Origin of the sequence: Psychrosphaera sp. F3M07 (assembly GCF_018860345.1) — a bacterium.
Taxonomy (GTDB): domain Bacteria; phylum Pseudomonadota; class Gammaproteobacteria; order Enterobacterales; family Alteromonadaceae; genus Psychrosphaera; species Psychrosphaera aquimarina.
Window position 1 is genome coordinate 287,859 of sequence record NZ_JAHKPJ010000021.1, and the last position, 57,671, is coordinate 345,529.

Annotated in this window: 40 protein-coding genes and 1 tRNA gene (2 of these 41 cut by a window edge); 32 read left to right on the top strand and 9 right to left on the bottom strand. The window is 36.6% G+C overall.

Annotated elements, in window-relative coordinates; translation table 11 throughout:
* The 17 genes in view from KO505_RS12025 to KO505_RS12105 are tightly spaced (at most 57 nt apart) and all read left to right on the top strand, a layout consistent with a single transcriptional unit that may run on beyond the window.
* Positions 1 to 374, top strand: partial view of a DotU family type IV/VI secretion system protein gene (locus KO505_RS12025; RefSeq protein ID WP_216055691.1) — the 3' portion only. 289 nt of this gene lie to the left of the window's left edge; only the last 374 of its 663 coding nucleotides appear in the window; the start codon falls outside the window, past its left edge; its stop codon occupies positions 372 to 374.
* A gap of 38 nt (positions 375 to 412) precedes the next feature.
* On the top strand, positions 413 to 3,904 hold the full coding sequence (locus KO505_RS12030; RefSeq protein ID WP_216055692.1) for a type VI secretion protein IcmF/TssM N-terminal domain-containing protein: 3,492 nt from the start codon (positions 413 to 415) through the stop codon (positions 3,902 to 3,904).
* Positions 3,904 to 5,637 carry a type VI secretion system contractile sheath large subunit gene (tssC, locus tag KO505_RS12035; RefSeq protein WP_216055693.1) on the top strand — a complete coding sequence of 578 codons (1,734 nt, stop codon included), beginning with the start codon at positions 3,904 to 3,906 and terminating at the stop codon, positions 5,635 to 5,637. Before KO505_RS12030 ends, tssC begins: the two co-directional genes overlap by 1 nt.
* 18 nt (positions 5,638 to 5,655) lie before the next feature.
* The gene (gene tssD, locus KO505_RS12040) at positions 5,656 to 6,144 is read left to right on the top strand and encodes a type VI secretion system tube protein TssD (RefSeq protein WP_216055694.1); all 489 of its coding nucleotides are present in this window, start codon (positions 5,656 to 5,658) and stop codon (positions 6,142 to 6,144) included.
* Positions 6,145 to 6,149: 5 nt separating this feature from the next.
* Positions 6,150 to 6,572, top strand: coding sequence for a type VI secretion system baseplate subunit TssE (gene tssE, locus KO505_RS12045; protein WP_216055695.1), 423 nt, complete (start codon positions 6,150 to 6,152; stop codon positions 6,570 to 6,572).
* An 8-nt stretch (positions 6,573 to 6,580) separates the two neighbouring features.
* Entirely contained in the window at positions 6,581 to 8,308 is a 1,728-nt protein-coding gene (tssF, locus tag KO505_RS12050; protein ID WP_216055696.1) for a type VI secretion system baseplate subunit TssF, read from the top strand.
* The gene (gene tssG / locus KO505_RS12055) at positions 8,272 to 9,279 is read left to right on the top strand and encodes a type VI secretion system baseplate subunit TssG (RefSeq protein ID WP_216055697.1); all 1,008 of its coding nucleotides are present in this window, start codon (positions 8,272 to 8,274) and stop codon (positions 9,277 to 9,279) included. Before tssF ends, tssG begins: the two co-directional genes overlap by 37 nt.
* Before the next feature lie 7 nt (positions 9,280 to 9,286).
* Entirely contained in the window at positions 9,287 to 12,139 is a 2,853-nt protein-coding gene (locus tag KO505_RS12060) for a type VI secretion system Vgr family protein (RefSeq protein ID WP_216055698.1), read from the top strand.
* Between the two features lie 4 nt (positions 12,140 to 12,143).
* Positions 12,144 to 14,978 carry a DUF2169 domain-containing protein gene (locus KO505_RS12065; RefSeq protein WP_216055699.1) on the top strand — a complete coding sequence of 945 codons (2,835 nt, stop codon included), beginning with the start codon at positions 12,144 to 12,146 and terminating at the stop codon, positions 14,976 to 14,978.
* Entirely contained in the window at positions 14,979 to 16,040 is a 1,062-nt protein-coding gene (locus KO505_RS12070) for a pentapeptide repeat-containing protein (protein WP_216055700.1), read from the top strand.
* Between the two features lie 27 nt (positions 16,041 to 16,067).
* The gene (locus KO505_RS12075; RefSeq protein WP_216055701.1) at positions 16,068 to 16,712 is read left to right on the top strand and encodes a DUF3540 domain-containing protein; all 645 of its coding nucleotides are present in this window, start codon (positions 16,068 to 16,070) and stop codon (positions 16,710 to 16,712) included.
* A gap of 8 nt (positions 16,713 to 16,720) precedes the next feature.
* Complete coding sequence (locus KO505_RS12080) at positions 16,721 to 17,134, top strand: DUF4150 domain-containing protein (RefSeq protein WP_216055702.1); 414 nt, start codon at positions 16,721 to 16,723, stop codon at positions 17,132 to 17,134.
* Positions 17,135 to 17,189: 55 nt separating this feature from the next.
* Positions 17,190 to 18,512, top strand: coding sequence for a TAXI family TRAP transporter solute-binding subunit (locus KO505_RS12085; RefSeq protein ID WP_216055703.1), 1,323 nt, complete (start codon positions 17,190 to 17,192; stop codon positions 18,510 to 18,512).
* A gap of 20 nt (positions 18,513 to 18,532) precedes the next feature.
* Positions 18,533 to 19,954 carry a tetratricopeptide repeat protein gene (locus KO505_RS12090; protein WP_216055704.1) on the top strand — a complete coding sequence of 474 codons (1,422 nt, stop codon included), beginning with the start codon at positions 18,533 to 18,535 and terminating at the stop codon, positions 19,952 to 19,954.
* A 57-nt stretch (positions 19,955 to 20,011) separates the two neighbouring features.
* Positions 20,012 to 29,818 (top strand): Ig-like domain-containing protein, encoded by a 9,807-nt coding sequence (locus KO505_RS12095; RefSeq protein ID WP_216055705.1) that lies wholly within the window; start codon positions 20,012 to 20,014, stop codon positions 29,816 to 29,818.
* Positions 29,818 to 31,329 carry a transferrin-binding protein-like solute binding protein gene (locus tag KO505_RS12100; protein WP_216055706.1) on the top strand — a complete coding sequence of 504 codons (1,512 nt, stop codon included), beginning with the start codon at positions 29,818 to 29,820 and terminating at the stop codon, positions 31,327 to 31,329. Before KO505_RS12095 ends, KO505_RS12100 begins: the two co-directional genes overlap by 1 nt.
* 48 nt (positions 31,330 to 31,377) lie before the next feature.
* Positions 31,378 to 32,748: a DUF2860 family protein gene (locus KO505_RS12105; protein WP_216055707.1), complete on the top strand. Its 1,371-nt coding sequence runs from the start codon at positions 31,378 to 31,380 to the stop codon at positions 32,746 to 32,748.
* A 79-nt stretch (positions 32,749 to 32,827) separates the two neighbouring features.
* On the opposite strand, the gene fghA is transcribed toward KO505_RS12105, so the two are convergent.
* Positions 32,828 to 33,667: an S-formylglutathione hydrolase gene (fghA, locus tag KO505_RS12110; RefSeq protein ID WP_216055708.1), complete on the bottom strand. Its 840-nt coding sequence runs from the start codon at positions 33,665 to 33,667 to the stop codon at positions 32,828 to 32,830.
* A gap of 64 nt (positions 33,668 to 33,731) precedes the next feature.
* Entirely contained in the window at positions 33,732 to 34,862 is a 1,131-nt protein-coding gene (locus tag KO505_RS12115) for an S-(hydroxymethyl)glutathione dehydrogenase/class III alcohol dehydrogenase (RefSeq protein ID WP_252731778.1), read from the bottom strand.
* 146 nt (positions 34,863 to 35,008) lie between these two features.
* On the opposite strand from KO505_RS12115, the gene KO505_RS12120 reads away from it, so the two are divergent.
* Positions 35,009 to 35,881: a LysR substrate-binding domain-containing protein gene (locus KO505_RS12120; protein ID WP_216055709.1), complete on the top strand. Its 873-nt coding sequence runs from the start codon at positions 35,009 to 35,011 to the stop codon at positions 35,879 to 35,881.
* 60 nt (positions 35,882 to 35,941) lie between these two features.
* On the opposite strand, the gene KO505_RS12125 is transcribed toward KO505_RS12120, so the two are convergent.
* A complete protein-coding gene (locus KO505_RS12125; protein ID WP_216055710.1) occupies positions 35,942 to 37,552 on the bottom strand; it encodes an RNA polymerase sigma factor in 1,611 nt (536 codons plus the stop codon).
* A gap of 443 nt (positions 37,553 to 37,995) precedes the next feature.
* Between KO505_RS12125 and KO505_RS12130 the strand changes: the two genes are divergently transcribed.
* From KO505_RS12130 to KO505_RS12155, 6 genes are all read left to right on the top strand, one after another.
* Complete coding sequence (locus KO505_RS12130; RefSeq protein ID WP_216055711.1) at positions 37,996 to 38,586, top strand: CIA30 family protein; 591 nt, start codon at positions 37,996 to 37,998, stop codon at positions 38,584 to 38,586.
* A gap of 74 nt (positions 38,587 to 38,660) precedes the next feature.
* On the top strand, positions 38,661 to 39,878 hold the full coding sequence (locus KO505_RS12135; RefSeq protein ID WP_216055712.1) for an acyltransferase family protein: 1,218 nt from the start codon (positions 38,661 to 38,663) through the stop codon (positions 39,876 to 39,878).
* 194 nt (positions 39,879 to 40,072) lie between these two features.
* A complete protein-coding gene (locus KO505_RS12140) occupies positions 40,073 to 40,936 on the top strand; it encodes a MipA/OmpV family protein (RefSeq protein ID WP_216055713.1) in 864 nt (287 codons plus the stop codon).
* 1 nt (position 40,937) lies between these two features.
* Entirely contained in the window at positions 40,938 to 41,357 is a 420-nt protein-coding gene (locus KO505_RS12145) for a DUF3019 domain-containing protein (protein WP_216055714.1), read from the top strand.
* Complete coding sequence (locus KO505_RS12150; protein ID WP_216055715.1) at positions 41,358 to 42,074, top strand: response regulator transcription factor; 717 nt, start codon at positions 41,358 to 41,360, stop codon at positions 42,072 to 42,074.
* Positions 42,064 to 43,356, top strand: coding sequence for a HAMP domain-containing sensor histidine kinase (locus KO505_RS12155; protein ID WP_252731800.1), 1,293 nt, complete (start codon positions 42,064 to 42,066; stop codon positions 43,354 to 43,356). The genes KO505_RS12150 and KO505_RS12155 overlap by 11 nt, the downstream gene beginning before the upstream one ends.
* 540 nt (positions 43,357 to 43,896) lie before the next feature.
* Here KO505_RS12155 and KO505_RS12160 read toward each other — a convergent pair.
* Positions 43,897 to 45,972: a TonB-dependent siderophore receptor gene (locus KO505_RS12160; protein WP_216055717.1), complete on the bottom strand. Its 2,076-nt coding sequence runs from the start codon at positions 45,970 to 45,972 to the stop codon at positions 43,897 to 43,899.
* A gap of 643 nt (positions 45,973 to 46,615) precedes the next feature.
* On the opposite strand from KO505_RS12160, the gene KO505_RS12165 reads away from it, so the two are divergent.
* Positions 46,616 to 47,179, top strand: coding sequence for a hypothetical protein (locus KO505_RS12165; protein ID WP_216055718.1), 564 nt, complete (start codon positions 46,616 to 46,618; stop codon positions 47,177 to 47,179).
* Positions 47,180 to 47,622: 443 nt separating this feature from the next.
* On the opposite strand, the gene KO505_RS12170 is transcribed toward KO505_RS12165, so the two are convergent.
* Positions 47,623 to 47,699, bottom strand: a tRNA-Val gene (locus tag KO505_RS12170).
* Between the two features lie 189 nt (positions 47,700 to 47,888).
* Here KO505_RS12170 and KO505_RS12175 point away from each other — a divergent pair.
* From KO505_RS12175 to KO505_RS12190, 4 genes are all read left to right on the top strand, one after another.
* Positions 47,889 to 48,515, top strand: a complete 627-nt coding sequence (locus KO505_RS12175) for a TetR/AcrR family transcriptional regulator (RefSeq protein ID WP_216055719.1) — start codon at positions 47,889 to 47,891, stop codon at positions 48,513 to 48,515.
* Positions 48,515 to 49,555, top strand: coding sequence for a beta-N-acetylhexosaminidase (nagZ, locus tag KO505_RS12180; protein WP_216055720.1), 1,041 nt, complete (start codon positions 48,515 to 48,517; stop codon positions 49,553 to 49,555). Before KO505_RS12175 ends, nagZ begins: the two co-directional genes overlap by 1 nt.
* Before the next feature lie 2 nt (positions 49,556 to 49,557).
* Positions 49,558 to 50,937 (top strand): SLC13 family permease, encoded by a 1,380-nt coding sequence (locus KO505_RS12185; protein ID WP_252731779.1) that lies wholly within the window; start codon positions 49,558 to 49,560, stop codon positions 50,935 to 50,937.
* A gap of 95 nt (positions 50,938 to 51,032) precedes the next feature.
* Positions 51,033 to 52,910, top strand: coding sequence for a propionyl-CoA synthetase (locus KO505_RS12190; RefSeq protein WP_216055721.1), 1,878 nt, complete (start codon positions 51,033 to 51,035; stop codon positions 52,908 to 52,910).
* Between the two features lie 59 nt (positions 52,911 to 52,969).
* Here KO505_RS12190 and fldA read toward each other — a convergent pair whose 3' ends face one another.
* The 4 genes from fldA to KO505_RS12210 all read right to left on the bottom strand — a co-directional run bounded on the left by fldA (position 52,970) and on the right by KO505_RS12210 (position 54,900).
* Positions 52,970 to 53,494: a flavodoxin FldA gene (gene fldA / locus KO505_RS12195; protein WP_216055722.1), complete on the bottom strand. Its 525-nt coding sequence runs from the start codon at positions 53,492 to 53,494 to the stop codon at positions 52,970 to 52,972.
* A 13-nt stretch (positions 53,495 to 53,507) separates the two neighbouring features.
* Positions 53,508 to 53,783 carry a LexA regulated protein gene (ybfE, locus tag KO505_RS12200; protein ID WP_216055723.1) on the bottom strand — a complete coding sequence of 92 codons (276 nt, stop codon included), beginning with the start codon at positions 53,781 to 53,783 and terminating at the stop codon, positions 53,508 to 53,510.
* The gene (locus KO505_RS12205; RefSeq protein WP_216055724.1) at positions 53,783 to 54,004 is read right to left on the bottom strand and encodes a DUF2788 domain-containing protein; all 222 of its coding nucleotides are present in this window, start codon (positions 54,002 to 54,004) and stop codon (positions 53,783 to 53,785) included. Before KO505_RS12205 ends, ybfE begins: the two co-directional genes overlap by 1 nt.
* A 131-nt stretch (positions 54,005 to 54,135) precedes the next feature.
* The gene (locus KO505_RS12210; protein WP_216055725.1) at positions 54,136 to 54,900 is read right to left on the bottom strand and encodes an alpha/beta fold hydrolase; all 765 of its coding nucleotides are present in this window, start codon (positions 54,898 to 54,900) and stop codon (positions 54,136 to 54,138) included.
* Positions 54,901 to 55,090: 190 nt separating this feature from the next.
* Here KO505_RS12210 and KO505_RS12215 point away from each other — a divergent pair, with 190 nt between their 5' ends.
* The 3 genes from KO505_RS12215 to KO505_RS12225 form a co-directional block, all read left to right on the top strand.
* Positions 55,091 to 55,615, top strand: a complete 525-nt coding sequence (locus KO505_RS12215; RefSeq protein WP_216055726.1) for a replication initiation regulator SeqA — start codon at positions 55,091 to 55,093, stop codon at positions 55,613 to 55,615.
* Positions 55,616 to 55,638: 23 nt separating this feature from the next.
* Positions 55,639 to 57,294, top strand: coding sequence for a phosphoglucomutase (alpha-D-glucose-1,6-bisphosphate-dependent) (gene pgm / locus KO505_RS12220; protein ID WP_216055727.1), 1,656 nt, complete (start codon positions 55,639 to 55,641; stop codon positions 57,292 to 57,294).
* 234 nt (positions 57,295 to 57,528) lie between these two features.
* Positions 57,529 to 57,671: the 5' end (the start) of a glycogen/starch/alpha-glucan phosphorylase gene (locus tag KO505_RS12225; RefSeq protein WP_216055728.1), read on the top strand. It continues 2,335 nt past the right edge of the window; the window shows 143 of its 2,478 coding nt (coding positions 1-143); its start codon is at positions 57,529 to 57,531; its stop codon lies off the right edge, out of view.

The following is a 57,671-nucleotide window of genomic DNA, read 5'->3' on the forward strand; positions in this document are numbered from 1 at the left end:
ATGCGGGGATTGAATTTTTTAATAAGTTAGATCAATTAAATCCATTTAACCCAGCCGAAAGGGATATAAGAGAAGTATATTTTTATTGTATGTCTATCGGTTTCTCAGGCAAGTTTTACGGTGAAGGCGCTCAATCCGCTTTGGATATTATAAAACATGATAATTATCAGTTACTAAATGACGACGAAGCGATATCCAGTGAATCATTATTTCCGAGTGCTTTTGCCCGTAAAACCGTAGCTGGGAAGGTTAAGGTAGCAAAGAATTTTTCTAGCCTTTTATATGGCGGTCCTATTTTAGTTTTAGTCATTTGTTTTTTTATGTTCAAGAAGCAAATACTTGATTTAGCAAGTTTTTTAGTTATTTCTGTGTAACAGAAATTCAATAATAATTAATAAAAAAAGAAAATATTGTGAAAAAATTCCTTAAATTTCTACTAATTTTATTTGTTTGGTTGTTAATTGCTGTTGCAGTTATTGGCGGAACAGTAATGGCTGGCTTTGAACTAGATCTAGGTATTAAGATCTTTGTATTCTTATTTGTAGGTTGGTTAGCTTTTCTATTAATAAGAAAAATAGTCATTAACTATCGGTCAAAAAAGAAAGTCGAGAACTTAGTAAATGTAGAGCAAGCAGAGAAATCATCTTGGAACTTTGGCTTTTCAATGGGGATATCGCCACTTAAAAATAATTTTACTAGTATGATAAAAATGCTAAAGAAAAGTTATTTAAAAGTTCATGGCGATCCTATGTATGTGTTGCCTTGGTATTTGATGATAGGGAATTCTAGTAGCGGTAAAACACAAGCGTTGGAGTCTGCTAATCTTCCTTCTCCGACTATAGATAAAGACTCTGTTACTGATCTGGATTGTGGCATTAACTGGGTTTTATATAACCAAGGTATTGTTATTGATACTCCTGGAGATTATTTAGCAAGTCAGGACTCAAACAATAGAAACTCAGATTGGTTACAACTGTTAGGATTATTAAAGAAACATAGGGCAAAAGAGCCGATTAATGGTGTTATTGTTTCATTATCGATTACCGACTTAATTTCAGGCAATAGCCAAAAATTAATCGAGGTGGGAATTCAATCTCGTAAAAACATAGAACAACTTATGCAACAGTTACATGTACAAGTCCCTGTATATGTAATGATCACTAATTTAGATGCATTACCAGGTATAAATGAGTGGAGCATTGACCTAGACGAACAACTGCTAAAAGATCCATTAGGTGAAGTTAACAATGATAGCTTGCCAGTTTCTGAGTTTATTAAAACCGCAGTAGGTAATATTTCGGAAAGGTTAAAACAATTATTACTAGCTTCAATTAAAAATGAAAAAGTCAGTTCTAATTTATTGATGTTACCGACAAATTTTGAACAACTTGAGCGTCATCTATCTACATTCACAGAAACGTTATTTCAAACCAATCCATACCAAAAAACACCTTTCTTCAGAGGTATCTATTTTGTTGGTCAAGCCAAAGCGGGGGTTCAACAAAATAACCATTCAGGTATTTTTTCAAATCGTTTCTTCACTGAGATTATTCCAAGTGAACGAAACATGGTTAGTTCGTTAGCGTCAACAGAAAAAATTGCTCAAAAACAACGTTTAGGTAAAACATTCGCTTGGAATGCAGTGTTTGCTGTGATGATAGGCTTGTTGTATGTGGGTTATGACAATGATGTTGAAACATTAGATCAATTGATAAATGAAAACGCAGGTAGTTTTGAAAATTCAAATAATTTACCTAGGAATATAAGCAGTTTGTACCAATACAGAGATATGGTTAATGTGTTGCAAAACCATTCTTGGATCCCATGGTTTGGAATTTCTGGCAAGCCTGAATTTATCACTAAATTAGAAGGTATGTTCTCTGAACGTGTTCAAGCGCGGTTAGTTGAGCAAACTGATTTAGTTTTTAGCAGGGAATTAGCAAATAGCTTTACACGTGATGCGGATATATCAGAAGAGAAAATTGTTTCATTTATTAGCACACTCGTCCGTCGTATTAATATTATTGACGCTTACATGGATGGTCAGGGGCAAGATTATTTAGAAACTATGCCTTCTCCATATAGTTATAGTGATGCAAGCTTTTTTGGTATAAATGAAGATGCAACCGTAGATCGATTAAACACTCTTTACCTTCAATCATTAGCGTGGATCACCGATAAAAACTTGTTAAAACAAGAAGTGGTTTTGTTAAATGAACAATTACATGACATTTTAATTAAAAGTAAAAACTTAAGTAATTGGATGATCCCGTGGGCGAATGAAGTCGCTAAAAGCAATGAAGTTAGGATCTCTGACTTCTGGACCAATACCACAGGGAAAATGAAAAACGATGTCATTATCAACGGTGCTTATACAATTGAAGGAAAAGCCGTTATTGATGATTTTATCGGTCAAATCAAAGCAACTGGTCGTTACGATGAGATCCTTGACAATATCTTACCTGGATTTGAAGAAGAGTATAAAAAGCGCTATTTGGGTGAGTGGGAAAAATTTGCGCTTAACTTTTCACGAGGTAGTGAGAAGTTAAGCAACAGAGATGAATGGCTGAACGTTATCAATAATTTATCGACTGGCCGAAACATATATTTTAATGCTTTAAATACAGTCGAAAAGCAAATTCAACCATACAAAGATGACGCAGAATTACCAGATTGGGTCACTATGGTAATGTTCTATCAGGATATGAGAGCGTTCGCACCAGAAGAAAAAACAGATGGTGCTCAAAACAAAATGCTTACCAAAATGGCACTTAAAATTGTTGGTAAAGCAGGACCGCTAGGTAAAGCATTAGCTAAGTCCGGTAAGAAAGGCTTAAAAACCCAGAAGAAAATGGCAAAAGGTGCTTCTGGCCCATCACCTGATGAACGTCAAATGCAATTGGAAGCTGCAGGTCAACTTCTTGGTGAATATCGTCAATCTTTAGCTGACTTTGTTTACAGTGCTGAAATGCGTTCTGTCTCCCATGCAGCTGTGGCAACCTTATATCAATACCCAGATAATCCAGCTGAAGGTGAAAGTCCACTAGCTATGTCTTATGCTAGTTTAAAACAACTTCAAGCTATTGTTGGCAAAGAAAGTAATACTAATAAAGCGTTCTGGAATTTATATTCTGGCGCTATTGATTTGATGCAACAATATATGATTTCTGAGTCTTCATGTGAGATACAGAATATTTGGAATGATGAGTTTTTAACAAACTTAGAGGGTGTCCCTACTTATAAAGTACCTAATATGGCATTTGGTCCCGATGGTATTTTATGGACGATGTTATCCGACCAATTAGCACCGTTTGTTACTGAGCGCTTTGGTGCAGGTTATGTTGCAACTAAAGTAGATAAAACAACGTATCCTATTAATAGTGACTTCTTAACATTTGCTGCAAGAGCAAAAGACGGCAAACAATCGAAGCAAGAAGAGTACTTAGTTCGCTTAGATGCGATACCAACTAGTACAAACTTGGATAGCAAATTCTCTGTATCTGAAACTAGATTAGAGTTGCAATGTGCTGCTGGTCCTATGATGTTAATAAACAAAAACTTCTTCAACAGTGAAGTCTTTAAATGGACAGATGCATGTAGCACGGTCAATTTAACCATAAACGTTGGACGTTTTGTCTTAGAGAAAAAATTTGAAGGGGCATTAGGTTTCCCTAATTTCCTAAAAGCTTTTAAAACAGGACAAAAACGTTATACAGCCAATGATTTCCCTGAATATGCTCAAAGCTTAAGAGAATCGGGAATTAGTTTTATTGATGTTAAATATCGTATGTCTGGTCAAGAAGAGTTATTACGTTCATTAAATAGTAAAAAACTATCGATTCCTCGTAAGATATCGAGTTGCTGGGAAGGTAATGTTGCAACATTATCTGCTGCAAAAAACTAATGAACGATTTATTTAATCAACCTAAATGGGACAAACTCAGTTTTAGTTATCAAACCGTTGATGACAATGCTGAAATTGAGTTGCCATTTAAAATGTTGATATTGGGTGACTTTACACAATCTAATCAAGATGGTGACACCCATTTATTAAAACCTTCGAGAGTCTCGTTTGATACTTTTAATCAGTTCTTTGCTTCGCAAAGCTTGACCATTCAGTTAGAAATGGCCGTTTCCGATATTGATGAAAACATCAGTTATATTGATGTAGATGTTAACTTAAAATCAATGGCTGATTTCGAAGCATTTGAGCTGGTTAATTCCGTGCCTTACTTGAAGGCACATAAGGATTTAATGGTTGATCTTCAGGTTATTCTGAATAAAAACAATCTGGATGGGATTTACTTTAGCGAAGCCCAAAAACAGTTGTTAAAACAGTGTAATGTTCAGCCTGACAGCATCACTATTGCTGAGTTACCGTTTATATTATGCGATGTAAACGAACATCTGTATGAAATGTTAGATATTGTTCTTCACCATTCTAAATTTCAAAAACTTGAATCCATTTGGCGTAATTTAAAGCAACTATTAAATAGCGCTAAAGAGATTAAAAATACCCATTTTGAAATCCTAGATATTAGCCAACAACATTTGGACGAAGATTTTTATGCCAATAGAGACATCCGTGAGAGTATCTTATTTGATATCGTTTATTTCCAAGAATACGCTCAATACGGCGGCCATCCCTACACGGCTATTATTGCAGATTATGAATTTGCTAATGGGGCACAAGATTTAGCACTATTAAAGAATATTGCTAATGTTTGTCATGCCGCACATGTGCCATTTATAGCAGGCCTTTCTGCTAAGTTCATGGGTTGTGAAACCTTTGACCAACTTGCGTCTTTGAGTGATTTGTCTGAGTTATATAGTTCATCTAAATATATAAAATGGCGCAATTTTCAACAAGATGTAACTTCTTCTTACATTGGTTTAGTGTTACCTAGTATAAATTTACGTAAAGGGTATAACTATCCTGCTGGTGTATTGGGTGGAATGCCTTATCGAGAGAATGTGAGAGGCAGTAATAATGTGTTGTTAGGCAACGCATCTTTTGCTTATGCACAATGTTTGGTCAACAGTTTTGCTAAATATAACGTTTGCACTGACTTATGTGGTCCGGTAGGCGGCGCAGTTTCGGTTGAATACTTATCAGATTCAACAAATAGAATTCCAGACTTTCCAATCGAATGTGTATTTTCAGAAACAAAATTAAATCAATTAAGTAATTTAGGGCTGTTACCTTTAGCCGTAAATAAACGTCAAAACGAAATATTTTTTAATACTGCAGGATCACTGCGTTGGGGATCATTGTCGATACCAACGACCAGAACAACAGCTGAAAAATTAAATGGGCAAGTTGAAGCTCAATTACCGTATTTATTTATAATTTCACGTATTGCACATTATTTGAAGGTTGTGCAAAGAGAACAAATAGGCTCGTTAGATAGTATTAGTGAATTGCAAACCGAGTTAAATCGTTGGTTAAGGCGATTTACTTCCGATGTGGAGAACCCTGCAGCTAGCGTTCGCTCAAGAAAGCCTCTAAAAAAAGCAGAAATTGTAATTACAGGTAAAGGGGTAGATGAGATACCGCAAATGAGCCTTAGTGTTGTGCCGCATATGAAGTATTTAGGCAACGACTTTGTATTAACATTAAATTTTTCCACTGATTAATTTTAAGAGGATATAGACATGACCATGCTTGGTTTTTTATCCATAACTGGAACAGAACAAGGTGTTATTCAAGGTGGATCGACTCATGAAGATAATCTAGATGATATCGAAATATTAAAACTTGACCATCAAGTTGAAATACCATCTGGATCAAAAACACAATTGAGTGCAGGGCAACCGATCCATGGCGGTATAAAAATAAATAAAATTATTGATAAGAGTACACCAAAACTAGCTCAAGCCCTTTGTACTCGCGAAGTCTTATCTGAAGTTAGTATTGCTTATTACCAACATACACAAAGTGGCACTAGAGAATTAGCGTACAAAATTGTATTAAAAAATGCCTTGATTACTAAAATTACAAGTTGGACTCCACACTTTTTTGAAACACAGGAAGAGCAATACAGATTGATGGAAGATGTGGTGTTAAGTTACGAAAAAATATTGTGGAGTTGGGGTAGTGAAGGTGATGTTGAATATGAAGTCAGTTCAAAGGGGACTGAGTAAACATCATGCAAAATTTAAGGTTAATGGACAGACTGAGTGAATTAGATTTAGCGGAAGAACAAATTCGGCAATCGTTGAGTTTACGCGTTCGAAAATCTGTTCAAAAACACCTAAGTGGTTTATTAAACACCAAACAGGGTAGTGTTTTAATCGATAACGATTATGGAGTACCTGATTTTTCGATTGGACCTGGTAATGGTCAAGCGCCAAATGGGGAATTAATTGCTCAAGTCGTATTAGCATTAATTAATAGTTATGAACCAAGGTTGATTAAACCAAAAGTAAAATTAACGCTAAGCAACTCAGATAATTTATCAATGGCGTTTGTTATATCAGGCTTAGTTGAAACTAATAATGAACATCAAAATTTAACGTTTTCCGGCACGCTGTTAACAAACGGCAGCTTTTTATTCGATCCGATTGAGTAGGTCATATTGTGCTAACTGATTATTACAAACAAGAACTCAGAGTTCTAAAAGATATTGCTGCCGACTTTGCCCGTGACAATCCGTCACTTAGTAAGTCATTATCAGGCGCGACAGCAGATCCGGATGCGAGCAGAATTCTAGAAGGGGTGGCCTTTTTAACAGCTAACATTCGCCAAGAGCTAGATAGTCAATTCCCTAAGCTATTGCATAGTTTGGCACAATTAGTATGCCCTCAATATATACGACCTATGCCAAGTGCGACAATTATTGCATTTGAACCAAAACCAAGTATTGCCAAAGAATTAAAGATTAAAGCCGGTACATATATAGATTCTAAAGAGACAGCCGAGGGCAGTTGTCGTTTTAAAACCACTGAATCTATTGATTTGTTACCATTAAAATTAACGTCAGTTTCTCAATTAGATCAAAATGGTAACTCCGGTGTTGTTATCAATCTTGGTTTCACTTTAATCAATCAAACATTAGATCAGTTACCATTTAATAAAATCCGTTTATTTTTAGGTGGTGAGTATAGCGATGCTAGCGACCTATATTCTTTATTATTTAACCAACTTCAACAAATCAAAGTGGTTGCCAATGGTGAAAGTTACTTAAATAAAACTGATATAAGCCCAACGGGTTTTGATAAGTCACAAAGTTTATTCCCGCAACCCAAAGGGATGATGCCTGCATTTGATTTAATTCAACAATATTTCTTATTTCCACAGAAGTTTCTGTTTATTGATTTGGATCTAACCAATTGGGTTAGCCGTGGAGCGGGAGACAAATTCGAAATTCAATTTATATGTGATAAGCCTAATTTTAGGATGCCTAAGATAACTAGAGAACACTTTGTATTACATGCTTCTCCCGCGGTGAATTTATTCGACTTAGAATCTCAATCTATCTTGATTAATGCACAACATAGTGAATATCAGCTACTTCCTAATAAAGGCAGTGATGGTGGTGAAATTCAAATTTACTCAGTTGATCACGTTGAAAGTCATGCTCGAGGAATGCAAGAATCTAGACAATATATTCTATTTGGTGGTTTCACTAAGCCGGACGGGAATACCTCAGTTTATGAATTAAATTACCAACAAAGCTCAACGGCTTATGCGCCGGATACCTTTATAAAATTGGCATTTGGACAAGAACAACAGATCAGTAAGAATGAAATTCTCAAAGCTCAACTTACCTGTAGTAATGGCCAAGCCGCTGAAAAATTAAGTCCAGGTGATATATGTGTTGCCACAGGTAATACGCCAGAATTAACTACGTTTAGGAATGTCACTACACCAACAAAAGCGAGAAAAATACCACTAGATGGCGATATGCTTTGGCAATTGATTTCACACTTATCGTTGAATTACTTGTCTATTACAGACAGTGACACACTTAAAGCGATTTTACGTCAATATATCGCCCCAGATGACAGACATAAAAGTGATAAGTTAGTTAACGAGAAAAAAATTGAATCTATTGATAAGTTGGAAGTTGTCGCTGGGGAAAGCCTATTTGCGAATAATTTTATCCATGGTCAAAATATAAAAATAATAATTAAATCAGAAAACTTTGAATGTATTGGTGATAAATATTTATTTGGTAGCGTGTTAGATAGGTTTCTATCTGGCACCACAACGATCAATGTTTATACTGAATTAACATTCGAAGACTATTTTAGTGGGGAGCGTCAGTTATGGCCAGCCAAGATCGGCAACAGACCGCTTCAATAGAACAAGATATTCTTAGAGATGGATCAGCTTATACATTTAATAAACTGATCACACTATTGCATAGTATTGTAATAGATAAAGGCCAAGATCCATCAATGATGATCCGTATTCGTCCGGAATTATCAATGTCTTTAAACCGATCTCAAATTGTTTCAGTGACGAAAACAGAAGACGGTGTGTTTGATGTTATAACTAATTTTATGGGCTTATATGGCGCATCTTCACCGTTACCTAACTTTTATACCGATGAACTGATTGAGTTAGAACAAGAAGATCAAACTAGCGCTAGAACATTTTTAGATGTTATTCACCAACGTTTGTATCAACTATATGGCGAAGCACAAAACAAATACAACATCATTACCTCTGTTGTTGAGCAACAACAAAGCATATTTAGCCAGTTACTACATACCTTTACAGGGAGTAGGGACAGTCAATTACAGCAAGCACACCCGGATGCGAACCAGTTAATATCATATCTTGGCTTATTAAGTAGTAGTCAGCGCTCAGCTGAAGGCTTGCAGGTGTTATTAGAAGGTTTCCTGAATAACATTTCCGTTATTGTTGAACAATGTGTTGAACGAAGTGTGAGCATACCAACAAAACATCAAAGTAGTTTAGGTAACAATGCTTGTTTGTTAGGGGAAAACGCCTTGCTTGGTAATAAGTTAACAGACAGAAAAGCAAAAATTATTATTCATTTAGGACCGCTTTCCCAAGATCAATTTGATAAGTTGGTCAACGATAAAACACAGTGGAATATGATGTTGCAATTGATCAAAACATATTTAAATACACCTTTAGAAGTCGATATTAAAATTGCATTAATCGCAAGGGCGGCTCAAGGAGTCGCTTTGGGCGATACAAAGTGGTGTCAATTAGGCTACGACACTTGGTTATTGGATAATAAACCATTAGACATTGCCAATCCTGATTCTGACATTCTTTATAGTACATTACGTTTACAGTAGGTAAATTATGACTAATTCTATTCAATTTACATTTAGCCACCCACAACTATCTGAAACAGATAAAGTTAAAGTCGTTAATTTTACAGGTGATGAAGGTATTTCTCGACTCTATGAGTTTGCAATAGAGTTGATATCAGATAACGCCGACTTAGACAGTGATGTGATATTAGAATCACCAGCTAGTTTGATCATTAAACTAGGCGCAGACAGCCGCAATATTCAAGGTATCGTTTCCCACTTTGAAGCGGTAAAACAAATCAATAATAAAACCATATATAAAGCTAAGTTAGTGCCAAGGTTATGGGAATTATCGCTTTATCACACTAACGAAATTTATTTAGACCAAACCGTCCCTGAAATCATTGAAACAGTACTTAAAGAAGCCGGGTTTACTAACCTAGACTACGACATATCAGGTCTGCAAGGAACGTATAAAAAATGGCCATACAAATGCCAATATGGAGAAAACCATTTAGATTTTATTTCACGGCTAATGGAAAGAGATGGAATTTATTATTACTTTGCAGAAGGCGATTCGGGTGAAAAACTGGTGTTTTGCGATACGTTAAATGCACAAGAAACAATTTCAATACCCGATATCCTATATAGCCCTTCAGCATCACTGGAGATCAATAGTTTAGAGAATAATGTTCATAGCTTTGTCAGTCAGCAGAAACGCGTTCCGCATCGCGTTTTAGTAAAAGATTATAACGATGATAAACCGTCTGTAGACATTAAAGGTGAAGCAATCATAGATCCTGATGCAAATCCTAATAGTGAAGTCTATGTTTGGGGACAAAATATTGAAACACCCGATGAAGGCAAATTATTAGCAGATATTAGAGCGGAAGAGATCTTAGCAGGTAAGAAAACCTATCATGGTGAAAGCTCGGTTATTCGTTTACTTGCTGGTTATAACTTTAAATTAAATCAACATTTCAGAGCGGCATGTAATCAAGAGTATTTGTTGTTAAGTATCAATCATGAAGGCAGTGACCCTAGTGTATTAGATTCAAGTGATTCAGGCTCAGCTCCAGCCACTATTTACAATAATCAATTTAGTGCTATTTCAAGTACCACTCAATACCGACCTGAACAGTTAACCGCTAAACCTGAGATTCATGGCACGTTAAACGCCTTTATCGACGCTGAAGGAGATGGCCAATATGCAGAGTTAGATGAAGAAGGTAGGTACCGAGTTACTTTACCATTTGATCGTGTTGATCGTGATGGTGGAAAAGCGTCACATTGGATCCGCATGAGTCAACCGTTTAGTGGTGAAAATCAGGGCATGAGTTTCCCACTTCATAAAGGCGCCGAAGTACTATTAACTTTTGTTGGCGGTGATCCTGACCGACCAATTATTTCAGGTTCAATACCAAATGCTTCACAGCCTAGTGTCACGACAAGTGATAACCAAACTAATAGTGTAATACGTACCAGTTCAGGCAATAAAATTGAACTAGAAGATCAGGAAGGCAAAAATAGAATTAAATTGCAGACTGGTGATGATAAAACCTATATGCATTTAGGTTCACCTAATCATCCTGGTGATGGTTTTGTACTGATGACCAAAGGCATGGAACGTAAAGAAGTCATAGGTGGGCAACAATTATTTGTAGCGGCCTCCGGTGCAAGTTACGAGAATGCTAATGGTGACGATGCAACTATTCCAGATAGATCAGATCCTGAAACGGGAGAAATAGGTGAAACGACAACTGATGTTATAAATGAACAGGACGTTTTTACTTTTTGGAAAAAAGAGTCCGATGGACAAAACCCTAGTGCAGGTAAAACCGAGTTTACATTAGAAGACGAACTTGAAGGTAAGTACTTGTTCGAACGTCGAATTGGTGATGTTTATAAATGGACCGCAGGTAATGAATATATCTATGGTGCGGATAACGTCTATGATTTCGGTAATAGTTGGGATGAATTTCATGTAAATGAAGATGGCATGGACCGTACTGGTGATAAAAGAGAGTATTTTGATATCCCTGTATTTAGCAATGCCAGAGGTTCAACAGGCCCAACTGCAGATGGATATGATTGGGGAGATGATACTCGCGTTATCGACCCAGGCGAACAAATGGTAGAACAAAAATGGGGTGATGAATATACGTACCATCATGGTAGACGTTTTGATTGGTGTTCAGATCCGGCTGATTACAATTTTGGAAATGGCTATACAGAAAACTTAATCAAATCTAATACAGAAACCATTAATGCTTCTCATGCACACGACAAAGCTTCACCAGGCGGGCCTAAATACGGCACTATTAACGGTGAGTTAGTTAAAGGGCTAGTTGCTGGGACGACGAGCGCTGAGAAAACCATTGGTGATAGTTATAGTTATACCAATGGCAAAACGTTAGAAGTTTATGTTGGTAATCAAGAAAGCCATACCTATGGAGATCAACATGAAGAAATTCATGGTCACTCCATCTCTCATGTTAGAGGCAGTTGTCATAGCACACATCACGGGGCTACCAATGACATGTTTATGGGAGCATCAAGTGAATTTCTATTAGGTGCTACAAGTTCGATGGCTTTAGCGGGATCTAGTGAAATTCAAGTTGGTGCAGCAAATGAAATGTTCTTGGGTTTAAAATCTAGTTTTTGTATTTCAGCTGGTTTTGAGGGCTCAATTGGTCCTATGACAACGGTTTTTGGACTTGATGTGGAAGCAAAACTAACTGAGTTACAAACATCAATGGCGACTATGAAAACACATGTTAATACCGTGACCGGAGAAGTGAATAATATTGTAACTGGTGTAAGTAAATTAAGAGCGGTTGCAAATAATTTACAAACTGCAGGGGTTTCATTAACCACTGGCGGCATTCAGATGATGGCGTAACTAAATGAATATAGTTAAACCTCTGCAACTTAGTGTATTACACAAATCTTTTACTTATTTAGAGAAGGATATCTTTGCTGTATCCATTCCAATTGCATTTTCTTTGATTGATGGTGAAATATTATTAGAGCAAAAATTATGGGAAACAATAGGAGAGCAATTAGATGGTGATGTTTTTGACGGCGCAATGCCAAAACAAGCTGGAGAAGTCTTAGTTTGTGGTGACTTTATCGCCCCTAATAATCAAGCCGTGAATGCCGGTTCTGTGCATTTAAAACTATCAGTAAAAGACAAAAACGATAGTTACCAGGTTCAAGTTGATAAAGAGTTAGCCGTATTTGGTGATAGACATTGGTACAAATTGTTAGGCGCAGGCATAACACCTAGTTCTCCTAAAACTTTTTCAGAAATGCCAATAACCTATCAAAATGCTTATGGTGGAGATGGTTACTCATTTAACCCAGTAGGAAAAGGTTTTAAAGCAATAGATACCGATACTGGTGAAGTTCAATTTTTACCTAATGTTGAGTATAAAAACAGCTTAATAACGTCAAGTTCAAGACAAGTTCAACCAGCCAGTTTGGGTCGTGTAGACATTATGTGGCAACCTAGAGTTGATAAAGCTGGTACTTATGACCAAGAGTATTTAGATAACCAAATGCCGGGCTTAGCCAACGATATCAGTTGGGAGTATTATAACGACGCAGCAGAAGATCAATGGCTTAATGGATTTTTTAAAGGTTCTGAGCATTATTCTATTACTAACATGCATGCTGAACATAAAAAGTTTGAAGGGGTTCTTCCACAGGTTTACGGTCGTGCATTTGTAAATCAAACTTCAATTAATGTTGAAACTAATGAATTGGAAACACAGTTTAAAGAGATCCCCACTAAGATGGATACATTGTGGCTTTTTCCAAATGCTGTCATGGGGGTGATGATATACCGTGGAACAATCGAAGCTCATTCAGATGATGGTTCAGATGTAAGTGCATTATTATTAGCTTGTGAAAATCGAGATGATCAGCCTAGAACACTCAAGCATTACCAAGATCAGTTAACAAAACGGCTTGACCCAGTTCATGGCTATAAATACGCTTTATTTTCCTCACCTTTAATAGCTAATGGAATGACTTGTGGATTTAAACAAATTCAAGAAGAATATGATTTTCCTTTAGAAATGTTAGGTAAATCTAATATAGATGAATTTGCAGACAATAAACGTAAGGAAATGAGTAACCAACTAGATGATGCTAAGTTACAAATTATTGAACAATGCAAAGCAATGGGGGTTGATCCAACTCCATACATTGATCAAATCAATAATCCTGAAAAAGCACCAGAACAAATAAAAATAGAAGCTTTAATGGAAAAAATGGCACCCGGTATGGTAACTGCCCCCAATAATATAGATATTTTTAATATCGACTTATCGGTCATGGATGAGATAAAAGTATTTACTGACAAATTGGCAGAAGAAAAAACTGCTGCTGCAAAAGAACAGATTAAATTGGAAGTCGAAAAGTTAAAAGAAGACAAAGACTATCATTTATTCACTGACGCAATTGCTGATATGGAGAAAAACCTTGATGAAATCGATCTCCCTCCAATGTGGCCTAGACCTAATATTAATGAACAGTTAGTTGCTGTAAAAAAACAAGTTTTAGATGCTTCAACACAAATAGATGAAATGCGTAAGCTAGGTGTACCTGAAGAAAGATTACCAACACTAAACATTGATATCGAGTCCATTGAAAAGCAGTTGTTAGATGCAGACCTTAAGTTAAAAGAAACTTATATCATGGGTGCCCATTTAATGGGACAGTCACGTTCTCCGCATCCAGGTCAGGAAGATATATTAAAACAAAATTTTATAACTAAATTAAAAAACGGAGAATCATTAGTCAACGGTGATTATGCCTGTATAGATTTAGCCGGACAGAACTTACAAGGTTTAGATTTATCTGGTTGTTATCTTGAGGGGGTTAATTTTACAGGTTGTGATTTATCAGAGGTTAATTTTACAGGCGCAATATTAGCAGGTTCAAACTTAACGGATGCAAAACTACATAATACAAATTGCAAAGGCGCCAACATAGGTGCCACTAATTTGACACGAACAGACTTGTTTCAATGTAATTTTGTCAATGCACAACTGGGTAATGCTATTTTTAATGAAACCAAACTAGTTAATTGTGTATTAGATAATATGACTTTTATTGATACTGGTTTTATAGATACAGTATTTGATAATACAAGCATTAAGCAATGTAATTTTATTAACCCTACCTTTAATAAATGTACATTTATCAGTAGTGATTTAACTCAGGCCAACTTTATAAAACCAGTATTTACTAATGCTGATTTTAAAGGAGCCATACTTGATGGTGCTAATTTTGTTGAGGCAACGATCAATGAAGCTAATTTTACAACGGCACAAATGATCAATAGTCGATTTGTCGGCGGTTGTGAATTAAATAACTGTAAGTTTGTTGGCGCTGATGTTAGTAAATCTTGCCTTAGAGATAACCAAATAAATAATTCAGATTTTTCTAATTCATTATTAGATGAAGCCGATTTTAGTGGATCTAACCTTGAAAATAGTTTGTTTGTTGGAGCTAAAGCCATTCGTACTCAATTTATGAAATCGAACTTAAAAGGGGCAGATCTAACCAACTTTAATTTAATGGAAGGGTCTTTATATAAAGCTTATGTTGTCGATGTTTGTTTTGATAGGGCAAACTTATATTGTGTTAACTTTATGGACTCTACATTAGGTAATAATAAGTATAAAGGCGCCAATCTTGATCAAACCATTTTAAAAGATTGGAGGCCATAATTGTTAAAAGATAAATTAAGTAAAGAACAATTAGTGGCAGCAGTTAAAGGCGGCGAGCCAATTATCCAAGGTCTAGATTTATCAAATAGTGACTATCAAGGTGTTGATATAGGTGGTGGCAATTTTGAATCTGTTAACTTCAGTAATGCTAATTTAACAGGTGCTAAGTTAAAAGAATGTAATTTTATTAACTGTGACTTTACCGGGGCTATTCTTAACAATGCTAATTTAATCTTGGCGAACTTTATAGAACCAAAAGGTCAAGGCATTAGGGTTACTGGTTGTGACCTTAGATTAGCAAACTTTATAGATGCAAAATTTGACCAAGCTGACTTTTCTAATAGTAATTTTGAAAATACCAGCTTTATAAATCCTAGTTTGCAGTCGGCAAAATTCATAGAGGCAAAGTTAGATCAGAGTTCGTTTATTAATGCTGATATATCTATGAGTAATTGGACCAAATCCACAGCGTTTAGAGTAAATTTTTTAGAGTGTAATGTTAAAGACATAGATTTAAGTGAAGTTAACTGGGAGTTACCTTTTTTTCAAAAAGCTGATTTTACAAATTATGACTTTACTAAGGTCGGTTTTATAAAGCCGCAATTCCAAGAAACAGTTTTGAGTGGGACCAACTTTACAGGAATGGATATATCTCAAGCTGGATTTATGGAAGCCGATTTAACGGCGGCAAATTTCAGTCAGGTACAAGCATTACAAGCTAATTTTATTAAGGCTAATTTGACTAGAGCTAACTTTAGTCACTCAAAAATGCAACAAACGTTAATGCAAGAAGCTAATTTAACTAAAGTGAACTTTACAAAAATTCTTGCTGAACAAGCGTTAATGGTTAAAACAGATTGTACCGGTGCTGTATTTGATGGGGCCGATTTAACATATGTTGATTTTAGCCATGCAAATTTAACCAACGCAGATTTATCGAACACTAAGTTATACAGAACTAATTTACATGAAGTGATTGAGCAAGACACGATTTGGCGAAATGCTAATAGAAGCGTGGCACTTGAAACAGATAAAACTAAACAAAAAGCCGAGCAGTGGTAATTGCTTTGACTTACATGGGAGGTCGTCGTGACTAGTACATTAACAAAACATGATCATTCAATTCAACAGACTGAAATTGCTGTAGTTCAAGGCGGCTTTGGTAAAGATTTTATGGTGTTGTATTCACAAGGCTGTGTCAGAGCTAAATTGGCATTTAGTTGTTTAGTAACGCCAGAACCTGGCGATAAAGTATTAGTTAGCACCGGAAATGATTTATATATTCTTGCCATTATTGAACGTCCTACTAACGACGATATGAAACTTCAATTTCCTGCCGATGTTTCATTAGTTGCTAAACATGGGAAGATTAATTTATCAGGTCGTGAGGGCATAGACATAACCAGTCCTTCACAAACCAATTTAACAACAAATAAATTGGCAATTAATAGTTTAAATACTTCAATAATAAGTAATGAGTTATCTGTCCGTGGCGATAAAGTAGTGAGCCAATGGCGTGAAGTAAATTCTATTTCGAAAGCGTTTAATTTTATAACAGATTGTTTAACGCAACGAATGAAAAATAGCTTTAAAACGGTGGATGGGGTTGATCAGCAAACTAGCCTTAACTTTATGCAAACCATTAAAAAAACGCTTTCAATTCGCTCTAGAGACGCATTAATCACGGCTCGAAAAGACGTGAAAATTGACGGCGAACGAATTCATATGGGCTAGGGGGTAATATGGTTTTTGCTACAACACAAATGGGTGGGTTAAACATGGCAATGCCAGACGTATGTTTAACGCCGATACCTTCGCCTGTTGGTCCAATACCAACACCGATACCTTACCCTAATATAGCCGTACCAATGACAGCTATTCCGTCACAGGTGAAAGTGTTAACGTTGGCCATGCCTAACCATAACATGATGACTATAACGCCTATGAGTAATGGTGATAACGGCGGTTTAATGATGAATCCATTATCCGGTATGGTGATGGGACCACAAAGGCAATTGTTAGGCAGTGTTAAAACATTCATGGGTGGGTTACCAGCTAACAAAATGCTCGGGTTATCTGGACAAAATGGCATGATGCCAGGCGCGTTTGGTATGACACTGGCACCGTCACAAGTAAAAGTAATGATATTGGCATAATGTCATCGTTAATAAATAATAATAATTTCTTATTAAAATAGAAGGAAAGTAGCGGATGAGTTTCTATAACTTGCGTCCATTTTTAAACTGGGGACTTATGATTGCAGCTATTTTAGGTGTGATCTATATTGGTTATTCACAGAGTAATACCAGCAATGTAATGAGAATCGCATCTGGTGAAAGAGGCAGTTACTTATATTCTGTAGGAAAGGAATTAAAACTAGCGATAGAACAATACACTGATTACAAAGTTGAATTAGTGGTTAGCCGAAGTTCAACGTTCAATCGTGGCGTTTTGCAATCAGGTAAAGCTGATGTCGCAATAATATCACCAGCGGCTAGTTCGATGACGAATATGTCTGTGGTTGTTCCAATCTCAAAAAGCTATATCCACGTCATAGTAAAAGAAAATAGTGCGATAAACTCAATTTCAAACCTGGCTGGCCATCGAATCTCGCTTGGTGCTTTACAAAGTGATCATCGCCAAAATGCGCTTAAGTTACTAAACCACTATAGAGTAGAAGAAAAAACTTTGCGCAATACAGAAGTATCACACCTTGAGCTTTTAGAAGGTAACAACCTTGATGGGGCAATAATAACCTCAAGTTTTAAAGATGAATATCTGCAAAAGCTCATGGCAAGTGGACATTTTAAACTTATTGAAATTGAAGCGGCTGAAGGCGTAGCAACATCTTACCCGTATTTGAACGCTAATACATTACCGGTTGGTGTTTACCCTTCTATAATGGGACCTATGCCAACAAAGTCTTTATCTATATTAAGTACGGATGCGTTATTAGTAACTCGTACAGATGCGCCATCATTGTTAGTTGAAGGTTTATTAACGGCATTGTTAAATAAAGATGTAAGTGAAAAATTTCCTTTAATAAAACAATGGTTAAACACAACAGGTGGTATTTTACCAAGTTTAGATACACATGAAGCTGCATTACATATATTTAATCCTTATTCAAAATTACAAAAAACGGCCTACGCATTTTTACTTCAACTTTGGATATATAAGTGGGTTATTTTATGTATAACCATTTTAATCCTAAGCGCTGTTTCTCGATGGTTTGATATAAAAAATAGAAAAGCAGAAGAGAATAAGAAGAACAGATTTCAACGGATAGAAAAACTGTTAGAGGATATAAATCAACATGAAATGTTACAAGCCGATACTAAAGATTATAGGTTATTAACCAGACGCTTAGCTGAAGCTCGTAAAATTAAGCAAGACGGTATACAAATAGCCTGTGAACAAAATATGAGTAACAGCCCTGTATTTATCGCTTTCTTACAACAATGTGATCATGTAATAAAAGATATTCAATGGAAACTTTCTTTGGGCCTTGCTGGCTCTACTAACGTGGCTTAAAAACGGAATTACGTGTAATTATGAACACAAAAGACTTTGTTAAATTTACGTTGTCAGCTTCCATTTTAAGTATTGGAATATCTGGTTGCAGCTCATTGTTAGGTAATGATGAAGAAACAAAAGCAGATCAAAATATGGATGTTGAAGTAGAACTTCCAACTGACTCATTTGTTAAAGTTTTACCTGATTTTCAGGCTTTAGATCCTTTATACGACTTAGGTTTTGAAGGTGATTTTGACAAAGGTATGACTGCATATAATGAAAAAAGGTATAGCTTAGCGTTAACCGAATGGTACCCACTAGCCAAAGAGAGAGACGCTCGAGCAGAATACTATATAGGCATTATGTATTTAAATGGGTTAGGCATGCCGGTGAATTACAAACAAGGGACTATTTGGATTCAGCGTAGTGCGAGTCAAGGTTATGCTGAAGCACAGTTTGAGTTTGGTAATTTATATGTTGCTGGTCAAAAAATAGAGCAAAATTATGATCAAGCCATTCGTTGGTTATTATCAGCAGCTAGACAAGGTCATGCTGGTGCACAATTTAATTATGGTTTGTTATATCAACAAGGCAAAGTTCCTTTATCTTCTAACCTTATGGAAGTGTATAAACAATCACGCTCTCAAACGTTTAACGATCAACAAGCATTTAAATGGTATACATCAGCAGCAACTCAAGGACATGGTGCAGCCCAGAATAATTTAGCATGGATGTATTTATATGGACGAGGTGTCGCACAAAGCGATCAGTTAGCATTGAAATGGTATACCGAAGCAGCAAATCAAGGTGTGATAGATGCTCAATATAATTTAGCTTTATTATATGAACAAGGAAAAGGCACCACACTAAATTTACAAGAAGCTCTGTTTTGGCATAGTAAAGCTGCTGACCAAGGCTACTTCCCATCTCAACAACGATTACCAATATTACAACAACAAATAGAGTCTTTTGATACCTCACTCGTTCTATTTGGTACTACATTAGCCCAAGCGACAAGAGACGCATTACGTAATAAATTGAAATCCAATAATGGCAATATGTTACGTGAACAAGATAATTATTGGTTTGATATTTACGAATCTTCTCGACTTTTAAAGAGAACTGACAGATTGTTTGTTGGTTATAGTCTTCAAACAGACCATGTTGCCTCTCTAGAATATCGCTTTCCTTCTCAAAATGATCCTAATTTTGTTTTAACCGTGATTGATATGGTGAAAGAAAAATATGGGCCACCAATTGAAACTGAAGGCTCATTAGACTTTGGCAAGGTTAAGTACAGCTGGATAGTGAAAGACACAGAAGTTTTTGTAACTCGGTATTGGCCTGATACCACTGTTTATTTGTCTTATCATATAGGGTCAAATTACCAACAAATGGTAAGTGAAATGCCTGAAAATGCAGAAGAGTTAATTTATAACATGGTATTTGAAACCTATTAACTTACTTAACTGTAATTTCAAATATATCGCTGAAGTTAGATTTTTAAATAGAAGATTATGAACATTACCAATATTTTACAGACATTATTCTCACGGCTAGTCATTCTGACTTTAGCTGTAGTATTTCTCAGTGGGTGTAATCCTGAAGAAGTATTGGATGACGGTGGTTATGAAATTAAATTATTATCTACTGAAAGTGTATTTCGTGAAGGAGAACAACTCTCAGTAGGGGTGTTTGATAAAGTTACAGGTGAGCAAGATGTTAGTGCCAATATATCAAGTAATAACCAATCTTTTGAATTAGATGAATATGTTTGGACTACCGATAACTCAGATCTTGCTGAAATGGCTCTGGAGAAATCATATAAAAATCAGATCATAACTAAAGCGCCAGGTAAAGTTGTCATCACAGCGACTAATTCAAAACGACAAGTTTCTTTCGAACTGACTATTGCACCCGCATTATTAAATAGTGTCGTTATCTCACCAAAAGCACAAAGTATATATTTAGGGCAAATTAAATCGTTTGTTGTAAATGGTAATTATAGTGACGGTTCGATTAGGCCAATAACTGAAGGGATATCGTGGTCTATTGATAACAACGAACACGCATCTATTACAAATCAAGGAGTAGTCTCTTCTTTAAATGTTGGTCTAGTAAAAGTGACGGCCAGTGTGACTAATGAATTACAGCAGGTCAAAACAAACGCTGTAAACTTAACCATTACCGAAGCCGCTGTCACAAAATTAGACATTACCGCTCAATCTAATATTCCTCTAGGACGAACCGGGCAAGTATCAGCAATTGCGCAATTTACAGATTTAACGAATGATAATGTAACCACAAATGTAAGCTGGATAAGCACACCAGAAAATATTATAAACATTGATGCTGAAGGCAATATAACCACAAATAACATGGGGCAAGTAACGGTTTCAGCAGTTATTGATGATGGATATGGTACTGAAGTTACGTCGAACTCTGTTGAAATAACAATTAGCGAAAAAGTGATTGAAACAATAGATATCGTTCCTGAGAATCAAGTGATTCTTAAGGATGCACCGGTTATTTCAATAGAAAAACAGGAACAGTTTACAGTCGAAGCAACATATTCAACTGGTGATAAAGAAGATATAAGTTTAAATGAATCATTAGTCTTTACCTCTAGCGATACCTCGATAGCTACAGTGGCATTGTTGGATTCCGGTCAATTTTTAATTGAGACCTTTGTTGAAGGCACAACGACATTAACCTTATCTTTACCTAATCGTCTGGACGAACAAATCGTTACTGAACGAGTGTTAACTGTCATAAAACCAGTGTTGACTAAAATAGATATTTCCGCGCAATCCGACACCTTTGCTGTGGGTTTACAAGTTAACTGGCAGGCCATTGGGCATTATGATGATAACACCACAAAAGATATTTCAGACACGGTAACTTGGAGTTCTAGCTCCTCAAATCTTGCGAGTTTTAACCAAGACAAACGTTCAACTTTAAGTGTCACTGATACCGGTGTAACGTCAATAACAGCACAATTTATTAACGATCGTGAGCAACTTATTGTCAGTGAACCTGCTGAGGTAACTTTACGATCTGCAATTGTTGTTGATGTATTAACAATTTCAGATAACGCCAACATTGTTGATGGACAAGTATCGGTACCTCAAGGCGTACAGGTAAATTTTCAATTAAAAGGAATGTTAAGTGATGGCACAGAGCAAATACTGTCAGGCGTTACTTGGACAGCAACAGAAAACGAATTAGCGACATTAGACTCAAGTTCTGGAATATTAATTGCGACCAAAGATGTATCCAAACTGGGAGTACTAACCACAACCGCATCAATTTTTATCGATGATACCAATTTCTCACACGACGTCATTGTTACCGTTACACCAGCTAAATTAGTCTCTTTCGCGATCGAACTACCAGAAAATAATGGTTTGTATAAAGGTTACAGCCAACCACTTAAAGTGATGGGGACGTTTTCAACCGACTTAACTTATGATTTAACCGATGTAGTCACTTGGGAAATTAATGAAGCCAGTAAAGATAAAATAGTTTTATCTAGCATCAAATTAAATACATTAGAAATGGTTAATGCCGGTGATGTAACCGTTAGTGCCAGTTATTTAGATATATACGACGAAAATAAAACTAAAACCACTAGTTTAAATTTCACGGTTGCACCTGCGTTGTTAACGTCCATGAGTATTTCGGCTCAATTAGATTCAGATAAAAATGGCGTTGGTGAACTCGATGTCGTGTCGGTAGCAAGCGGTCAAAATGTATTGTTTAGTGCCATTGGTACCTACAGTGATAATTCGACAAAAGAGATAACTGAGCAAGTTACTTGGCTTTCTAGTTCTCCTTCATTTTTAACTATCATTGAAACTGGTGAAGACGGAGGACAAGCGAATACTTTTGAGCCAACTCTGGAAAATACTGCATTAACCATATCTGCACTTCTTACCAATGATAAACAAGAAGATATTAGTTCAACATTTTCGTTTACCATTGGAGACGCGGTACTTGAAAATATTAATCTATCCCCTGCAGCTTTAAGTTTTGGTTTAAATGTCCCGGCAGGTAAAAGTGTACAACTTGAAATATGGGGAACATATTCAGATGGTTCTTATAAAAAGATCACAGAAGATAACGCTGCAGTTTGGTCATCAAATAATCTAGAAATTGGCACTATCGTAAAAGAAACGGGTTTAGTGACAATGGAAAAGGGGGATCCCGCTGCTTTATTAATAACTGCAACAGAGACAGTATCTGGCAATTCTTTTAAAGGAAGTTTGGTTCTTAACCGTGTCGATGCCATAGTTGAATTTATTAAAATAACTCCTGACACTTCGAGTGCTCCATGGAAACTGGCGGATGGGGCTCAATTAAATCTAAAAGCTTTCGCTGTTTATAGTGATTTATCAGAAGTTGAGATCACTGAAGACGAAAATAGCACTTGGTCTATTCCTGATGTAAGCGATCAAGCATTCATTAGTGTTGAAAATGGATCAACATTTAAAGGTTTGGTGACCGCACTTACTGAAACAGAAAACAAAGTTACGGTAAATCTTCAAAATACGACATTTGGGCAAACATTAATAACAACGGCTGATTTTGTTATTGGTGCAGCCGTATTAGAATTTATTGAAGTAAGTCCAACGATTCAAACCATTACAAGTGGAGATACCTTAGTATTTACAGCCACTGGGTTTACCAGTAATGACGAAACAATCGATCTTACAGAGTTGGCGACTTGGAGTAGCCAAAATATAAACGTTGCTGAGTTTAATCAAGCTAGCAGCAATGTACTCCAAGGAATATCAGCTGGGTCTGTTTATATAACGGCTAGCTACACACCGACAGGACAAGAGGAGTTAACCTCTGAAACCCAAGTTACAGTAGAACCTGCAATTTTAAGAAGTATTAGTATTCACCCAACGTCACCGAGGTTTACTGAGATACCTCAAAATACGCCTCTATTTTTAAAAGGTAACACAGATTTGCTTACGGCCACCGGCTTATATTCTGATGGTACTACGGCAACGATAAACGGCAGTGTAGATTGGTCTATTGATAATACAAATGTTGCCTACATTAGCTCAGTAGGTGTCATAACACCCGTAGGGCTAGGCGATGCAACCTTGCATGTAGAAATTGAAGTGGTTGAATTAGGTGAAACGAAAACGATTTATGTCGACTACCCATTTACGGTTATTGGCCCATTATTAAAGTTCATTGATATCACTCCTGCAACACCAGTTTTTGTTCTAGGCATGCAACAACAGTTCACAGCTAAAGGCATTTATTCTGATAATAGTATTGTTGATTTAACCAATGCAGTAACCTGGACAACGGGACGTTCTAATGAATTAGCGGAAGACAAAGCCGGTAATATAACTAACACGGGAGTATTTAGTGCAGAAAGATTAGGCTCTGTAACAGTTAACGCTTCACATCCTGACTTTGATGATAAAGCCATCATAAAACAAACATTTGTATCGATAGAAACATTAGATCATCTTGTGATTGAGCATGCTGGTGGCGATGTATATGCCGGTCAAAAGTTATCTTTAAACGCTTATGGTGTCACTAGTAATAACAAACAAGTTACTTTTTCAAATGGATTAACGTGGCAGGTTTCGGCAATTGCAACAATTGATGATATAACTAATCAATCAAGTACTAATTCATTCACAACCAATGCTGCTGGAGTGATGACGGCGACCGCGACTTGGACAACCGATGCTGGTGTTACATCTAAATCTATTCAAATAGATATAAAAGACCCATTATTAACATCCATTAGTTTATCTGTAGATGATAATAGTATCGCCGACGGGTTAACGGCACAATTTACCGCGACGGGTAGTTATTCAGACGGCAGTACTCAAAATATTACGGATGATGTAAGTTGGAATAACTTAAATGAAAGTATTTTTACAATATCCACTACTGGATTGATCACCTCTAATCAACCAGGTTCTGGTGATGTTTCCGTTTATATAACAAACGAAAGTGGCAATATAATCACCAGTTCATTGGTAACAATTACGGTTGAACTCCCAATAGTACAATCTCTAACTATTACCGCTCCAGACTCAAACAACACAATAAGTAGGGGGACAAGTGCTCAACTGAGTTTAACTGGTCAATTAACCGATGGTACAACTGATTTACCTTCAGGGATCACTTGGGAAAGCTCTAATGAATTGAACGCGATAGTAACTGATGCTGGTCTTGTTTCTATACCGAACGATGCAGCTCTTGGAGCTGCAGTGACAATTAAAGCTTTAGTCCCCGTTAAAAATGATGCAAATGAGATAATTGAGAAAACAATAATCTTAACAGTTGGTTCAGCTAAATTAACTAGTTTAACACTAACAACAACTGATCAAACTGTACCAAGAGGATCAACTGCACAAATTAGTGCGATAGGGTTATTAACTGATGATACAGCTGGCTTTCCAATAGGAACCGCAATTACATGGAGCAGTAGCGATACGAATAAAGCAACAGTTAATGCAAGTAATGGGCTAGTCACAATAATTTCAAACGCAGTCATTGGTCAAAAAGTCACTATAACTGCGACATCGCCAGATGCTGACGGTTCCTCAGTTAATATCACCCAAAGCATTGTATTAACTATAGGGAAACCTTTATTAACAGCATTGAGTTTAACAACGAGTGATACAACAGTTCCTCGAGGTACTTCTGTTACTATAGATGCAACGGGAATTCAATCTGATTCTACGAATGGTATTTCAACAACAATAACTTGGACAACGAAACAACCAACTTTATCAACGGTTAGCTCAGAAGGTGAAGTATTTATACGGAATACAGCGACCGTTGGTGAAACAGTTGAGATAAAAGCAAAAGCATTTGAATCTGCGAGCTCATTAACACCAGTAGAAGCAACGCTTAATTTAACCATTGCCGAGCCGTTATTAAGTAGTATGACATTGAGTTCAACTAAGACAACGGTTCCAAGAGGTACAACAGCAACGGTTTCAGCTATTGGTACGTATACAGATACAACTACAGGTGTACCTAATTCAATTATTTGGGAATCGAATAATGTTAAAGCACCTGTTGATGTAAATACGGGAGTTGTAACAATAAATAACGATGCTGTTATAGGTGATACAGTTACAATTAAAGCTTCCGCAGATAATAATGTAGAAAAAGAAATTACATTAATTATTGGCTATCCAGTAGTTAATTCATTGTCAATAGATACAAGTGATAGTGAAATAAGAAAAGGGCGTAGCTTAACGTTAGCTAATACGGTCGTAATGTCGGATGGAGATACATCTTCAATACCCACTTTAACTTGGAGTAGTTCAAATTCAATAACCGCAACGGTTGATAATGGTGTTGTTACAATCCCAAACAGTGCAACAGTAGGACATACAGCAACTATTAAGTTACGAGCTCCTAAATATATTGGATCTAGCGAGGAATTTGTTGAAGATTCAATATTAATCACAGTGACAGAAGCTGCGTTAGAAGCTATTACATTAACTCCAGGTGATAGCCAAGTACCGCGAGGCTCAACAATTAAGTTGGTTGCTTCAGGTTTAATGTCAGATGGTTCGAGCGATTTACCTACAGAGTTAACATGGTCAACTTCTGATTCATCAATTGCAACAGTCACTGACTCAGGTGACGTAACTATTAAAAATGATGCTGACTTTTCGACTCCAGATACCGTCGTAATCACAGCTACCGCTGATGAAGCTTTGTTAGATTCTAGCACGACAATTTCAAAATCAGTCACCTTAACGGTTGGTGAACCTGAAGTTGAAAGTGTAGATATTACTAATTCGGATTTGACTTTAGCGCGAGGAAAATCTTTAACTTTAACAACTAATGTTGTTATGTCTGACGCCAACCCCGCATCGGAACCAACATTAACTTGGAGTAGTAAATCGCCAAGTATAGTGAGTGTCGCCCAAGATGGTACAATCACGGTTCAGAATAATGCGACTGTGCTTTCTAAAGCAGAGATTGTAGTTCAAACAGTTGCTTTCACTGGCTCTAGCACAATCGTTTCTGATTCAATATTCGTTACAGTAGGGGCTCCATTATTAACCTCTATCGCATTATCACCTGGTGACTCTGATATCAGAGTAGGCACAAGTATGGCATTTACTGCTACCGGTACCTTATCAGATGGTACAAATGGACTACCTACAACTCTGACTTGGTCAAGTGATAATGCTAAAGCGACAGTCAGCACTACTGGGGTTGTAACTTTTGCAAATGATACTTCACTTAGCCCAACAACAACCGCAACCATTAAGGTTAGTGCTCCTGAATCATCAAGCTCATCAACATTAATTGAACAAACCGTTGTTGTCACTGCAATAGCACCTTTGGTTGAGCAAATTGAGATCACCGTGAATAATGTATCTTCTGCGGCTGAAAATGTTGCAAAAGGGGATTCATTACAATTAGGAACCTTAACAACCTATTCTGATGGAACGACTTCAACCTCAGCAGCCGTTACATGGGAAGAACTTCTTGATTCAGTTAACGGCTCAGTTTCTAGCCCTGCAGGGGTAGTGACCATCGCCAATAATGCTAATGTTGGAGATACTATATATATAGCGGTATCAACACCAATCTATGATGGTGCTTCTGAAACTGTAAACGACTCCATTGAGATAACCATCACAGAGGCAATTCTAGAATCTATTGAATTTGATACAGCTAATTCATCTGTCATTCAAGGCAATACTTTACAAGTTGTTGCAACCGGTACGTATACAGACGGAACGACTATGAGTGCGGAAGATTTAAGTTCTACTTTAACTTGGTCTACTGACAACCCTGGTGAAGTTGATGTCTCACATATCGACAGTGGGTTATCTTCAGCCCATGGGTTGATTACTGTTGCCTATGATGCAGTAATCGCAGACTCGATAATCACAGCAACAGATTCATCAACGAATATCTCACAAAGCATAACAATTACTGTGGCTTATCCAGAGGTGGATCTAGAGTTGTCGGTATCTAATAGTACATTTTTAGTTGAAGATACATTGACAATAACGCCTAGTTTTACCACAACTTCTGACACCATTTCTGATACAGACGGGTATGACTCTACACAATTATCATGGTCTAGCTCGGATGACTCAATTGCGACAGTAGGGGCGACAACAGGAATAGTTTCAGCGCTAGCACAGGGGTCTGTAACCATCACAGCAACGCATGATTTGGTCACTGAAGATTCTGCAAATGGCATTTATGCTGTGGCTAGCTCACCGTTAACTGCAACCATAGAGTTAACTATTGAAAACCCGACAGCTAATTTGGAATTATCAGTCAATGTTGAAGATATATTATTAGGTGAAACCCTAACTATAGCACCTACTTTTGGTACATCAGCTAACAATTCAAGCGCTTCGACTACAGGTTATGAAGTAGCTAATTTAGTTTGGACAAGTTCTGATGAAACTGTTGCAACAGTGGCTAGTGGCATAGTAACAAGTCTAACCCAAGGTACTACAACGATCACTGCATCTCTACCGGCTATTATTGCAACAGCAAACTTGGATGACACAGATCTTACAAATAATGTTTATACATCCGCGTCAGCTCTTAGCGAAAGCGCTGCAATAACCGTAACTGCACCTGAGGTTGTTGATTTTGATATTTACGCTCAAACTTCAACTATTTTGGTGGAACAAACACAGCTAGTCATAGATCCAGTTGAAATATTTTCAGATAAAACCACACAAGCTCTAACAACAACATTGGATTGGAGCACTGACGACTCTAACATTATATTCACGACAGGCAGTTCACAAACGGTTAATGCCCATAGTGGGAGTATTGTGGTCACAAGTAATAACTTAGGCTCAGATACTACGGCCACTATTACGGCTACTCATGCAACATTAGGTACTAAAACGTTATCAGTGACATTTAGAAATGATAATGATTTTGTTATTTCTCATATAGAAACATCCAGCCCAGTAATTATAGTTCCTGATAATGGTATATTGCAGTTAGAAGCTGTTGCGATATATGATGATGGTTTCATTATAAATATTACTAGTGACGCTGATAATGCTTGGACGACAAACGATGAAAGTTCAACCGTTATTAATGGTTTAGTGACCATAGATAACGACACCGAATACAGTGGTAATAATATTATTACTTCTACTTTCGCAACCAAAGTAGCAACAACAACGTTAGACATTAAAGATGCCACTTTAGTATCCATCGAAGTATACCCACAAGATGTCGAAGTTTTAGCCGGTTTAAATTATAACTTCAAGGCATATGGTCTTTATAGTTATAGTGATACTCCTACAGAGTATGTTATTGCGGATATTACAGATTCTGTAACTTGGTCTAGTGACGATACTAGTGTTATTAATAATAGCGGTAAAGCGATTGCAACTGGAACCGCTACATACACAGCAACCGTATCAGGCATGCCTGATATTACAAATACTGCAAGTGTACAAGTAGTCTCAACAATCTCTAATATTGCTTTAACTAAAACCATGACGGATGTTAGTAATGATCATGCTAATCAAGCATTAAACTACCCAATTAATGCACTTGCGACTTACCCCAATGGTCATGTTCAAAACATTACAGAACAAGTATTTTGGAGCGCCACTTCTGATCTGATAGTAAATAATTCCGATGGTTACAAAGGCTTAATTACACCAACCGCATATACAGATACAGAACAAACTGTGACGGCTAGTATATTTACTAATAGTGGAACAGTCAGTGGCACAACAACCTTAAATACGTCGAGTAGAACGGTAAGTTCAATTGCAGTAACTCCTGCATCCATAGATTTGGGTGACAATGGGCAACAACAATTTACGGCAACGGCGACTTATAGTGATTCTTCAACTGAAGATGTAACGGAATTAGTTACTTGGAAAACGGATAGTATTACTTCTGTTCATATTAGTAATACACCTAGTACAAAAGGCTTATTAACAGCGAAACCGGGATCGACAGACGGTGCAACATTAACAGCATATTTATATACTAAAACGGATACGGCAGCGATTACACGTTCAAATGTGAGTGCGACTGCTTTAAATTTATCACCAGATACGAGTAATGATGATGTAACTATTGCTGTTGATGGAACACTCCAGTTTACGGTTGAAGGTGAATTCACTAGTACTAATACTGATTTTACAAAAAGAGTCGTTTGGACAAGTTCAGATCCGACAAAAGTTATAATAAGTAATGCTGCAGAAACAAGAGGGGTTGCAACCCGTTTAGCATCTGGTGATGTAACAATAACAGCGACCTATGAAAACTTATCAGTTACTAGCGGCACGATAGGAACGACACCTTAATGGAAATTAGCCAAATGAAAGTTTATTTAAATAAATGTATAAAAAATATGGCCATACTCACCTTTGTGATGCCGATGTTGGTGTGCGCAGCGAATGATGTTTCATTTGATCAGAATGAGTCTTTAGGTGAGCCTATATCCAGCCTAGATCTAAACGCCATTTCGAATATTGATAAGTTATTAGATGTAAGACCCAATTTAATAGATGAATATATTCAGTTACAGAGAGATATAAAAACACTTACTGCGGTTTTATTAGTAAAAGAGGGTACACATAGTGAGGAGTTTCAGAAATTTAATGAATATCAAAAACTAATATCTAATAAATATAACCCTAATCAAATTTTCAATTTATTTCGCCAGCTAGATGTACAAAGCCACCAGCAAGATATTACAGATAATGAATATGACCTTAATAGGTTAAAATTAAAACTGTATACCGCGCAAGTTAGATATCAGCAAATAGAAATTGAAGTAGAACAAGCTTATTTATCTAAATATGCGGTTGATGATAAACAATTAACCCAAGGATTATTGGCAAATGAGGCGTTATTGATAAAAGATGAGCAGCAAAAAGTAGTATTTAACTTACTTAAATCGTATGAAAACAACCCTAGAACATTTGCCCAGATATTAAGTCATCCTAGCGTTGTTGCATTACTGCCAGACTACTTAAAAGAACAACTAAATATTTTTAAGGAAGCAAACATTTCGTTAGTACAAGCTTTAAATAAGCCTGATGTAATGAAAGCAGTGATCAGTAAAGTTAACGCGATTGATTTTTCACCTGCACAATTAGAGGACGACATAAATAAGAGTATTTATAGCGAACAACAAGTCCCTAAAATTTTAAACTCTATTGTTATGCCTATCTATATTAGTAGTGACTTAGATGCTGATACAGTTAACCCAATTGAAGCTATAGAGTTGTATGATCTTCCTTTACCATCTCAAGAATTAGTTTTTCTTTTAGCTTCAATTAGAGAGAACAATACTACCTCAGTATACTCAAGTTTATCTGATTATTCTTTGGATCAAATTGTCGATTGGGATGGCCTAGAGCCAACCTATACTGTAGCAAGTCAATCAGAGTATTTAACGGCGTTAAATAATGCACATGGTCCTGAAAGCTTAGATATATCACAAGTATTACCTGATAGTTTAACGGCGACGTTTAATGGTGAGATGCAAGGGCAACTTATGGATGGGTCAGGTGCAGTTAGCGGAGATATTAGTTTAGATGTTAATTTCTCTGGCAACACCAATACACAAATTGAAGGTAGCTTCACACTGAATACCGACCAAAGCGCGATTAATGGCGTTATTCCTTCCACAGTGATCAGTGGGCCTGAAAACTTTGAGCTTAATTTTACCACTGATAGTCAGCAACAAGGTGGTTTTAATGGTAGTTTTTTTGGAACCAACGCAGAAGAAATGGGTGGCGTTTGGGTACTTGGTAATGATATCGATGGTTTTAATGGTGCACTTGGTCGATTTAGAGCCAAACGATGAATCGCATATTAATTGTAAAATCCTTTAATTCATACACTAAGGGTGTAAATGAATAGTTTAAATAAATTAGTTACTGTTAACGTATTAGTATGCATTTTATTTACAGCATCGGTATTTTCAGAAACAAATACAACATTATTAAATAACAGAAATGTGGCGAACAAAGTCAGTAGTGCCACTAAGTTATTAAAACAAAAGTCATACGCGAAAGCCTGTAGTCAATTAATGGACTTATCGGAATTAGCGTCAAATGTAGACACGAGCCAAACTAAAGAAGCACAATTACAGCTCAATATTAATTATTTGCTAGGGCAATGTCACGCTGGGCTAGGTTTATTTAAAGAGGCGAGCGTCTATTTTGAAAGAGTTGTGCAATATGACCCATCGGAGCCACGTCCGTATTTGGATTTAGCTTTAACATATCAGTATCTTGGAGAGTACTCTTTGGCAGATTCGCAATACAGCGAACTGCTCAACATGCCAAACTTAAGCGACACAGTACGTCAAAAAGTTGAACACCTTCACAGTAATAATCCTAATAAAATACAATACTTCATTGATTTTTCTACAGGTGTGATCTCGGACGACAATATAAACAATGCCCCCATAACAGACTCTATAACGATGTGGGACACAGAATTTATCTTTAATAATGACTCAAGGCCAAAATCTGATCTTGGAATTTACTTGGGGGTGAACGCCAAAGCGAATAAATTATTAAGCAGTCAGTCAAGACTAACCAGCACGTTAGAGATTAATTCTACCAATTTCACAACAGACAGCGAGCATAATAACGCCGTTATCGACTTTGGCGTGACATATCATCGTAAATTGTGGGGGGGGGAATATTCCGTCCAAACTCGATTAGCTAATGTCAGTATTGGTAACGAATCATTGCTTAATGTGTTTGGCGTAAATGGCATATTCTCAATCTTACCATTTAATAAATTACGAACGACCGCGAAGCTAGGTATTCAAACCTTGAGTTACACAGAAAGTTCAGATCGTAATGTAAACGAATTGAATACTGGTTTTTTGGTAAATTATCAAGTTAGCAACAAATGGTTACTAAACTCAGAGATTGGGTTTGCGTACGGTGCAGCCAGTGATGACGCGAATAGTTACACAAATTATAAATTTGATTTTGGTGGTAATTATTCAATCACTAATTCGTTATTATTATCCATGACGCTAAGGTACAACCCTCGTAAATATTTAAGTAAAATTGAGGCGTTTAATAAAACAAGAGACGACCAAAGAACCTTAATTAATACTGAATTAAATTATAATTTTAAAGACAATATATCCCAGCGTTTAACGTTAGATCTTGGTGTTAACTTATTTCAAAATAAATCTAATATAAAAGTATTTGAAAACGACCGAACCCAAGCATATTTAATATTGCATTTTACAATTTAGTCCAGTAAACACATAAGCTTACCGGACTAAATTGGCCAATATGTCGTGGTACACCTATCAACTCACTTAACAACCTAACTTATTTATTTAAGTGTTGGGCATGAAATGTTAAATGTTGCTCAATAAATGATGAAATAAAATAATAACTATGGTCGTAACCTTCGTGAAGGTTATATTTCAACGGGTATCCACTATGGGTTGCTGCCGCTTCTAACGTTTCCGGTTTCAATTGTTCGGTTAGGAAGTTGTCAGCTTGACCCTGATCTACTTTTGCCGGCACAAACGCAGTGGCTTGTTTCATTAATTCACTCGCGTCATGTTGTTTCCATTTAGCTTCATCATCGCCTAAATATGCCGTGAAAGCTTTTTGCCCCCAAGGACAATTGATTGGATTACAAATCGGGCTAAATGCAGAAACAGAGCTGTATTTTTCTGGGTTTAACATAGCAATAGTTAAGGCACCGTGTCCGCCCATTGAATGTCCACTGATGGCTCGTTTGTTTAACACTGGAAATGTTTCTTCAATCAAAGCTGGTAATTCATTTACCACATAATCATACATTTGATAATGGCGATTCCATGGTGCCTGTGTTGCATTCACATAAAAACCAGCTCCTTGACCTAGATCATAACCATCATCATTTGGGACTTCAGTTCCTCTTGGGCTAGTATCAGGTGCAACAATCGCTATGCCTAGTTCAGCCGCCATTTTAAATGCTCCGGCTTTTTGCATGAAGTTTTCATCAGTACAGGTTAAACCCGATAACCAATACAAAACAGGCACTTTTTGTTTATTTGATGCAAGTGGAGGTAAGTAAATAGCAAACCTCATGTCACAATTAAGTGTTTTAGATTGGTGCGTGTATTGTTTGTGCCAACCACCAAAACTCTTGTTTATAGATATATTTTCAATTGTCATGATAAACCTTAAAATACTGCCTAATTATCAAATATTAATTAACTATTAGGCAGTAGGGTAGTTATTACTTGTCAAAGTGGATAACGGTTCGAATGCTCTCACCTTTGTGCATTAACTCAAATGATTCATTTATGTCTTCAAGTGGCATGGTATGAGTAATAAAGTCACTTAGTTTGAATTCACCTTGTAAATATCTTTCTACATAATCTGGTAACTCAGTACGACCTTTAACTCCGCCAAATGCTGTGCCTCGCCATACTCGTCCTGTAACTAATTGGAATGGTCTAGTAGAAATCTCTTGGCCCGCACCAGCCACACCAATGATCACAGATTCCCCCCAACCTTTATGACAGCACTCTAAAGCCGAACGCATTAGGTTAACGTTACCAACACACTCAAAGGAATAATCAACGCCGCCATCGGTTAATTCAACAATGACATCTTGAATTGGTTTGTCATGATCTTTAGGGTTAATGCAGTCATTTGCACCTAACTTTTTAGCTAATTCAAATTTACTTTCATTAATATCGATAGCAATTATACGACTCGCTTTAGCCATGGTTGCACCAATCACAGCAGATAAACCGATACCACCTAAACCGAAGATAGCAACAGTGTCACCTTCTTCAACCTTAGCTGTGTTCATTACCGCGCCCATTCCAGTCGTTACACCACAACCTAATAAACAGACTTCCTCTAATGGTGCTTCTTTATTTACTTTAGCCAAAGAAATCTCTGGTAAAACTGTATATTCAGAAAAGGTAGAACAACCCATGTAATGATAAATAGGCTGACCATCTTTATAAAAACGAGTTGTGCCATCCGGCATTAACCCTTTACCTTGTGTTTCACGAATTTTTTGGCAAAGATTGGTTTTTCCTGAAGTACAGAACTTACATTCTCCACACTCAGGCGTATATAAAGGAATAACGTGATCACCGACTTTAACACTCGTCACACCTTCGCCAACTTGTTCAACAATACCGCCACCTTCATGGCCCAAAATAACAGGAAAGAGACCTTCAGGATCTTCACCTGATAATGTAAATGCATCGGTATGGCATACGCCAGAAGCAACGACTTTAACTAATACTTCACCTTTACGAGGTAACATTACGTCAACCTCTTCAATGGATAATGGTTGTTTAGGCCCCCAGGCAATGGCGGCTTTTGATTTTATAAATTGATCAGTCATTATTTTTCTCATTTATCAGTTGAATACAAGGTTGGAATTTAGGCCCGTCATCACTATTGGGCTAGATTATATTAAACATTATAGTTGTTTCTTCAATGGTGATAATATACTAATTTGTTAAAACACTTTTACATATAGGTAACAATATGAAGTGGGAAGGGATCAGTGAATTTGTCTATGTTGCTGAAAACGAAAGTTTTACATTAGCATCTAAAAAAATGGCAATTTCTACCGCTCAGGTTAGTCGACAGATATCATCGCTTGAAAAACGTTTAAATATTAAATTATTTTATCGTACAACCCGAAAAGTATCGTTAACCGACGAAGGCCGAATATATTACCAACATTGTCGAAGTGTATTGGATGGTTTGGACGCAGCGGAACGAGCCATCACAAACCTACAAACCAAACCCCAAGGTAAAATTAAACTTACGGCACCAGTTACCTATGGCGAACAAACAATATTACCTTTAGTAAATGATTTCATGCTCCAATATCAGGATGTTGAGGTGAACGCATATCTAAGTAACCAACAGGTTGATTTAGTAGAAGGAGGTTATGATTTAGCCATTCGGTTAGGTAAGCTTATTGATTCATCTATGATGGCAAAAAAGTTAGGCACACGTACTAATTATATCTGCGCTTCACCGGACTATTTGGATAAACATGGTGTCCCACACTCACTTTCAGAATTAAGTAAACATAACTGCTTATTAGGCACTTTAGATTATTGGAATTTTAGTGAAGGCAATAAAGATAAAGCATTACGGGTTACCGGTAAGCTTAGATACAATAATGGATTTGGATTGGTGGATGCCGCATTAAAAGGCTTAGGTATAGTTCAATTACCTGATTATTATGTTCAAGAGCATATTGAAAGTGGCACGTTAATTACCTTATTAGACAATTACCGTGCACCAAATGAAGGGATTTGGGCGGTATATCCACATAACCGTCAATTATCACCAAAAATCCGTTTTCTGGTGGATTATTTAACATCAAATCTATACAAGAGTTAGTTAAATAATTGCTATTTTTCAGTCTTCCTACATTTCCTTTTTAACAAAATTAAAGTCTGTTTATTGCATTCGTTGTTGTACTTTATAAGAATGCCAAACCGCCGGAATAATGATAATGACAGCGATAAATGCTAAAAACCATTGATGGCTTTGATCAACAAAAGCCAAATTGATGATCTCGGCAGCTTCTTTGGTATTTGTTAGATTAGCATGAGCTATGGGGCCTATTGCCGCATCGTTAGCGATAGAAAAGCCATTACTTAATGCGCTTTCCCAACCAAGTGCAGAAAAAGCTCCATATGCTTTATAGGCAATTGCAGAGGCACCCATACCGACTAAACCTATGCCAACCGTACCAATGCCAATTAAACCAATACCAATAGAGCCTACAGTGACAATACCAAAAGAGACAATTCCAACACTAATTGGAGCAACAGCTAAACCGCCCCACGCAAAGAGCAAGCCATAAGCTTTACTGCCGCCGGCTACCCATGCGTAAGCCGGTTTATAGTTATCTTCAGGGGTACCAAATTGAAAATGAAATAAGGGAGCGCCAAACAATTTAATCTTGCTTTTATACTCACGTAATGAGGAGTCTTTTTGATCTGATTGACGATGAAATGCGCCTGGATTCAAAATCCTTTCTTGCATCCTCACTAATATTATTTGCTTAAACATGCGATAAAATAAATAAAAGTTACTCAAAATAAATGCAAGGACAATCAATTGTGAAGCCAAGGAATAGAGATATATATTATCAGTACTTAAAAGAGCAAAACGTTTTAATACAATATTCGCTATTACATAAACAATCACAGAAATGAAAAAAGCAGAAACATATAAAATAACTTGTTTTTTTTCTCGAGTAGTACGGGATTGTGATAAAGCCGCTTTCACTCCAAAGTAAGAACTGACAACACCGGAAAATGACGCAAGCACAACTAAAATTGAAGATATCTTAAACATCGATCCCCCTTTAGCCGCACTTGTACCTAACAACGCAGCTTTTGCCGGTGGCGATAATAAACTGATTGCAGATATAACACTGGCGGTGAAATCAACTCCAGGTTTACTTTTGGATAAGGTGTCTTCTACAAACGATATCATAGCTCGTTTGAGTAATTTACGTCCCCTTGAAAGTCGCTGCTTAGTTGTATCTAAAGACAAATCTAATTCAGTTGCAACTCGCTCAACCGATTGTTGTTCTCGGTAGAATAATATTAATGGCTCCCGATAAGTATCGTCCATTTGATCTAACGTTTTCCAAAGTAAGTTCTGTTCTTGTTCACGAATGGCTAAATCATCCATTGGCTGGAAATGGTTTTCTTCAACATTATGCTCTTCAAATTCACTGGCATTTTTTATAGGTTGGGTGTTTTCTTTGCGACGATAACGACTCACTTTAAATCTGAGAATACCGCAAAGCCAAGATTTCAACTTTGCAGGTTCTTTTAAACTATCGAGACTTTTCCAAGCTTCTATAAATGTTTCTTGGGCAATATCTTCACTGTGCTTAACATCACCGACCGAAGAGTAGGCTAAGGAGCACAATAAGTTTTGATATCGAGAAACGATTTGACAAAACGCATCTCTATCTCCGCCTAATGAAGAAATAACCAAGTTCACATCATTCATCTCAGTGAAGGATTTTTTACGCCTAAATATGCTCATAAAACTCTTATATTTGCCTTTTAGCTACTAAGTGCCACGTATATTTAAAAGGTGACAAAATTATTAATAAAAATCACATAAAGTAAAATACGCCATCTTTGTCACCTTTATAAATCAATATGGCACTTAACGACATCATATTAACGTATTTATATAGAGATCATGGGTGAAACAAATAAACATAAGAAAGTTCAAATTGAGTAGTGTCTTTGCCATGACTACATTTTTGTTTTTATTTGGTTATTTAATATCAAATGAAATCTCTAAGATATTAGATAACGTTGATATGTTTTTTATGCTGTTACTCCTTGCATTTAATTGAATTGTTATTGATTCAACTTGAGTGATAAAAATAAAAATTATTTTTTTGTCACCTAACTTATCGGTAAGGGCACTTACTTATTAAACACACAAACACATTAAATTAACCATTTGGAAAGATAATGAAAATATCAATATTAAACCGAGTAAAACTTTTATGTATGACAAGCTTACTAGCGTGCTCTGCTTACACATATGCTAATAAAATGGCGCCAATCGTTGACGACTTTAGTCACCCAAATAACAATAGTTTAGGCATTAAACGACAATTTTTAGACGACAAAGTCGCAGGTGGGAACTCACAAGCAACGATAAAAGTAATTGATGGCAAGTTACATATCTCGGGTGAAATTGAGCCGCCTAGAGGTCAACCTGGCTGGGCGAGTTCTGTATTATTACTTAATCCTGAAGGTTTACCGCAAGATGTAAGTAAGTTTTCTGGGATTAGATTATTAATAAAATTACGCAGCGGTAACATTTCAATTTCTGCCAATAGTACAGACATAAGTAATTTTGATTACCACTCTGCCATGTTAATGGTGCAGGCAGACGATAAATTTCATGAAATAAAAATACCGTTTGATTCAATGAAGCGAACTTGGTCTGAACAAACGAAGTTAAATACGACAACGATTAATAGCCTTAGTATTGTTTCATTTGGCATGCAAAAAACACCTTTTGAATATCAACTGGACGAAGTTGGCTTTTATTAACTGATAGACAATCAGCAACTCTGTATTTTTTTATGAGGGGCTCCCCTCATTTATGTAATTAATTGAGAATCGTTATGACAAGCCAAATTCAAACTAATCAACGACTTTACTACTTAGATGGTGTACGAGCCTTTGCCTTAATTTTAGGCGTATTTTTTCATGCTAGTTTATCATTTATGCCAATGTTTATTGGTTGGGCTGTGATGGATATTTCGACGAGTGAGGTGGTCTCAATTTTTGTCTTGATCAGTCATTCGTTTCGTATGGAGTTGTTTTTCCTAATTGCCGGTTATTTTAGCCACCTTAAATTTCATCAACAAAGTTTGTCTACCTTCTTAAAATCGAGATTTGTAAGAATATTAATTCCCTTTGTATTAGGTTGGTTTTTACTAAGACCATTATTAGTTTCTGGCTGGATATTAGGTGGAGAAAGTATGCGAGGAGAAGCAAATATAATTAATGGACTTATTGCTGGATTTGATAGCTTATCTGAATTACCAAAGGGGCTTCTGATTGGAACACATTTATGGTTTTTATATTATTTGTTGTTTATTTCTATTAGCTTAATTTTATTACGAGTAGTCATCGGCCAGCATCAACCTACTTATCATTGGCTCAAAGTGGTCTTAGACCGCGGCGTTAGCTGGGTGAGTAATGCTAGAACAGGGATACTTTGGGTATCGGTTCCCACATCACTTTGTCTTTGGTTTATGAACAGTTGGGGAATGGAAACACCCGATAAATCTTTGATACCTAATATACCCGTTACCTTAATATACGCTGGGTTTTTCTTTTTTGGTTGGTTGTTACATAGACACGATAATTTGATTGGGCTTTTCTCAAAGATCACACCGAGTAAATTAATTTTCTTTCTTGTATCGACGTTGTCATGCGTAATTTTGGCTGGTTTTGAGATGAAATATGGACATGTTAATTATCAGTATATAAAAGCTGGGTTCTTATTCAGTTACGCTGTGATGATGTGGACTTTAATCGCTTTATCAATAGGTTTTGCTAATAAGCTCATTAAAGGCAGTAATAAAGTGGTTCGATATTTAGCAGATGCTTCATACTGGCTTTATCTAATTCATTTACCGATTGTGATCTGGTTACAAATTGCGTTTGCCGAGTTACCACTGCATTGGAGTTTAAAACTAGTCACGGTCAGTGGTATGACAATTCTATTATCAATTCTCCTTTATGATATTTTCGTCCGTTCTACATTGATTGGTGCTGTATTAAATGGAAGTAGAAAAACGAGAGTGATATTCAATAAACATAAAAACCAGTAGCTATATTATCCTCGATAAATATAAACCAATACGTTTATTCAGTATTTAAGTTTTAGTTTGTTATATAGTTTTATACCTAACTTGAATGTTTATAATAATTGTAAATTGATCCCTACAATTTAATACAACTTGTCAGTTAGGATTAATTTAAAATGAACTTATAACTTGCAAAACTGATTGATGGAATTGAAATTTTGAATAGCGTATTGAAACAAATTTCTGTATTTACCTTAAGCATATTGGTTATTTTATTGTTTACGAATAGCGCATTCGGACAAAATAACAACAAACTATCAGACACGGAAAATGGCGGTTTTTTAGAAATAAATACCGGTATATTGGCACTCAATAGTCGGTATATTGATGCCCCAGAAAATGCTGGAGTAATCGCAGACCTTCGTTTTAGCTATTATTGGCGTGGTTTCTTTTTAGAAAATCGAGGGCATCAAGGAATAGGCTTTCCTGGGGTCGGTTATAACTTTTACAATGAAGATACTTGGATGTTAGATATATTTATCACGGAAACCCATCCCTCTATTTTATGGGATAATGAAATAGACATTGAAAATGGCGTATTAAATGAACAAGATGGTTTGATAGGTATTAGACCAAGAGAATCGGACGATAGGATTGCGCTGAGGGCAACTCGTTTTATTGACGATACGACAGCGCTGCGGTTTTTAATTGCGCCTATATCAGATACTAACGGCATTGCAGAGGTAAGCCCTTATCTAGCGGTTTGGTATGGCAAAACATGGCAATATCAAAACATCAACTTTCACAGTATTTACAGTGCACAATATTATAATACCAGCACCTTACAATATTATTATGGGGTTACGGACGAAGATGTATCAGAAAAATTCCAACCCTACAAAGCACATAGTGGCGTTTCTTTAAGTGCCGAATTTGGAATGACGTATCCATTATCGGCGGATTGGTTATTTGAAAGTTCTGTTAAGCTAACTCGATTACCAGATAATATTCATAACAGTCCTTTGGTTTCAGGCCGTTTAGAATCTCAAGCTCAAATATCATTAACTTATGTTATTTTTTAAAATGATCACTAGCTTTCACTCCTTTGGCTTAATACGACGGATTTTGTTTGTATTATCGACTTTGTGCTGTGTTAACAGTTATGCTGCTGAGCAACAAACAACAGAAGACATCTTTTTTAAATTAAAACCGCATAAATGTGTTTCATTACATGAAGGCCAACAGTGTTTTACCAAGGTAAAAATAAACTGGCAAACTAATATCAAAAGTGATTACTGCCTTTATAGTTCACAACAACGGTCTGCGCTTTATTGTTGGAAAAACACACAACAAGGTAATATTGAGCACGAGTTAAATACGAATGCTGATGTGCAATTTGTCCTTAAACAATCTCCTAATATTGTTATATCCGAGTCGATACTTAAGGTGTCATGGGTATATAAAAAGAAACAAAAATCTCGTTTATCATGGCGGTTATTTTAAATGAACAATCAAAAAGTGAATATTTTACTCGTTGAAGATGATAAATCTTTATCTGACTGGATTTGTGATTATTTATCCAATAAAGGTTTTAATGTGACTCAGTGTTACCGTGGTGACGATGCGGTTGATTTAATTTTAAATACCAAACCTGATGTCGTCATATTAGACGGAATGTTACCGGGATTGGATGGTTTTGAAGTGTGTAAGACCGTTCGCCAAGAATACAATGGTAGTATTTTAATGTTAACGGCGAGGGATGAAGAAATAGATGAAGTTCTTGGGTTAGAACTTGGCGCTGATGAATATATTTTAAAGCCGGTACGAGCGAGAGCCTTATACACAAGGATAAACCGGTGTTTATCTCGCAAAGATGAAACGACAAATAACGAGGATATTCCTGCAAACGCCAATCATCTAACGTTTAATAGTTTAAGTATCGATCCTACCTCGCAAAAAGTGTTATTAAACAACCAAGAGATAAAACTCACTTCTAAAGAGTTCGAAGTCATGTGGATCATAGCGAATAACGCAGGCAATATTATCTCGAGAGATTGGCTTATTAGTCAGGTTAGGGGGTTAGAGTATGATGGATTGGACAGAACTATAGATATACATATTTCTAAGTTACGTAAAAAACTTGGCGATGAATCGAAAGATCCTAAAAAAATTAAAACCATATGGGGTAAGGGGTACTTATTTGTTCCAGATGCTTGGTAAATCTATGCGGTTGTTAACCTTATCCTTAATAACCGCAGTGTTAATTGCAACTATCGGCCTTGGCTGGTTATTGGATAGTTTGTTTTATAATTTTTCAGAAAATTCACAAACAAACAATCACAGCATTCCAACATTGGAAGATTTTGGGCGTGACTTATCAAGTGCTTTAAATAAATTAGAACAACCTCAATTGATGATTAAAAATTGGCCGGTAGCGGGCAATGTTATACTTGAATATATCGATAATAGTGACATTCAGCTACCTGACACATTAATGAAACAAGCCGTTGAAGGACAACATTTATTACTGACAGATAAAGACCTCGTTAATCTCTATTATTACTTACCTAATCACGATGCTTGGGTCATTGTTCAATCTCAACGCATTGCTACTGATACCAATAATGCCAGCATAAAACTGATCCTAACTTTAGTTTTTTATAGCCTGCTTATTCTTTTTATATGGATGTGGACTTACCCATTAGTGTCTCGGCTTATTAACTTACGTAATACGGCTCAGTTGTTTGGTAAAGGTGAGTTTGAACAACGGATTGACGTGGGCGCGGTGTCCTATGTTAAAGACCTAGAATTAGAATTTAACCAAATGGCTCAACGAATCGTTAATCTAGTCAACGACGTTAAATTAATCGGCAATGCAGTTTCACATGATATGCGAACGCCCTTAGCCAGGATGCGATTTGGTATCGATACTATTGCAGAAGAAGACGATCCCATTCAGCAAAAGCGATATTTACAGAGGCTTGGCAAAGACGTCGACGAAATGACCAAGTTAGTAGAGTTACTATTAGAATACTCTCGTCTTGATCAAGCTATGGTGAGTTTAGATAGAAAACCAGTTGAATTGTCCTCGTTGCTAAAAGACTGTATTGCTTATAAACAAACTGAAGATAAACAGATGTTACTTAATGCCCCTGACGAGCACGTTAGCATCCTAGGCGATAAAAAATATCTGAGCATCTTAGTTAACAATTTATTGCAAAACGCCTTAAATTACGGAAAAACAAGCGTTCAAATTAATGTCTTCATTGAAAAGGGAAAGGTATGCCTGAGTATTTCAGATGATGGACCTGGCTTTGAAGGTAACCCACAAGATATGCTAAAGCCTTTTGTGCGAGGTAAAGAAGCAAATGATGTCATTAAAGGGTACGGAATGGGTTTGGCTATCGTCAAAAGAATTGTTGAATGGCATCAAGGCGAATTAAAGATAAGTCGATGTGACCAATTATTAGGGGCTAAAGTAACAGTAAAATTACCTAGGTGATTTGGCGCATCTGGTTACTGAAACGTTTAAACTGGTTAAATCGAACGGTTGACTTTAGGTATTAAATCCAGCTGCTTAATACGGTTAACCAAAAGAACCATTTTGTCGAAATACTAGATTTAGTTATTTTGTTTTCATTATACAGTTTGCCCTTAATAGTAGGCTATTCACTACGTTCAACGTAAAAACCAACCGTTTTCACCCACTGACTTAAATTAAGTATCGGTTACTCTAAATCACGCTGTACCTTGTAAAACTTTAAAGCATACAAATAACAATATCCTGATTTACTATTTACAGTAATTACATCCCCTTACGCACTAGCATAGTGAGTTCAGTAAGCTCTGGTTGTCATTAATGCTAAGCCAATCCGTTGTACACTGTGGTTATAAATATTATGAGAATTTTACGGTGAGGAATTTTGATAATTCTAAAGGGGATTTAAAGTCAAACGGGTAAGTGAAGATGAATAGATTTATATCACCTGAAGTATAGATGTGAATAAAGCGACAATACGTTCAGGTGATATAACAAGGTTAACTAAAAAGTAATACTAAAACCGATAGAAGGGCGCATTTCAAATCCATCTGTATCTTCAACTATAATCAAATCGTCGGTTGAATTTACCTTTTGATAATCTAAATCAATGGATGCTGTGTTCTCTTGACCATAAACATTCATAATCTCAAATACCCAAACCGCGTCTAAACCCCAAACTGTGGTTTTACGCTCGGCTCTTACGTCAAGACGATGAGATAGGTCAAAGCGTTTTGAAAATGCTTCGCCATACACAGGCAAAAAGCGGTCTTCATAATCTGAGTTTTCTTTTACGCCAATAATAGGTGTATAAGGTTGCCCACTTCGTCCAGTGAAGTTGAATCCAGCATTCCAGTTCTCATCAATTTTGTAGTTAAATACCATATTGATAACAATAGGAGTATCCGCGTAGTAATTAATATCTTTTTTGGTTAATAAGTTGGTGCGTTCACTTTTTGAGTAACTTAAAGAGAACCAACCGTACCAATTTTCAGTTAAGTTTTTATTTACTAGTAAATCAACACCGTAGGCTTTACCTGAGACATCATTGGTATAAATACTATCTAGTTCTGTGTCTGAATCTTCACTTGCTAACGGTAGATCATCCATGGTTTTGTAATATGTTTCTATCGACCATAACCAATCATTGTCTAAGTGTTGTTCAAAACCTAAGGTTAAATGTTCTGCCGTTTGTGAATCTAATAAAGGATTACCAATCTTAGGCATAATGACATCTATATCTTGCTGTCTATTATATTGACCATATTTCGCAATAATCGTTGAATCATCCGTAATAAAGTAATTTACGGCTACTTTAGGTTGAATGAAATCTTCGTCAGTATATTTATGATGTTGCCATTGAAGCCCAAATTCTAATTGCCAATAATCATTAAGCGTATATAAATCTGATAAACCTACAAAGTGATTACTGGTATCAACCGTAATAACATCTGCAATTCTTTCCCCTTTATTATCGCCACAGTTGGTATCAATTTCAGTACACGGATCTAAATAAAAGTCATAGTCATAAGTGGTACTTTTGTCGTAATAAGCAGCATCAACTAACAACTTATGTTTATTATTAAAGCGATAACTTAATCGTGTTTTATAGGTAATTTGTTTATCACTTTCGTTGATATACACACCTTTTGGCGTTTGAGCTGTTTTACCAAGACTTAAATCTTCGCTGCTTTTTAGTGAACCAATGCCCACTTTAAATTGGAGATCACCAGCATAATGATCCCAAATGATACTTTGGCTATCAAATTTCTTATCAAAGTCGGCATCGCCAGTATATTCAGGAGATCTTAATGTGATGTCTGCTCTTGCATTTAAGTTTATGGCAGCCATATCCTGTGCGCCGGTGACAGATACCGAAATAACATCGTCGGCAGTCATATCCCACACCCACTTTGCTTGATAGTCATTATCATCAAAGGGTTTATTAATTGTAATAGTCTCTTCATCATCTAATGTATCGCCTTTGCCAAAAAAGACCGGCAGCATACTTTTACGATATGAAAAGTAAAACGCACTGTTTTCGCTAGTCGCACCTTCTAAAAATATACCCGTATTAAACAAGCTAAAGTCTATCGTTGTAATTAAGTCTTGGTTTTTAGGTGTACGCAGGTTGACATCAAATACAGCTCCAGTTGCACCGCTGTAACTCGTACCATAACCGGCGGACAATAATTGAAAGTCTTGTATTAAGTGTTTGTTAAATATCGATTGACCAAAATCATGAAAGATATAACCCGCAGGCATAAAATCAACTTCGAATAAATTATCATCTGGTGACGATCCTCTCACAGCAGGGGAGTCGCTTGAACCTCCAGCAGCTACAACACCAGGTAAGGCAAAAGCAGCTTGTAGCGGATCGCCTCCGGCGCCGGGCATGACTACTAATTTCTCAGCACTTTCTGTTATTTCAGACATTATGCTGGTGCGTTTATGTAAAACGCCGATTCGCTCAATCTCTTTATCTGAGCTATTTGTTTCAGGTTCGTTAGCATAAACGCTAGTTGTTAATATACTAGATATCAAGATTGATATAGGGGTAAGTGAGTAATGTTTATTCATCAGTAAACTCTATACTTAGTTAATATTGCCAACTAGCTTATAGGTCAATGTGGTTCACTGTTGTAAATGTGTTATTCATTAATGTATTAAAATGTAAAATAGATTTAAATTCTGTTTAACACTTATTGCAGTTAGTTAAATATCCTATCGGGAATACAAATATCAAATAAAAATCAACGAAGGTAAGTGAATATCTAGCATTCATAACAAAAGTTAAACTAAGCCCGAAAGACGAGTAAAAGCGAACCATCACACTCAATATTTCAAATTAAACTTCAATATAAAATCGACACTTTATTTTAATTTTACAAATTGTTTAATAGGTATCAATGGTTCTTAGAAAGCATTGTCTACCCAACATATAGTCGCAATGCTATTTAAAAAGGGCCATCGAAACTTCATAAGTAAATACAAACTGTAATGTTCGTGTACACAGCTTTAGTTCAAGTTCTCTTATAGTCAGGAATCGACCCAATGGGTCGTTTGTGTCGGATGTATGGTTAAGCTTAAATTTGGTAAGTACTTGATGTAGAGAAAAAATAGATATTTTTTATTAGTATAGGTAGGATTAAAACGACCGCGATGTGCGGTAGAAAAACGACCCATTGGGTCGATATTAAGTTGTTAGCTGTATAGGGAAGTTTTGCACATTAAATCAATTTTATTTATTTTCCTTTGTCTATTTTCTATTTCTGAAGTTCAAGCCAATCGGTTGATTTTGGTTACTAGGGTACTTTCAGAAGAAGTAGTGAAACGTAACTTTGATGGCAAAGAAGATCCAAGATTAAAGCCCTTCAAACTAGAAAAGTCGAATGCTTGTGGTATACAGTTTGTTAAGCTTTATGTTGAAAGCGTTTTAGATGGAAACTTCGATGAGCAAGTCATAGATGCACATGTGATTATAGGCGAGTGGTGCGGACAACCATTTAAACCCTTTCAAGAATATGTTGTAAGATTATTTGATAAAGAAGACTCAATCGTTTCAATACACCATACTCAATTAGATGGTTGGGAGGTGTTCAATCTATATAGTATTAACAAGCTTTCAAATAACGAGAGAGCTTTAACCGAAGACTGGCACATTAAGCATTTTGAACATTTAACGCCTTCTGTTATTAGTGATGTTAATGGCAAGTCAGTAATTAAAATCAATGACTTAAAGGCGCAGTATACAGCTAACAAGAGAATGAATGGTGATTCACTTTAGTTTATCATTTTTAGTTGCAAACACCGCAACAAAACTGCCAAACTAGTTCACACATTATTCAGGCGTTATTACTGAACGTGTCATTCCACAAGTCTATACTATCAATTCTAGCTTGTACGAACGGTCGGAAATGGCACGGAAGAGACCATCGAGGTAACTCCTTTCTGTCCAATAATAAGTTAACGTAGCAATCAGGTTTTCTGATCATAACTATCTGTCAGATGAAGTCTAAAACTTTTCATCTAAACTGTAAGAACAGTTAAGCTTTTAAATCACGGGGCTTTTGACAGATTTTTTGAATCGCATATATTGCTCCACAAAATGCTCCAATACGAGATAACTCGAAAGTGAACGAAATAGAAAAGAATAATACGAATGGTGAAATTTTACTGGAGCAAGAAGTGTGTTTAAGGGTTAATTTTTATGTAAGTGCTTGAAGAGATTGGTACAACCGAGTGGATTCGAACCACCGACCCCTACCATGTCAAGGTAGTGCTCTAACCAACTGAGCTACGGTTGTATAATATAGATGTCTTGAAGACGGCGGCTATCCTAAACAGCAGACCATTAAAAAGCAAGACGTTTTTTGGTTCAATAAACTGTTTGCATAATTAGTGTACACTTATATAAATCCTTTTGAATTGATAATTGTATTTAGTCGTTATGTTCATTAATCTAAACTATCGTTTAAAACAGATAGCCTAATCTTATGACCAACAAAAGAAGTACCAAAGATAAAATATTGGATGCTGCTGAGCAATTATTTGCCTTAACGGGATTCGCAGAAACCTCTATGCGACAAATAACCAGTAAAGCAAACGTTAACTTGGCTTCAGTTAATTATCATTTTGGTTCTAAAAAAGATTTAATTCAGGCGGTAATGGACAGATATCTGTCACAGTTTATTCCACAATTGTTAAACGAATTAAATCAACTTAATAACAAACAGCCAGATTATTCTATCACCCAGCTCTTTAGCTGCTTTAAAAAGCCATTACTCGATTTAGAAAACATTAGTAAACATGGATCTGTGTTCTTTTTACAAATGTTGGGCAGAGGTTATGTGGATTATCAAGGTCATTTACGCGTTTTTATAACTGACAAATATGGTTCTGCTTTAACACACATACAGCAGTCATTTCATAAGACTAAACCCGAATTAACGCCTGCCGATTTATTTTGGCGTCTGCATTTTATATTAGGTACTTCTGTTTTTACCTTAGCGGCATCTCAAGCGTTATCAGACATTTCCAGCAAAGACTTCCATCAACAAATGAATACTGAACAAATTGTTGATGAGTTATTACCGTTTTTAGCGGCAGGGTTCATAAACTAATGATCAATCAAGCTAGTATCATGATGGACTTAGAAGGGACGGAACTTGCTGAAGATGAAATAAACATGTTAGCAAACCCACTGATTGGTGGCTTAATCCTGTTTAGTCGTAACTTTGAGAGCTCAGAACAATTACGTCAATTAATAAAAAACGTTAGAGCCGCTGCTTCTCAGCCGATTCTAATAGCGGTAGATAACGAAGGCGGCCGAGTTCAGCGTTTTAAAACCGATGAGTTTACCCACATTCCAGCTATGGGAAGTATCATGCCATCGGATCAAACAAAAGTAGACGCAGAAGTACTGCAGCAAGTAAAAGAACTCGCTTGGTTGTTGGCAAGTGAATGTTTAGCGCATGGCATCGATTTATCTTTTGCACCCGTTTTAGACTTAGAACGAGGTTCTGACGTTGTAGGTGATCGCGCCTTTCATCATGACCCACAGGTAACCATTCAATTAGCACAAAGTTGGTGTGAGGGTATGACTGAGGCGGGAATGGCTTGTGTTGGCAAACATTTCCCTGGCCATGGTTCAACAAAAGAAGACTCACATATTGCTGCGCCAAAAGACACCAGAAGTTTCCAACAAATTGAACAAAGTGATTTAGCTGTTTTTCAAGCCATGATCGCCAGCAATCACCTACAAGCTCTAATGCCAGCTCATATTGAGTTTAGCCAAGTGGATAAAAACCCCGTTGGATATAGCACAAGGTGGATACAAGACATACTTAAATCTAAGCTTGGTTTTAATGGTTTATTATTTAGTGATGACTTATCCATGATTGGCGCAGGTGAACACTTAACCTATACCCAAAGGGTGTTAAAAGCGATTAATGCAGGTTGTGACATGGTGCTTATTTGTAATAATAAACAAGCCGTGCAAGAGGTGCTAAAGGAACTCAGTCCACAAACCATACTTGGTGATTCTAAAGTACATGATTTAATGGCCAAGTCTTTTCCAAATTCGTCTGAGTTAATTCATACACAACGTTATTTTAATGCCGTTAAAATAAGCCAAACAATCAAATCTAAGAATACGGCGTAATTTTGACTGCAACTCCAGACCGTAATATTCACCTATGGCTTGCTCCTACCTTAGCGGTAGTGGCTTACTTTGTCGTTTTATGGTTTGGACATTCTTCACAAATTTCTATCACGTTAGCGATTACCATATGGGTTGGGTACTGGTGGATATCTGAGGCGATCCCAATTCCATTTACATCATTATTACCTTTTGTGTTATTACCAGCGTTTGGTGTAATTGATTATAAAGAAGCGTCTTCTTCATTAGGCAATCACGTCATCGTGTTATTAATGGGTGCATTTTTAATGGCTAAAGCGCTGGAAGCATCTGGTGTACATAAACGAATTGCGTTTAACATCATTGCGTTTATAGGCGGAACCAGTTCGTTTAGGATTGTATTGTCGTTTATGACTGCCAGTGCCTTTTTATCAATGTGGATATCAAATACCGCAACTGTATTAGCGTTGTTACCTGTCGCTACCGCAATAGGCATGTCTAGTAATGATAAACAATTTACTATTGCGTTGTTGTTAGGTTTGGCTTATTCAGCTTCTATTGGTGGTGTTGGTACTTTAATAGGCACGCCACCAAATGTAATATTTGCTTCTGTTTATGATAACTTTTCTGGGCATGAATTTGGCTTTGTACAGTGGATGAAAATTGGTGTCCCTGTGGTAATTGTTACCATACCTGTAGTGGCATATTGGCTAACGAGAGGAACTAAACTAACAACACAAATAACGTTGCCACAAATGTTTCAATGGTCGACAAGCGAAAAACGAGTGTTAACGATATTTGGAATAATCGCTTTGTTGTGGATCACCAGAAACAACCCATTTGGTGGTTGGTCAGAATTAATTGGTATTTCGTCAATTGGCGATGCCACCATAGCTTTATTAGGTGTTGTATTAATGGCCACAGTAAAAGGTGACCAACAAGTACCTTTGTTAACCTGGGATAAAGCCAAAACAATCCCTTGGGATATGTTGTTATTATTCAGTGGGGGAATTTGTCTTGCCAAAGGGTTTAGTGCGTCAGGTTTAAGTGAGTTAATTGGTCAGTTACTTTCTTCTACGTTAGATTTACCGATATTTTGGGTGTTATTAATCTTAACAATTTCGTTATCTTTTTTAACTGAAGTTACATCAAATACTGCAACAGCAACCTTATTTATGCCAATTCTAGCAAGTGTGGCATTAACTAAAGGTTTACCACTAGAGTTAATAATGATCCCTGCGGTGATTTCATGTAGTTTTGCCTTTTGTTTACCGGTTGCTACAGCACCAAATTCTATTGTGTTTGCCTCTGGGCAGATCACCATTAAAGACATGGCAAAAAACGGCATTATGCTTAACTTTATTGGTGGCTTTATCGTGTCCACTGTATGTTGGGCACTTATTTAACAACACTTTAAATATCGTTATAGCCAAAAGTCTAATATAACCATTCAGCTTTTTTCTTTATTGTTAAATCCATATAAAGATTGAGGATATACCTGATGAGTTACCAAAGTGAATATCTACGCGCTAAAAACAACCCAACTCAATACTGGCAAGAACAGGCAAAGTTAATTGATTGGTTTCAAGCGCCAACCAATATACTTAGCCAAGACCAAGATGATTTCTATCATTGGTACGCGGATGGTTCACTCAATACATCGTATCTTGCACTTGATTATCATGTTAAACAGGGCCGCGGCGAACAAACGGCATTGATATATGACTCACCTGTTACCAATACCAAAGAAAAATACAGTTATGCTGAGTTAACGGTTTTAGTGGCTAAATTTGCTGACGTACTTGCAAAACAAGGTGTTACTAAAGGGGATAGAGTCTTAATTTATATGCCAATGATCCCACAGGCCGCTATTGCAATGTTAGCTACTGCAAGACTTGGTGCCATTCATTCCGTGGTGTTTGGTGGTTTTGCACCACACGAATTAGCGGTAAGAATTGATGATGCAACGCCAAAAGTCGTTGTAGCAGCAAGTTGTGGTGTCGAAATTGAAAAGGTAATTGCTTATAAGCCTATGATCGACAAAGCATTTGACGATGCGATACATAAACCAGACACCTGCATTGTATATCAAAGAGACTTAGTCAAAGCAGATTTACTTCCTAATCGGGACATTGACTGGCAACAGGCCATGATTAACGCAACAGAACATGAACCGGTTCCAGTACTGGGCAAGGACCCACTTTATATTCTATATACCTCAGGCACCACAGGTAAGCCTAAAGGTGTTGTTAGGGAAAATGGCGGACATGCCATTGCAATGAAATATTCGATGGATATTAATTACGGAGTAAAACCTGGCGACGTATTTTGGGCTGCGTCAGATGTGGGATGGGTAGTTGGACATTCGTACATTGTTTATGGGCCTCTAATCAGTGGTTGTGCCACGGTTTTATATGAAGGTAAACCAATTAAAACTCCGGATGCTGGTGCATTTTGGCGCGTATGTGAAGAATATAATGTAAATGTATTATTTTCCGCACCAACCGCTTTTAGGGCAATCCGTAAAGAAGATCCTCACGGAAATGAATTATCTAAATACAACTTACCATCGTTAAAACGTCTTTACTTAGCGGGTGAACGATTAGACCCAGCGACATACCATTGGTTAAAAGACATTACGCACCTTCCAGTAATCGATCATTGGTGGCAAACCGAAACGGGGTGGCCTATAGCAGGTATACCAGTGGGTTTAGATACAATGGAGCCTAAAGAAGGATCAGCGGGTGTCGCCACACCTGGATATCAAATTGAGATATTAGACCCAGATGGCGTACCGGTTAATAAGGGCGAATCAGGTTACATTGCAATAAAACTCCCATTGCCACCTGGTTGTTTACCGACAATCTGGAATGACCCAGAACGATTTAAAGTAGGGTACTTGAATAGTTTTCCTGGTTACTATGTAACTGGCGATGGGGGATATATTGATAAAGATGACTATCTTTTCATTATGGGACGAACAGATGACGTCATTAATGTGGCTGGACATCGTTTATCAACGGGTGAAATGGAAGAAGTTATATCTAACCATAAAGATGTAGCGGAATGTGCCGTTGTTGGTATTAAGTGTAAATTAAAAGGGCAAGTCCCTTTAGCACTTATTGTTTTGAAAAATGGCTGTGAGCAAACTACGGAAGTACATAAAGTGCTTAAAGAGTTAATCCGTGACCAAATAGGCGCTATCGCTTCGTTGAAAGAAGTACTAACCATAGATAGGTTACCTAAGACTCGATCTGGGAAAATACTAAGGAAAGTTATGCGACAAATGATAGATGGTGAGGAAGTTCAAGTACCATCAACGATTGATGATATGAGTATACTGGACGAACTTAAAATAAGTTTTCGAGTGCTAACATAATGTAAACATACAAGATCAAAAAAGGGCAGTTACGTACTGCCCTTTAAACTATCTGTGATTTACGCTAATTCAGCTAAACACATTTCTTCAGTGATTTGTTCACACCATTGTTTAACACGCGTTTCCGTTAACTCAGGTTGTCTATCTTCATCAATTCCAAGACCTACAAAATGATTGTCGTCCGCTAAACCTTTTGAAGCAACAAAGTCATAACCGTCTGTAGACCATTGACCCATTACGATTGCGCCTTTAGCTTCTACGATATCACGCACCATGCCCATGGCATCTAAGAAATATTCAGCGTAATCTTCTTGGTCACCACAACCAAAAATAGCGACCAATTTGCCATCGAAGTCTATTTCTTCAAGCTCTGGGAAAAAGTCATCCCAATCACACTGAGCTTCACCGTAATACCAAGTCGGGATGCCGAATAATAATAAATCATATTCTGCAATTTCTTCTTTGGTACTTTTAGCTATGTCATGAACATCAACTAAACCTTTACCTAATTGCTTTTGGATAAGTTTTGCAACATGTTCAGTGTTTCCGGTATCACTACCAAAATAAATGCCTACACTAGCCATTTGGTTAACCCTTTTATAAATTTTTTAATGAATTGTTTATTAATTCTGCTAAAAGCTCACTTCGGCTTATGCCTTGCTCTGCAGCGATCACAGAGGCTTTATCATAAGTTTCTCTGTGTAATTTAATCTCTACTCGTTTAAGACCGTTTTGTTTATCGCGGGTTAACTGATTTTTTTTATTAATCCGCATTTGCTGCTCACGACTGTAAGGTGAGCTTTTTGGTCTACCACGTTGTTTCTCTGTTGCAAATAAATCGATAGTGGCTCTATCTACACTTACTTTTGCCATTATGCCAGTCCATTCATCTGCCAATATACTTGGATTAGGCCTTTAGCCACAAAACCAAAACACCCTAAAAATAAAACTAACCAAACAAATAATTTTCCGTAATAAGGCACTTCACCTTTATTTAGAACATCTTTAATCGCCATACCGATAAAGAAAAATATACCGGCGAAAAATAAATTTAAGCCAATAATCTCAACTATCTCAAATTGTTCAGGCGTCATAGAATCTCATTATCCATTTTTTATATATCTTACTTAATAACTAATAGTTTTATCCTGATCTGGATCATGATTTAAGTTATCTGACCCAAACGGCGCGGGAGTGTAGCAAATATAACGATATAATTCAGCAACTATGCTAAAAAATCTCGACATATTTTTATAAACGCCGTAGGTTTCTCCGCATGAAGCCAATGTCCGGCATTTTGGATGACTTTTACACTGGTGTTTTGGAAACGCGTTACTATTTTATTTTTATGTTCAGGCAGAACATAATTGGAGTTGCCGCCTATTATATATAGGGTTGGCCCTGGGTAGGTTAACAATGAGTTGCCTTTGATTAAGTTTTCATAACTGAGCTCTAAGGCGTTAAGATCAAAGCGCCATTTCCATCCTGATTGAGGTTTTTCTGCCCGCGTTAAGCTTTTCAATAAAAACCCTCTGACCCCAACATCATCTATAAATTGGCTTAACGTTTCATTTGCTTGCTGACGATTTTCTAAGGTATCTAGGTTAATGGAATTTAATCCTTCTAGGATATGATTATGACGACTTTCATATTGAACAGGCGCAATATCCGCGACTATTAATTTATCTACTCTGGCATTTTCTAGCAGTGCAATTTCCATTGCTATTTTTCCGCCTAAAGAATGTCCCAATAAACTAAATTGCGTAAGACCTTGTTGATCAGCAAATTCAAGTACCGCCTTAGCCATATTGTTTAACGTAAGAGGATCTGGTGTACTAGAGTCACCATGAGCAGGGGCATCTATTAGGTATATTTTATATTGGTCTGATAACGATTTAGCAATCTGTTTTAGATTGTCAGAAGTGCCAAATAAACCATGAATAACGATCAAAGGTTTGCCTTGACCTAATACTTGATGGGCGATTGTCATGTGTATATCCAATTTTTAGGGAGAGAAATTTAAATTAATTATTCTATCTAGACCAGAAGTAAGGTATTTTCTTATAGCGATTAACAATATGCAATTGAACTTTAATACAAAAATGCATTGTATTAGATGTTTTCAATTCGTTGTTAACCATTATTTCAATCTGACTTTCTCAAACTTTTAGATCCAAATTATGAAAAACATTCAAATCGAAGAAGACTTATATCACTACATAGCATCACAAACTCAGAACATAGGTGAAAGTGCCTCTGAGATATTAAGACGCTTATTATTGGGCGATGCCAATGCGCCTACACCTGAAATTGCTGAAGCAAATACTCCACCAGTTAAACAACAAGACGTTAAAACTGAAGTTGAAGAAGGCTCAGTTTTTAACTTTATAAATCAAGAAGAAGTCACGACACAAAAAGGTGCCGTTGGTCGATTTTTGTTTTTGTTAGCGGCATTACACCGTGCACATCCAACAAACTTTAAAAAAGTGTTAGAAGTAAAAGGGCGTGAACGAGATTATTTTGCAACCAGTTCGGAAGAATTAGAAGCTCACGGAAGCAGTATAAAACCAAAAATCATTCCAGATAGTTCGTTTTGGGTTGTAACCAACAACAATACACCTAGAAAGAAACTGATCATTAACGGAGCAGCTTTGGCGCTTGGTTATAGTGAAGAAGAAGCTGAAAAATTACGAGACTTCATCTAAAAGAATATTTAAAGGAAGATAACGTGGCAAATCATCCCAATGCTGGTAAACCGGCTCAAAAATCAGATTTAATTAATGTACCAAGATTGATGTCTAGCTATTACTTAAATGAGCCTGACATTGTTAAATATCCAGAACAGAAAGTGGCTTTTGGTACTTCTGGTCATAGAGGTAGTGCATTAAAAACAACATTTAATGAATCTCATATTTTGGCAGTTACACAAGCTATTTGTGATTATCGTAAAGATAAACATTATGAAGGTCCGTTATTTTTGGGCTTTGATACTCATGCGTTATCTGAGGCTGCGTTTAATTCAGCAATAGAAGTATTAGTGGCGAATGAGGTTGAAACTATTGTTCAAACAGGACGTGGTTTTACCCCAACACCCGTTATTTCTAACTTAATAATTCAATACAATAAAACACATCCTTCCTTTTTATCAGACGGTATTATTATCACACCGTCCCACAACCCACCTGAAGATGGCGGAATAAAATACAATCCTCCACACGGTGGACCAGCAGATTCTGATATCACCGATTGGATACAGGATAGAGCAAATCAGTTATTAATTGATGATTTAGCCGATGTACAAATTTATCCTTTTTCTCAAGCTTGGAAAACAGGTTATGTGAAAGAGCAGAATTTCATTGAACAATATGTTGAAGGTCTAAATTCAGTTATTGATTTTGAAGCAATCAAAAATGCTGGGGTTAAGTTGGGTGTCGATCCTTTAGGTGGAGCGGGTATTGATTATTGGCCTGTGATCAAAGAGACCTATGGCATAGACCTAACTTTAGTTAATGACAATCTAGATCCTACTTTTGGATTTATGACGCTAGACAAAGATGGGAAGATCCGTATGGATTGTTCATCGGAGTGCGCCATGGCCAGCCTTATCGGTTTAAAGGATGATTATGATATCGCGGTTGCTAACGACCCTGATTATGACCGACACGGTATTGTTACTAATACTCACGGCTTAATGAACCCAAATCATTATTTATCTGTGTGTATTGATTATTTAAGTAAACACAGACCTGACTGGGATCCAACATTCAAAATTGGTAAAACTTTAGTTAGTACATCACTTATTGATAGGGTAGCCGCTGCCAATAACAAACAAGTTTTAGAAGTTCCGGTTGGTTTTAAATGGTTTGTTGATGGCTTAACCAATCATCATATAATGTTTGGTGGTGAAGAAAGCGCTGGTGCCAGCTTCTTAACTAAGTCTGGCGATGTTTGGACAACAGACAAAGACGGTATTATCTTGGCTTTATTAGCTGCGGAAATACTTGCAGTTACAGGTAAAAATCCATCACAGTATTATGATGAGCTAACTGAGTTACACGGCAAACCCATTTATAAACGTATTGACGCACCAGCTAACCCTGAACAAAAGTCAGTATTAAGTAATTTAGAACCTTCGGATATAACTTCTACCGAACTAGCCGGTGAAAAAATTGAAGCCATTTTGACTGAAGCGCCAGGTAATGGTGCATCAATTGGTGGCTTAAAAGTAGTCACTAAAAACGGTTGGTTTGCCGCTAGACCTTCTGGTACAGAAAATATCTACAAGATCTATATGGAAAGCTTTTCAGGTGAGCAGCATTTAGCCGCTATAGAACAAGAAGCTCAAGCTATTGTTTCTCAAGCTTTCACTTCTGCAGGGTTATAAACGACAATCCTTGTCTAAATATAACGTTTTGCAAACGTATGTAGCATAAAAACAGCCTATATCCACTTGGTATAGGCTGATGTTACCTATATTCTTATGTCATATCTTCAATAACAACAGCATTGTATTATCAACCTTCCTAGTTAATATAAATGTCACAGTCTGGTGATAGTTTAAAGTGAACGGCTGAATAATATGGACAATATAACGCTAAATTAATATAAGAGTGAAATCATGACTAAGGCTAAAGAAACCGAAATGGCTATTGGTAAAATAACACCAAAGCAATTTAAAGAGTCGATTATAAAACACCTGAACAGTACTTTTGGTACTGATATCAATAAAGCCAGCAAAAAGGCTTGGTGGAATGCGACATC

What these genes read in the sequence shown, in the direction of transcription:
- tssC (WP_216055693.1), top strand. Translation starts at nt 3,904, where the DNA reads ATGAACGATTTATTTAATCAACCTAAATGGGACAAACTCAGTTTTAGT.
- tssD (WP_216055694.1), top strand. Translation starts at nt 5,656, where the DNA reads ATGACCATGCTTGGTTTTTTATCCATAACTGGAACAGAACAAGGTGTT.
- tssE (WP_216055695.1), top strand. Translation starts at nt 6,150, where the DNA reads ATGCAAAATTTAAGGTTAATGGACAGACTGAGTGAATTAGATTTAGCG.
- tssG (WP_216055697.1), top strand. Translation starts at nt 8,272, where the DNA reads ATGGCCAGCCAAGATCGGCAACAGACCGCTTCAATAGAACAAGATATT.
- KO505_RS12060 (WP_216055698.1), top strand. Translation starts at nt 9,287, where the DNA reads ATGACTAATTCTATTCAATTTACATTTAGCCACCCACAACTATCTGAA.
- KO505_RS12065 (WP_216055699.1), top strand. Translation starts at nt 12,144, where the DNA reads ATGAATATAGTTAAACCTCTGCAACTTAGTGTATTACACAAATCTTTT.
- KO505_RS12080 (WP_216055702.1), top strand. Translation starts at nt 16,721, where the DNA reads ATGGTTTTTGCTACAACACAAATGGGTGGGTTAAACATGGCAATGCCA.
- KO505_RS12085 (WP_216055703.1), top strand. Translation starts at nt 17,190, where the DNA reads ATGAGTTTCTATAACTTGCGTCCATTTTTAAACTGGGGACTTATGATT.
- KO505_RS12090 (WP_216055704.1), top strand. Translation starts at nt 18,533, where the DNA reads ATGAACACAAAAGACTTTGTTAAATTTACGTTGTCAGCTTCCATTTTA.
- KO505_RS12095 (WP_216055705.1), top strand. Translation starts at nt 20,012, where the DNA reads ATGAACATTACCAATATTTTACAGACATTATTCTCACGGCTAGTCATT.
- KO505_RS12100 (WP_216055706.1), top strand. Translation starts at nt 29,818, where the DNA reads ATGGAAATTAGCCAAATGAAAGTTTATTTAAATAAATGTATAAAAAAT.
- KO505_RS12105 (WP_216055707.1), top strand. Translation starts at nt 31,378, where the DNA reads ATGAATAGTTTAAATAAATTAGTTACTGTTAACGTATTAGTATGCATT.
- fghA (WP_216055708.1), bottom strand. Translation starts at nt 33,667, where the DNA reads ATGACAATTGAAAATATATCTATAAACAAGAGTTTTGGTGGTTGGCAC.
- KO505_RS12115 (WP_252731778.1), bottom strand. Translation starts at nt 34,862, where the DNA reads ATGACTGATCAATTTATAAAATCAAAAGCCGCCATTGCCTGGGGGCCT.
- KO505_RS12120 (WP_216055709.1), top strand. Translation starts at nt 35,009, where the DNA reads ATGAAGTGGGAAGGGATCAGTGAATTTGTCTATGTTGCTGAAAACGAA.
- KO505_RS12125 (WP_216055710.1), bottom strand. Translation starts at nt 37,552, where the DNA reads ATGAGCATATTTAGGCGTAAAAAATCCTTCACTGAGATGAATGATGTG.
- KO505_RS12130 (WP_216055711.1), top strand. Translation starts at nt 37,996, where the DNA reads ATGAAAATATCAATATTAAACCGAGTAAAACTTTTATGTATGACAAGC.
- KO505_RS12135 (WP_216055712.1), top strand. Translation starts at nt 38,661, where the DNA reads ATGACAAGCCAAATTCAAACTAATCAACGACTTTACTACTTAGATGGT.
- KO505_RS12145 (WP_216055714.1), top strand. Translation starts at nt 40,938, where the DNA reads ATGATCACTAGCTTTCACTCCTTTGGCTTAATACGACGGATTTTGTTT.
- KO505_RS12150 (WP_216055715.1), top strand. Translation starts at nt 41,358, where the DNA reads ATGAACAATCAAAAAGTGAATATTTTACTCGTTGAAGATGATAAATCT.
- KO505_RS12155 (WP_252731800.1), top strand. Translation starts at nt 42,064, where the DNA reads ATGCTTGGTAAATCTATGCGGTTGTTAACCTTATCCTTAATAACCGCA.
- KO505_RS12160 (WP_216055717.1), bottom strand. Translation starts at nt 45,972, where the DNA reads ATGAATAAACATTACTCACTTACCCCTATATCAATCTTGATATCTAGT.
- KO505_RS12175 (WP_216055719.1), top strand. Translation starts at nt 47,889, where the DNA reads ATGACCAACAAAAGAAGTACCAAAGATAAAATATTGGATGCTGCTGAG.
- nagZ (WP_216055720.1), top strand. Translation starts at nt 48,515, where the DNA reads ATGATCAATCAAGCTAGTATCATGATGGACTTAGAAGGGACGGAACTT.
- KO505_RS12190 (WP_216055721.1), top strand. Translation starts at nt 51,033, where the DNA reads ATGAGTTACCAAAGTGAATATCTACGCGCTAAAAACAACCCAACTCAA.
- fldA (WP_216055722.1), bottom strand. Translation starts at nt 53,494, where the DNA reads ATGGCTAGTGTAGGCATTTATTTTGGTAGTGATACCGGAAACACTGAA.
- ybfE (WP_216055723.1), bottom strand. Translation starts at nt 53,783, where the DNA reads ATGGCAAAAGTAAGTGTAGATAGAGCCACTATCGATTTATTTGCAACA.
- KO505_RS12205 (WP_216055724.1), bottom strand. Translation starts at nt 54,004, where the DNA reads ATGACGCCTGAACAATTTGAGATAGTTGAGATTATTGGCTTAAATTTA.
- KO505_RS12210 (WP_216055725.1), bottom strand. Translation starts at nt 54,900, where the DNA reads ATGACAATCGCCCATCAAGTATTAGGTCAAGGCAAACCTTTGATCGTT.
- KO505_RS12215 (WP_216055726.1), top strand. Translation starts at nt 55,091, where the DNA reads ATGAAAAACATTCAAATCGAAGAAGACTTATATCACTACATAGCATCA.